The sequence below is a fragment of the Peptococcaceae bacterium 1198_IL3148 genome (assembly GCA_036763105.1).
Lineage (GTDB): Bacteria > Bacillota > Desulfotomaculia > Desulfotomaculales > Desulfohalotomaculaceae > JBAIYS01.
Genome location: JBAIYS010000011.1, coordinates 56,632 through 104,425, shown reverse-complemented (window position 1 = coordinate 104,425; position 47,794 = coordinate 56,632). Strand labels below are relative to the sequence as shown.

Below are 47,794 nucleotides of genomic sequence, written 5' to 3'. Positions count from 1 at the left end.
CAGCTATCTGATTGATTTTATTAATGGTGTTGGTTACCGATTGATTGCCCGCTTGGGCAATCTGTACTACTTTTTCGCTTTCCTCAGCCGCACTATTGGCATTGTCAGCGCTTTGGGTTGACATGGCGGATACTTCAACGGTGGTGCTGGCCACTTCTTCGGTGGTGGCACTTACTTCTTCACTGGACGCTGCCAATTGTTGACTGTGGGCCGCTAACCGGTGGGCATTTTCGGAGATGTCCTGAATTAATGCTTTTAAACTGTCAGCCATATGATTTAATGCCGTTGCCAATTCACCCAGTTCATCTTGGCTTTTAACCTCAATATTGTTGGTGAAATTGCCGGTGGCAAATTCTTTGGCTCCCGCCATCATGGTGACTATTGGTTTTTTTATATATTTATTAGAGTATAAAGTCAATAGTACCAGCGTCATTAGCATTAAGGAGCCGTTAATCATTAGTTGTTCTCTTTTTTCCGCCGCAACCATTGTTTCCAGATCATCTAAGTATATGCCTGTGCCCACAACCCAGTTCCAAGGCCCAAAGAGTTTTACATAACTGCCTTTGGGGGATGGTTCTTCTTCTCCCATTTTGGGAAACCAATAGTCATAGTAAAAACCATCCTTGGGGTTACCGATGGCTCCGGCCACCATTTCTTTTATCATATACTTACCATTGGTATCGGTTTCGTTCATGCGGCTTTTACCTTCGGTTTCCGGATCTGATGGCATTAACACGTTAATTACATCGGTGGTGTCTATCCAATAATAATTATCCCCATCGTAACGCATCACTCTAATGGCTTCCCGGGCCATTTGTTGGGCTTGTTCGGTGGTTAACCGGCCTTCGGTCTCCAAGCCATGGTAGTAATTGAGCATTGAAGTGACGGTTTCTACCTTTTCCCGCATGTTTACTTGTTTTTCTTGGTAGATGGTTTTTTCAAACTTTGGCAATGTATACAGTGTCAATACCAATGTATTAATTATTAGCACCGCTATAAAGCAGGCAATGATTTTTTGACCAATGTTAAATTTCAACAATATCTTCCCCTTTCCTACAATATACGACGTCGCGATAAAATATTATCACAATTTTCTAATAAATTAAGTATGACAACTGACAATTTATAATAATTTTTAGAAAAGTTTGGTTAATTTTAATACATAATATTTATCGCCTTTGCTATAAAAAAGTAAGGGGCGGTTGTTAATGGATACCAGGCGGCACTTTAGTGTATTAAAATTTAGGCAGAACGCATACCAATATTTTCCATATAATATTAAAAATGAAAGGAGGAATTATTTAGTGAATACATCTCAGGACTTTATTAACGAATCACTGCGGCAAAATCAGTTTTGGCTGCGCATTATGCAAGAGCATGCTTTGTTTATCAGGCTAGGTCTGCCCTGTGATGCCACTGAATTAATTGCACGGGCCAAAAAACTGGAAGATTTATTTAGTGAGTTGAGAGAACTTGCTGACGAAGCACCGCGCCAGGCCAAAGCAGTGGCTAAATTAAATCAAGTGGTTATCGAAGCCTTGGATAAAATTATTGAGTACAAAAGCGATGTGCTGGGGTTGCTAGTGCGGTGTAAACTGGGTGGTTTTAATTATCAATTGTTAATTGATCATATCCGCAGAGAAGCAATTAGATTTCGTACCATTCTGCTGCGGCTACAAAATGGCATTAAACTGCCCATAGCCGAAGAATTACTGCAAGAAGATGTCTTTTGGCTGCGCATCATGGGTGACCACGCTAGATTTATCGCTCATTTACTGGATCCTTCCGAAAGAAACCTGGTGGAACAAGCCAAGGATTTTGCCAAACGTTTTGAAACATTGCGCCTACAGGCCGGTGATTTAGAGTCTATGGTGGTGCCTCGTTCCTTTGAAAACTACTTACTACCTGAAAAATTACTAGAACGCAAATCCCTCCCCTGTGCCTTCGGAGATGGGTTACCTAATGCTTTCCTCATCCCCAGGCTGGAAAGATTTAACCAAGAGGCCATTGCTGCCACAGAAGATATCCGCAATTTTAAAGCCACTGCACGGGAATTAATTGACAATTGTACTGCCCTCAGTGTCATTGATCCATTATTGGCCGATCACGTGCTTCGCGAAGCCATGATGGCTCTTGAAGATCTAGGTATTATAGATAAAGATCTACCCATCATCGATTGCTAACATATAAGGCACGCATATCTAATGTGCGTGCCTTCATTGTACCCTTCTTATATTTCAAATGATACTGGCTCACTGGTAAAGGAAGAAATGGTGGCCGTTGCTTTGTCAAAGTATAGTACTTCAAAAATGCCGTCATCTAAGTTATACATATTTTTTAATGATGGAGTAGCTAGTTTATGAAGGTTATAGGCATTTCCCCAAGATTGTGAGCGGGCCTTTGAATTTGGCGCCCAATTGGCCACCAAATAATCTCGCTGTCACGGGGACAGTCCCCGTGACAATTTTTTAAGCCCGCAGCCATTTCCAAATTTCCTGCGGGGTGGCATTTTTACCGTACATCAAAATACCGGTCTTAAATATTTTACCGGCCAGTTTCATAAAGAACCAAATACTAACCAGTAAGATTGCCAAGGCAATGATGATTTCCACCCAGGGCCATTCTTCCAGTAAGGACAGGCGCAACAGTAACACACCGGGAGTGGAGAAGGGAATGAAGGTGCCAATTTTGGCAACGAGCCCGCTGGGATCATTAACCACTGGGCCAATAAACACTACGGGCAAGAATGGCAACATCATCACCAGACCTTGGAAGTTGCCCGCCGATGTCATATCCTCCATGGTGGCTCCAATGCCCACAAACAAAGCTGCAAATAGCAAATACCCCAAAATGGCGATAATAAGGTACAAAATAACTTTCGGCACCAGTAGGTATTCTACAATGTTCAGATCTAATTTCCAGAGAATGAAGGGAATGGCAAACCCCAGCATAACCAGCGACTGAATCATTCCCAGAATAAAATAGCCAATAATTTTGCCTTGCATTAACTCCCCCGGCGTCAGTGATGATAAAATAATTTCCGCCACTTTATCCTTCTTTTCCTGGGAGGCACTTTGGAAGATATACATGCCGGAAAAGATGATGGAAAGTAAAATAATTCCGGCAAAGGCCCCTGGTACAATGCGTTCCAGGGCATCTGCCCCCAAGCCCCTTTCATCGTCGGTAGCTGCTATTTCTTTAAAGACAACCCCTTTAGAAATCACAGCCAATTGCTCATCAGAGAGCCCCAGTTGTTTCATCTGCAAGGTTTTAATGGGCCCCTGCAACACTTGAATCTGATTCATAAAGGCCGAATTAATTTCTTCACTGGTATAAACGGGTATTACACCCTCATTTAACGCCCGCTTGTCCAGAAAAATATAGGCGGTGTTTTCCTTAGTTTTTAGTTCGGTCTTGACCTGTTGTTCACTGATGGCGGTGGTCTGCATTTGCCAGTTCAGCTCAGATTGTACTGCTATTTGCTTTAGTGTATCAAAAACGCCTAGGTTATCCCGAACAAAAACCCGAGTGGTATTTTCCTCATCAGAGCCACCAAAAGCGTTACCCAGCAGCGCGAAAGCCAGAAACAAAGCCGGCGTTAAGAATAACCCGATGAGGAAAGATTTATTTTTTAAATTCCGTCTGATCTCCCATTTGGCAACCTTCCAAGCATTACGCATTAGCCACACCTTCTTTCGGCAATGGATTTTTACCCGTGGCGATATCAATAAAGATTTCGTGTAGCGAGATACGGTCAATGGATAACTCCTTGACCTCCAGATCTGCCGGCAAATGTTTTAACCAGCTGACAACCTGAACATCTTTAGTCAGATATAAAATGGAGGTTTCTTCTTGTTGTTCCACCCGCTGCACGTTGGGCAATCCGGCCAACACACCGCGGTGGTTTTTCCCCTTGATGGTACATTTAAAGTTGGCGTATTGGCGTTTAACATCGTCCACATTGCCGTAAATCACTTTCCGCCCACCATTAATTAAAAACAGCCGGTCACACATTTCCTCCACTAAATTCATCTGATGGGAAGATAGTAAAATAGCAGTTCCTCGCGACGCCAGGTTTCTGATTTCTTCCTTAAATAGCTCCTGACTGACGGGATCAAGGCCGGAAAAGGGCTCATCCAATATCAATAGTTCGGGCTGATGAATGATAGAAGCAATAAATTGCACCTTTTGCCCCATCCCTTTGGAAAGCTCTTCAATGGATGCATTTTCTTTGCCAGCCAAGCCAAATTGTTTTAAATAAGCCAGGGCGCGTTCTTTAGCTTTATTAAGGGGATAATCTTTCAATCCCGCAAAATAAAGCAATATGTCCATGATTTTAACATTCTTATATAATCCCCGTTCTTCTGGCAGATAACCGATTTTGTTGCGCGGGATATCCGCATGATTTTGAAACTCAATGGTTCCTGCATCGGGATACATAATGCCCATGATGTTGCGAATAGTGGTTGATTTACCGGCACCATTGGGGCCGAGAATAGCCATAATTTCCCCTTTGCGCACTTCAAATGATATATCGTGGAGTATTTGCTTGTTTTTAAAGGACTTCCGTAGTTTGTCTACCTTCAGCACCGTTTGCATTTTTTACTTTTTGCGCCCCCAATCTCTGCAAATATTATTTATTTTTCCCCAAGAATATAGGTGGTATGTCTATTATTAGGGCCTGAGGATAGAAAGCTCTGCTAAATTGTTGACAATTTTCGCTCCTGGGGGCAAAGCTGATAACACCGCCTGTTCCCAGGGCTTGCCTTCTATCGCCTCCATAATGGCGATGGCACCTCTGTCCTCTCTGGTGCGAATCAGTCGGCCACAGCCCTGCTTTAACGTCAAGGTCATTTTAGGAATATCCACCGTAATAAAGGGGTCCAACCCTTGCTCTTGGGCTGCACGCCGCTGGTCTTCAAGTAGCGGCTCCTGGGCCGGAAAGGGCAACCGCCAGACCACCAACAGCTTCAATGCTTCGCCAGGCACATCAATGCCCTCCCAAAACCCCGAACCAACCAGTACCGACGATATTTCTTCCCGAAACCTGCGGATCAGATATCCCCGCTCCCCACTATCTTCCCAAAGAAATTGGTAGGGCAACTGGTAACGTTTTAGCCCGTTGCGAATTTTGGGCACATCAGACGGCGCGTTGGTCAGCACCAGCGCCCGCCCATGGGATAACTTCAATAAAGACACTAAACTTATTAGCGCCTCGTTAAGCCAATTTTCTTGGTCACTGTCAAGAGTATCTTCAGGCAAATAGACCACCGCCTGCTGCTGATAATCGAAGGGACTGTTCACCGAGGAACTGGAAAAATCCTGCAAACCCAAGGTGCGGGCAAGGTAGCTGAAATCACCGCCAGTGCTCAAAGTGGCCGAAGAAAACACCACCGGCAGTTTCTTTTTAAATAGGTGTTTATTTAACATGCCGTCTATGTTACGGGGCACCACCCAAAAACTCTGCTCTGCCCGTTCAGCCCAAACAATAACCCCTTGCTCATGATGGCGACAAAACCGATCCAGCGCCACCATCGCCCGCTCCGCTATATACTCAAATAGTTGCAATTGCGTTGCAGATAAAGATTCGATGTGCAGGTTCTGCTCGTTCTGCAATTCAAACTCAAACTGACCCAACGTGCGCCGTAGCACGTCTGCCGCTTTCAGCAGTTGTTCATTGATCTGCACAGTCAGCCGCTGGCTGCGCTCATCTCCCTGGGCAGACTGATACAAAAGGTTGAAAAAACGCACGTTGGCCTCATCCATGGCCAGAGCGGTGGAAAGCAGTGCTGCTCTGGCGCCCTGCACCCGCTCGATGGTGGACAGTATATTGGCAATGTCCTCCTTAACCACCTGACCACCGGCCCGTAGTGCCGCTGGCAGCAGCACTTTGTGCCCTTCATCAAAGACCACCAGCGAGTAATCCGGCAACAAGGGTAGTTTACCATCCAGCAAACGCTCCTCCCGGGTCCACAAATCATCAAAGAAGGTGCCGTGGTCACATACAATTAAGTCCCGAGCCGACCGATAATGCTCCCTTACTTTTACCAACTTACAGAACCCCCGGTTGCGACAATTGTCGCAGACCATGGCCTCATCCCAAGCCACCTGTGCCCAAACCCGATCCGGCACATTGGGTATCTCGGAGCGCTCACCCCGGCGGGTTTTGGCTGCCCAGTCCAGTAGATCGGTAAGATCTGCCCCAGGTTCATCTAACGAGTAGTCAAATCTTTCTAGTTTTAAATCACAAACATACTGTCGGGGCTCCTTGGCCATGCGTACGTCGATATTCAACCCCAACAGCGAGGACAGCTTTTGAATATCTCCTTCGGGTCCGGCCAGTTGTTCCTGCAGCGCTGTGGAAGCACATGCGATCAGTGCTGGTTTCTTCTTGTACCGGGCATAGGCAATGGCCGACAATAAATAAGCAAAGGTTTTGCCGGTACCCACCCCCGCTTCGGCCAAATGCACCCGGCCCTTGGCCACGTCATCGGCTATCTGAAAGGCGGTATAGATTTGTTCATCCCGAATTTCATAACCGTGCTGCGGTAAAATATCATAAAAGACATCCCCGATCCAATTGTTAAGCTTGGCCGAAAAGTCTTGTTGTTTACTACTCATTTGTATCCCCCGTTTTTTCAGCATTTTACATAGTTTTAAGCATATGGTTAGTTTAACCACAAATCCCACCATTAGACAAGATATCATGGCGGAATTAAAACTAAACTTTTAAGGTATTACTAACTCCAGAGGTGATGCTTAATGGCAAAAGAGCAAGAGAAAGAGCAACTTTATATTCCTAAATCCGATGTGCAAGCCGGCCCTGGTCTGGTGCCACTGGATGAAGCGTTAATCGAACAACAGAACCCGCTGCAAGCTTTTAATGTGGAAGATTAACAAAATGTAATCAATAGGGAACATAGACCCTGTTAAAATTAGTAAGGCTAAAAATGGCTAAACCCTGCGGTTGTGTACGCAGGGTTTAATCTTCTAAGATGCATAGACAATGGGTGGTGGGGTTTCTAAAAATTCTAGGTCGGTGTTATTGTCCACTTCCCACCGCAATGACCACTCATTGCGGAATAACGCCAAGTATTGCTGGTGGTCATTCTTCACCACCATTACATCCGATTGATTTAATTTGTTAATGGCTTCGGGTTTGCCCTGAACCCACCGAGACACCGAATAGGGCAAATAATTGATGGTTACATCCACCCCATATTCGGCGGTTAAGCGATGTAACAACACTTCAAATTGCAGTGTGCCCACCGCCCCCACAATGGGTGCCTCTATGCCGATATTCAACTCACTATATTTTTGAACCGCACCTTCCTGGGTCAATTGGTTAACACCTTTAACAAACTGTTTGCGCTTCATGGCATCCTTTAGTTGTATCCGGGCAAAATGCTCCGGTAAAAAAGTAGGTATTGGTTCAAACTCAAAATTACTCTTCTCGGTCAAAGTGTCACCTATGCTAAAAATACCGGTGTCGGTGATACCAATAATATCTCCCGGGTAGGCTTGGTCTAAGGTTTCGCTGTCCTGGCCAAACAGTTGTTTAGATTGGGCCAGCCTCACCTTTTTGCCGCTGGGCACATGCTTCACCACCATGCCCCGATTAAAAACACCGGAACATATTTTTATAAAGGCAATCCGATCCCGATGGGCCGGGTTCATGTTGGCTTGAATTTTAAAGACAAAGCCAGTAAACTCCTGGTTTTGTGGCTGTAACTTACCCCCAGAGGTCTGCCTATCATGGGGTGCCGGCGCCAAATTGATAAAGGAATCCAAAAAGTTGCTAACACCAAAATTAGTGAGGGCGCTGCCAAAGTAGATTGGTGTTTGTTGCCCACTGGCCACCAACTGGGGGTCAAACTGATCGCCAGCAATGCTCAAAAGGCCAATGTCCTCCTCCAATTGGGCCAAAAGTTGTTCATCAATATTGGCGGTAAAATTTGGGTCCCTTAGGTCACCACTTTTGGTGGGCACAATGGTTTTGCCCCTACTGGCGTCGTCAAAAAGGATAATTCGCTCCGACAGGCGATCATAAATACCTTTAAAGTCCTTACCCAATCCCACCGGCCAATTCATGGGGTATGAGCGGATACCCAACAACTTTTCCAACTCATCAATTAAATCCAGCGGCATTCTACCCTCCCGATCTAGCTTATTAATGAAGGTAAAGATAGGAATGCCTTTATCCCGACATACTTTAAAGAGTTTTTTAGTTTGTTCTTCCACCCCTTTGGCGGCATCGATTAGCATCACAGCACTGTCGGCGGCCATTAAGGTTCTGTAGGTATCTTCGCAGAAATCTTGGTGACCGGGGGTGTCCAGGATGTTAATTTTGTGACCGTTATATTCAAACTGCAGCGCACTGCTGGTGATGGAAATACCCCGTTGTTTCTCTATTTCCATCCAGTCGGATACCGCATACTGTTTAGACTTGCGGGATTTAACAGTACCGGCTAACCTTAGTGCCCCACCGTACAGCAACAGCTTTTCCGTCAAAGTGGTTTTACCAGCATCTGGGTGGGAAATAATGGCAAAGGTGCGACGCCTACCTATTTCCCAATTAATTTGGTCATTCATTTATTTAAGCCTCCGCTAAAACAAATTAAACAACCGGCTTCCCTTGAGAAACTGGTTGTTGATTAATCCATTCATAATAAAATAGAAAAAACAATAACTCCCTGGAAAAAGGAGTTATTAGGTCATGCACTATTAAGCTCCATTTGGATTATATATTAAAACGGCACCATTGATCAATAGCAATCTTGCTATTGATCAATGGTGTCTAGCTTTCCAGCATCGTCAAGCTCTTTTAAATCAGAAAAACCACCGATGAATCTACCATTAATAAAGACAAAGGGCACCGTCATTTGACCAGTCTGCTGATATAATTCCGCCTTCTTTTCATCATTATTATCAAGGTTATGCTCAGTATAAGGAATGTTTCTCATTTCTAATAAAACTTTAGCCCGCTGGCAATAGGGACAGTTACTCCAAGTATATAGCTCCGCTTTAACCATTTTATAAAACCCTCCATTTCCAATTTATCGATATCAATATATTTATTAACCTAAATCAAACAAATTATTTGCGTCTTACATATTCTTCTTAAACAAGAAAATTCCTGCTGCTGGGCTATTTCCAAAAGCTGTTCTTGACAATTTCATGGGATAAATACTATTATGAAATTAATATATTAGCTAAAATGTTCTCTGACATCATGTGTACTAAGGATTTCGGCTTTGTTCGTAATCCTTATTTATTTTGGTTTCTTAAAGGTAATTAATGTAATTTTAAATAAGTCCAATGAGAGGAGAACAACATGGAGTTTTTAAGAGAGCTGATGCGGGAAGAGGGCATAAAAAAACTCTTTGCCACAGCCATCCTGTTTGGATTGTTGTACAGCATGAAAAGTCTTTTTGATTTGCTGTTACTGACCTTTATCTTTACATTTTTGTTTTCTAATATGCAAAGGTTTATTTGGAAACACATCCACAAAGTGTTCCCCATCAAAGGGGAACTGGTAACAATTTTTTTGTATCTTTTTGTTACCGCTGGGTTGATGATTGCCCTGGTCAAATATATTCCCCTTTTACTTAAACAGTTAACGGCCATTGGCGCCCAGGTAACATCCTTTAGCTTTAAGGAATATTCCGAAACCTTAGATCCCCGGCTGTTCGCTTTAATACAAGAGATAAATATTGAAGAATACATTCATATGGCCGAAGAGGCCATCATGGGGCTGATTACCAACACCGGAGAATTTGGTATGTATGTTATTTTGGCCTTTCTGTTCAGCCTCTTCTTTAACTTGGAAAAGGGCAGAATTGCCAAGCTTTGTCAAAAGCTAGAGAATAGTAAAGTTGCCTATTTTTACACCTATTACGCCTTCATTGGAAAAAAATTTATTAATTCCTTTGGTAAGGTGCTGCAAGTACAAATTTTAATTGCCTTTATTAACGCCATTCTTTCGGTAGTTATTTTGGCCTTCATCGGATTTACACAATATGTGGGCTTGGGCTTTATGATCTTTGTATTGGGACTTATTCCGGTGGCGGGAGTGGTGATTTCCTTTATTCCCCTGTCCATCATTGCCTTTACCATGGGCGGTATTAGCAAAGTCGTTGCGGTAATTGTAATGATTTTACTGCTGCACGGATTAGAAAGTTATTTCCTCAATCCAAAACTAATGTCTGTCCGCACCAAACTGCCGATATTCTTTACCTTTCTGGCGCTGGTCATCGGCGAGCATTTCTTTGGCATGTGGGGCCTGCTGATGGGTCTGCCATTGTTTATGTTTCTATTGGACGTTGCCGGCGTAAAGTTAGATGAAAAAAACTAAATTTAATCCAATTGCTTTAGATAATTTACGGGCGGGGCTTAAAACCCTGCCCGTTCTTACTATGACTAGCAAAAATCACCTGTCTATTAAAAGGGAGTAAAGATAAATAAATAAAAATTGGCATTTTGGTATTGACAATGATAATCAGTATCATTATTATATGATAGTAGCTGGTAAATTTCCAAATCATTACGTCACGTTATTGATAATGATTATTATTATTAATATATTCCAAAAGATAGACCATATAAAGGGAACTATTTCTTCATTACAATCAGCATTAGAAGTTTCTAAAAAAAAAAGGGGGGCAAAAGATGCTCACGTTAAAGGATGTTAAACCCGGCCAAACAGCAGTGGTTGAAGGCGTAAAGGTAACCGGCCAGGCCAGGGGACGGTTTATGGCTATGGGCATTATTAAGGGCAGTAAAATAACAGTGCTAAAGGTTGCACCTTTAGGTGACCCCATTGAGGTGTTAGTAAAATCCTATAATTTGTCCTTTCGTAAGGCGGAAGCAGAGCAAATTATTGTAACTTTGTCCTGAAGGAGGTTTTAGATATGTCAGTTATAACTGTAGCCTTAACTGGTAATCCCAACACAGGCAAATCCACCATTTTTAACGCTCTGACCGGAGCTAGACAACACATTGGCAACTGGCCTGGGGTAACTGTAGATAAAAAAGTTGGTCATATGACCAAGGGAAGTCAACAAATTACCGTTATTGATTTACCTGGTACATATAGTTTAAGTGCCTACTCTATCGAAGAAAAAATAGTTAAGGATTATCTGGTAAAGGAAAAACCCGACATGGTTGTCAATGTGGTGGATGCGTCTAATTTGGAACGAAATCTGTATCTGACGGTTCAATTGTTGGAATTAGGCATCCCCGCTGTGGTCAACCTAAACATGATGGATGAGGCCAAAGCCAAAGGACATCATATTAACCTAGATGTTCTAAGAAAAAATTTAGGTGTACCGGTAATTTCATCGGTGGCCACCAGTAAAAAAGGCTTACATCAATTAATTAATTCAATAGATCACCATGTGGTAAATAAACAAATTAAAAGCCCGCTATTGGTAGAGCATTTAAGCAACATCGAGGCCATTAAAAACTCCAATAAGGATCACGACACCATTGAAGAAGAAATTATTGAATCTAGGTATAATTTTATTAATAAAGTTTTGTCAGACGCTTTAGTTATCCAGCAGGGAGTAACATCCTGGCAGGATAAGTTGGATAATATAATCACCCACCGTTTATTAGGTTTTCCGATCTTTATCGCGGTACTGTATGCCATATTTGAAATAACCTTTACCTGGGTGGGGCAGCCAATTTCAGATTTTCTGGATGGATTTATCGGCGGCACGCTAACCGATTGGACGGCTGGAGCTTTGCTGGCGGCTGGCGCCGCGGAGTGGTTACAATCACTGGTTATTGATGGCATCATTGCCGGTGTTGGCGCGGTACTGGTTTTTGTCCCACTAATTTTTACTCTTTTTCTGTTAATTAGTTTTCTTGACGGCACCGGCTATATGGCCAGAGTGGCTTTTATTATGGACCGTGCCATGCGGCGTATCGGGTTGTCAGGTAAATCTATTTTGCCAATGCTGGTTGGCTTTGGTTGCACCGTTCCGGCGATTATGGGTGCCAGGGCTTTGGATTCAGAGCGAGATCGTAAAATCACCATTTTAATTGCCCCCTTCATGTCTTGCGGGGCCAGACTGCCGGTATATGCACTGTTTGCAGTTTTGTTCTTCCCGGGTCAAGAAAGCAAGGTTATTCTGTCCCTTTATCTGCTGGGTATTGTAATAGCCATTGCCATGGGTCTGATTTTTAAATCAACTATTTTAAAGGGAGAATCCGAACCATTCTTAATGGAGCTGCCTCCCTATAGAATACCAACCCTAAGAACGGTGCTCATTCAAACTTGGGAAAAGGGCAAAGGGTTCTTGGTTAAAGCGGGTACAATCATCTTCAGTATGTCTGTGGTCATTTGGCTACTCAGTAGCTATAATTTCTCCGGCCCAGCCGAAATAAACGAAAGTATATTGGCCACCATTGGTAAAATTATTGGCCCTATCTTTACCTTACATGGTTTTGGCAGCTGGGAGGCTGGCGTTGCGGTAATTACCGGTATATTGGCCAAAGAAGCAGTTGTATCAACCTTGGGAGTTCTATACGGTGTGGCAGAAGTAGCTGAAGAGGCTGTTGTTGCAGCCACTCAGTTACAGGGAACCATCGGTGCCACTTTCACCAGCCTTTCAGCCTATGCTTTCATGGTGTTCGTACTTTTATATACACCTTGCATGGCGGTTATTGGTACCTTTAAAAAAGAACTGGGCTCTTGGAAGTGGACTATATTTGCCGCAGCCTATCCCTTTGTGCTGGCTTGGCTCATCTCTTTAATCATCTATCAAGGCGGGTTACTGCTTGGCTTTGGCAGTTAATTACCCAGAAGGGAGGCTATTATGAATGGTCTGGTGGGTTTGTTATTTACAGCGGTTCTAGTCATAGCTATCGGTTATTGGACTATCAAAGGATTCCGCAAAGAAGTGCAGCATATTAAAGATGGTTGTTGCGGTTCAGCAGATTGTGACTGCAGCAGTGCATGCGGATCTAGTTGTGGTTGTGGTTTAAGTGAAAAACTAGATAATCAACGAGAAAAGGTGTAACAATATACAGGATTTCATTACTATATAATTATAACAGGCAAATATGACCAGGAAAGGTGATTTATATGGTTAAACCTTTATCCAGTGTTAAGCAAGGCAGAGTTGTTTATATACAAGATATTGCAGGCTGTCCCAAAAGAAAGCTACATCTTGAAGAAATGGGATTTACATCTGGTTGTCCGGTAGAAGTCTGCAAATGTCATTGCAATGGCCCCCTTGTTGTGGCTGTTCGGGGGAGCAAGATTATGTTAGGTCAGGAAATGGCCCAACAAATTATGGTTAGATAGAAACCACAAATTAGCGCAAAAATAAAAAGCAATTCTAAGATGGCTGTCCTAAAGTATAAATGGGGCAGCCTGTTTCTATATATTGACACATGGGGGTGAACTCCCTGTACCCAGGCATTGCAGCACAACAATCCAATTTAAGAATAATTAAAAAACTTAATGAAAAAACCTATGTAAAGTACTATAATAGATAATACGTTCTTAGAATTTTATTACGGATGGAGATATAGATGCAGAAGCAAGAATTAAAACAAGGAATTCATGACGCCATTCCCATCATTTTGGGTTATTTACCGTTGGGGGTTGCCTTTGGGGTGCTGGCAAATGACGTAGGCATGTCAATTATTCAGGCCACAATGATGTCGGTGCTGTGTTTTACCGGAGCAGGGCAATATATCGCCCTGGGGGTAATGCAAGTGGGGGGAGCGGTGTTCACCATTATTGTGGCCAATGCCCTGGTGAACTTAAGATACTTATTATTTGCCACTTCCACCGTGCCTTACCTAAAGGGACAGGTACCCACCGCCATTGGCAGCCTGCTTTCCTACGGATTAACCGATGAAACCTATGCGGTGGCCATGAACCGCTACCGGAATCATCCGCCAACCACCTACTACATAGCGGGCCTTAATCTAAGCGCGCACCTGGGCTGGATCACCAGCACATTACTGGGTGCCATACTGGGTAGCTTTATTGGCAACACCGATCGTTTCGGTCTTGACTTTACTTTGCCGGCGATGTATATCTGTTTGCTGGTCTTTATGGTCAAACGTAAGTCCGACGTCATTGTGGCTATATCGGCAGCGGTGCTTTGTTTAATAATTGGTTATTTAGCTCCGGCCACCATGGGCAATATGTTTAATATCATTATCGCCACAGTCATTGCGGCCAGTTTGGGGGTGTTTATCGGTGAGCGACAGTAGTATTTGGCTGATGATTATCGGCGTTTCGTTGGTGTCTCTGCTGCCAAGGATACTGCCAGTAGCACTGTTTTCTCGCTACGAATTTCCAGAACCACTAAAGCGGTGGTTATCCTATGTGGCCCCGGCTGTTTTAGGCGGTTTAACTGCCATCAGTGTATTGGCGCCGGAAGGAACCATTGACATCAGCATACATAACAAGTATATTTGGGCCTTTATACCGACACTACTGGTGGCCATTAAGACCAAAAGTCTTTTTTATAGTTTACTGGTGGGCATCATCTCGATGGCGCTACTATATAATTTTATGTAAATTGCGGCGGTTAAATAAATGCTTTGCGATATTCAGTAGGTAGACCATTTACCTCTGTGCTATTTTGGCAAGATTTTTATTTTTCAAACACCTACCATAAAACCTAAGTAAATAACAAAGCCACTCCCCCAAGGAGTGGCTCACAAATACTACTGTTCTTTTTCAAAGGCCAACAAGTAAATTTCCCTATTCCGATTTTGATTAATCTTGTTTTCAAACTGCTTGAGGCTATTTAATTCCGCTTCATTCAAAGGTACATACCCCATTTGTTCTAAAATAATCTGACCCATTGACATCCCTCCATTAGGCAATATTTTGCCCTTAAAACACAAAAGTATTAAGAAACTTTTTGAGGGTTTAAAACTTGCATTGTTTTCCAAGTAGTCCCTGCACTTTAGCCTTTTAACGCACAGTGGTTCGCAGTTGCTGCCACATTTCGTCGGAGACCACACCCAAGCGCCAAAGGGCAATTCCCTTTAAATGATGCTGTTTGGCCAAGCGGATTTTGCCCGGCAAGCTGGTTGCGGTTTCATTGGGCAACGAAACACCCAGCATCAGTTTATTTGCCGGCACCACCGCCCGAGCTTGTTCAATGGCCTGGCTTACCATAGATAACGGTTCTGGCTTACTACCATAATCATAGGCCATTACAATAATGGTGTCCGCCAATTGCCCCAGCCTTTGATAGTCATAACCTTGGTAGGCACTATTGGGAGCGTGAAGAGATAAAGCTAACTGCTTATTGCTTTGCTGTAATTCCTTAGCTAACCGGGCCACAAAATTGGTAAAGTCATCTCTAACCTTGGTTAATTGGGCACCGCTTTCACTGAGGCCTAAGCCTTCAAAGTCCAAATTTACACCCTGATAATGCACAGCCTCGGCGGCAATGGCCGCCACCGCTTGCTGACTAGCCTGGGGATTACTTAATAGGTTAGTTAACAAATTATCTTGATCCGTTACATGAACCACCATTTCGGTATCCAGTTGGTATCGGTCCGCCGCTATTAAAACCTGCTGGTAATCATCGGGCCTTTGCCAGCCGGTGCGACTTTGGGTTAACAGGTTACCCTGGCTGTCTAAACTATACCAACCCAGCGCCAATCTGTCCACAACGTCGGTGTTGCCGACGGCAACATTGGGGAAAGGTGTGCCAAACAAATCTGTCCAACTGCTGGTCTGTTGATCGCCCAGGGCATAGTAGCCTAAAATCGCCAATGGTTGAGCCGAAGAAACGATATTAATGGCGTTAGCCCCCTGCTGCCAATCCACCTGGCATTGGAAGGTTTCACTGAAAAACCGCAAGGGAATTAAGGTTCTCCCATTGATAACCTGTGGAGGTACATCCAATTCCACCTCACTGCCATTTTTCAAGGCGATTTTGTTGCCTATTTGCAAAGTGGTGACATTGGCCCCTGCGGTCGCTCGAATGGTTTTGCTGACACCGTCCCAGGTAACCTGTACCTGTAAAGCTTCGGCCAGCGCCCGGAAGGGCACCAAAGCGCGGCCATTTTGGACGGTGGGTTTGACGTCAAATTGTACCGGCAACCCGTCAACGGCAACGGTAATGTCTTTAGTTGCCTGGGCAAAGGTCGGCACTGCTAAGGCCAAGGTCAAAAGTAGCGACAATAATAATATACCAATTCGTTTCATTTGCTACCTCCTAAAATTCATTAACACACTGACAATTATTTCAACACCAAGCAGCAGTTCCCTGCATTAATTTCACTGCAATATCTGCCAAAGGGGGCTGTTGCAAAAAGCAAATAAGGGGTCGGTTTCCCAATCGCCCCTTTGCAAACCATTTAAATCTTAAATTGTTCCACCGCCGTTTGTAATCCGTTGGCAATTTCCGCCAGTTCTTGGGCCGCTGCAGTCATTTGCTGAATGGTGGAGGTCACTTGTTCGTTGCTGCTGGCCACCTGTTCCATACCGCCACTGGTTTGTTTAACGTCCTCGGCTATTTTTTCAATTAATTCGATGGTGTTGAAGATGGCCCCATTGATATCTTCCAGCGCTTGTCCAGATTTCTTAGCCAGTTGAACCCCCGCCTCAACTTCCACCACACTCTGCTCCATGGCCGAATGGGCCTTTTCTACCCCGGATTGCACCTGCTTGATCAGCACAGTGATTTCATCGGTGGCGTTGGCAGATTGTTCGGCCAACTTACGCACTTCCTCCGCTACCACGGCAAATCCTTTACCGGATTCGCCGGCTCTGGCCGCTTCTATGGCGGCATTCAAAGCCAAAAGGTTGGTTTGTTCGGCAATACCATTAATTACGGTGGTGATATTGCCAATTTTATTTGACAGTTCCCCTAAGTTCTTAACAGCAGTACCTACTTCTTTGGTATTACCTGCGATGGAATATATTTTTTCCACTGTTTGTTTTACGGTATCGTTACCATTCTGGGCAACCTGGGCTACATTTTGGGCTTCTGCTACCGCAGCCTGGGCATCTTGATAGTCTTTATCCGCAGTTGCTGCCACATCGCTGGTGGTGCTGGCCACTTCCTCCATGCTGGCACTGATTTCTTCACTGGAGGCGGCCAATTCTTCACTGTGGGCCGCCACCGATTGGGAGTTATCAATGACATCTTTAATCAGGGTACCCAGTTGTGCGGACATATTGTTTAAACAGGATGACAGTTCGCCAATTTCGTCTGCTGACTTAATATTTATCCGTTGACTAAAATCACCTTGGGCATAGTTATTAACACCTTCAACCAGTGATTTTAGCGGATAAATTATAATTCTTTTGGTAAAATACATTAAAATAAACGAACCGATAAGCAGCATCACAACACCCGCAACGACGGCCAAATTGCGCGCTGTATTGATTTGTGCGGTTAGCATTTCCTTTGGTGCACCGGCATATAGCATCCCTATGATGTTGCCATTGTTATCTTGTATCGGCTTGTAAGCCGTTTGATAGATTTGCCCCACCACATTGGCTTCTCCATAGAAGGGTTGACCGCCCTTTAAAACAGTGGTCGCCACCTCTGCGGATGCTTGGGTACCCACCGCCCTACTGCCATCTGGGTTTTTAACGTTGGTGGCAATGCGGGTATCATTCATGAAAATGGTTATCGTATCATTTGTTAACTGGCCCAGTTCATCAACTATGGCAAAATTGTCGTTCATCACGATGTCGCCTTTATATAATTTATCACCCTCCAGCTTCCATGGCCCGGGACACCACTGGTTAATCAGCGCTTCACTGGTGGCTAAATCACCTTTGGCCTTTTCTGTGGCCGAGTTGGCGGCTAAATCTTTGGCGGCTGTATAACTAACCACCTCCATCACCAAAATAACGGTGCACATAATGGCCAAGGATAACAAACCCAGCTTAAAGCTTAAAGATACCTTCTTTGTATCAGCCATATACCCCTCTCCTTTAAAATTAGTAATAATTGGTATTTAACATATTCAAAAACATTTTACATTTTCCTGCAATCTACGATTAAATTTTCATTTTTTTATTCTGGCATTCAATATAAAAATTTTAGTTCAAGACGGTTTTCGACATTTTTTCAGATATGGGTATGCTATAATTAACGCTGTGTTCGTTTATGGAAGTAGGTGACGAAGTGTGAAAGAATATGCTCAATTACTGATAAAAATTGAAAAAGTGCGCAGTAAGATGCACCGTTTAGCAACAGAGAAAGGGATTAATCATCAGCATGTCCTGCAGGTTAGTCAACAGTTGGACAACCTGTTGAATCAATATAACCAAATAAAATATCAAAGAGCATACAAACCTGATACCAAGGTTTTATATCCCTTCAAACTTAAAGAATCCACCGTTAGGTTTGGTTCCACCGACAATTGCCACTATTGCTACGCTAAAACTGTCAGAATGTAAAAAAATAAGCTGTCACCACTGGCACAAATCGCCAGTGGTGACAGCAATATTGGGCACCCTAAAATCTTAACTCAAAGCTGGCCTGCCCATTTCAACCAATACTTTGTTTCGACCTAGGAAAATTCCTAGCATAATAATCAGTAGTCCCGTTCCAATCAGCAGCCATTCTATTTTAATCACATCGGCAATGGGACCAAAAATAAGCATCCCAATGGGCATCATCGACGTGGAAATCATACCAAATACCCCAAATACTCTACCCAAATAGTTTTCTTCCACCTTCTCCTGCAATAAAACTGTACTGGGCGTACTAAATACTGGCGGAGCCAAAGAGCGATATTGTCTGGCTGCTTAAAAAGAGAATGATATTCTTCTTCCATTTTTCCATTAATTTATTCACAACCTTCTTTCATGCGAGTTTTTCTCCAAAATAATTTATTTATAATAATCTATTTAATGACAGCAAAAAAGAGGGTAGAACCGTCTACGTCCCCCCTCTTTTGTCATCGCCAAATGTAAGGTGGGTTTAATTATAACACAGCAGTTTTTTACATACAATCTAAACTGCCCCCGTTAAATTGAAAAAAGATTCCACCACTGTATTTATAATTTTCAGAACATATGTTAAACTAGTTAAGGTGTTTTGCATGTGACTTTTTTTACAATAACATTTTAAGGCGGGGAAATTCAATTATGGACAACGCATTAGAGAAAAAATATGGCCTTTTAACTGCTATAGCAATGGTTATTGGTATAGTAATCGGTAGCGGCGTATTTTTTAAAGCAGAGAAGATATTGGTGGCCACCGGTGGCAATCTTCCACAGGGCATTTTGGCTTGGTCCATAGGTGGCATCATCATGATTGTCTGTGCCTATGTTTTTGCAACCATGGCCACCAGATATGAAAAGGTAAATGGAATTGTGGACTATGCCGAAGCTACCCTAGGCCCCAAGTACGCCTATTTTATCGGTTGGTTTTTAGCTGCCATTTATTACCCGACTTTAACGTCGGTACTGGCATGGGTCACTGCCAGATACACCTGTGTTTTACTGGGCTGGGATATAGTAGGTGCTGAGGCAATGGCTTTGGCTGGTTTTTATTTGGTTTTAAGCTATGCCATGAACGCCCTTTCGCCAAAACTGGCCGGTCAATTTCAGGTGTCCACCACTGTAATCAAGCTTATTCCCCTTGGTTTGATGGCCATTATGGGTATCATCTTTGGTCTAAAAAGTGGCATTTTAGTCAGCAACTTCACCAGTGGCGTCATTGCCGATACCACCGCCAACCCACTTTTTACCGCAGTTGTGGCCACATCCTTTGCCTATGAAGGATGGATTATTGCCACCAGTATTAATGCTGAACTGAAAGATGCTAAGAAAAACCTCCCCCGGGCCCTTACCTTTGGCACAATGTTTATTGCTCTGATTTATATTCTTTACTATACCGGACTGGCCGGAGCGGTAGAAAACCACGTCATGATGCAAGGCGGCGAAACAGGGGCTAAATTTGCATTTTCCACGGTATTCTCTAACCTTGGCGGTACTGTGCTGTTTGTATTTGTGGTAATTTCTTGCATGGGAACATTAAATGGATTGATGATGGGTTGCACCCGGGGATTCTATGCTTTGGCCGCTAGAGACATGGGCCCTAGTCCAAAGGTTTTTAAGGGCATCGATCCCAACACTAATATGCCAACTAACTCGTCAATATTGGGGGTTCTGATAGCTGGGGCTTGGCTGTTATACTTTTTCGGTGCAAATTTGACCCCTGCCCCCTGGTTCGGTCCCTTTAGTTTTGATAGCTCCGAACTGCCCATCATTACCATCTATGCCATGTATATACCGATATTCATTATGATGATGGCCAAGGAACAAACACTGGGCACATTTAAGCGTTTCATCATGCCCTCTCTGGCCATCTGTGCCTGTGTTTTTATGGTGATTGCCGCATTTTATGCCCATGGTCAGGCGGTGCTGTTCTACCTGATTGTTTTCGGTGTGATTATGGCCACTGGACTGTTGGTTAACTTTAATAAAAAATAGTAATGTCACCCCCCAAGAGGATACCCAGGTATCCTCTTTTTTACAGACTTGTCACTGATGTTTATTTAATGTAATAACAGGGTACAGTGGTTACAGTTTCTACTACCAATTAAAAGGCTCTTTTGTTATAGTCTTATTGTACAACCTATAAAAGGGAAAAAAGAAAGGAGCGAGAAATTTGACGTTACGTTACAAAGCATTGGTCTCCGTTCTGGCTACCCTACTTGCTTTCGCGACGGTTCCGCTAATATCAGCAGAGGCCGCTGATAACGGAACAATAAGACAGCAGGTGCTATATCAATTTAATCCAACCAAACTGCAGGTGAATCAAACGGACTGGCAGCCAAATCCAGTGTGGTACAACAGCTATCGCAGTAACTTTGTGTACTGGCAACCAACCTATGGTGAGGAAGTTAACCAGCCGCAGACACAACAACCACAACCGGAGCAACCTGAAAGTAACACAAACACTGTTATAGACACAGGTACACCTACAACTACAAATACCAGCACTCCAGACAATCAAATAGCACAGCAACCAGTCCCAAAGGAAACCACCGATACTTCCAACAGTGCGTTTCAAAGCAAAGTAGTTGAACTGGTCAACCAAGAAAGGTCCAAAGCTGGTCTGCAACCCGGGGTTGTTAAAGCAGACTTAACCAATGTTGCTCAACTAAAGGCCGAAGATATGGCTAACAATAACTACTTTAGCCACACTTCACCCACCTATGGTTCCCCCTTTGATATGATGAAGCAATTTGGTATCAACTATAGCTATGCTGGTGAAAATATTGCTGTGGGTTACAGCACTCCCGAAAGTGTAATGGAGGGCTGGATGAATAGTGAAGGTCACAAAAAAAATATATTAAATCCTAACTTTACAGAAATTGGTGTTGGGTTCACCACAAATGGGTATTATTGGGTGCAAGAATTTGCAAAACGTTAATTAGTTAATAAAAAGAAAAATAGTCATACAAAAGAAGGGGATACAAAAACCCCTTCTTTTTGTCGTTATTGCAAGCAATTATAGCTGGCTTCTTACTCAACGTGTGCCGTTTCCCTTTGTTATTTAATTCCGGCCGCTCTTCAACATCAAGCTTTTTACTACATAATTAATAGTATTCTACTTCAAAAACATTATAAATAGGATACATTTGATTTTTCAATTTCTTTTTTAAAATTTTAAAACTTAGGTTGATTTAATAAGTTGATAAACCATTTATATAGTGTAAGGCAAATGAGTTGGCCAACGAAAAAAGTCTTACAAAATAATTTATATGGGGGGTTTTACAATATGGCTTGGGAGAAAATTCAAACAAAAACCGAAAGATTTTCAGCTTCTGAAATCGTAAGGTTGTACAATCAGCAAAATAGACCAACCATAGGTGACATTCTAGAGGGAATAGCTTTATGGGGCATATCCACATTTGCATTAAAGCTTATTATGCCTATGGGCTACGCAATAGCAGTTGGACTTGGTTTGAGCATTGGTCATAAAGGATGCTTTTAAAACTCTAAGTAAAAAGCAAAGAAATATTATTTTTAAAAAGTTTTTTTTAGATTATACAGATAATCAAATTGCCCAATCACTTGGTATTTCTAAGCAAGCTGTACATAAAACAAAAAAAGCTGCATTGAAATTAACTTAAAATTCAACTAATTATTGTTAACAGACATGATAAAATCCGCATAAACGGTCACGAAAAACCTGCACGAATGGCCATAAATAAAGGGAAATAAAACTCGCCCCCTCGAATATCTCATTTATCGGCAAATAACATGAGAGAGGGAGCGAGTACAGGGAGACGGTTCTTTTGAGTTGCCCCCACTAATTTTACCTTTTAATTCGACAAAAAGACACACCTCATAGGTGCTAAGAATTATTTTATTTAATAGCACTTGCCAATCCCTTCTATTAATTATATATTAGAATAATAGAATATAATTATGGATTTATTGAGGGGAGTTTTCTTTTAATGAAAGAACGGAATATTTTTTTATTGATGGTGGGTGTTTTTTTTGCCGCCTTTTATATCCCGCTGGATAACCCACGGGTTAGTGGAGCCATTTTAGAAGCCTTTTATATGTTGCAGGATTACGCCCAAAAGCATGTGCTCACCTGTCTGGTACCGGCCTTTTTTATTGCCGGTGGCATCTCGGTCTTTGTCTCCCAGGCTTCGGTACTCAAATACTTTGGTGCCCAAGCCAATAAAATATTGTCCTATGGTGTTGCCTCGGTTTCCGGCACGGTGTTGGCGGTTTGTTCTTGTACAGTATTACCGCTATTTGCCGGCATTTACACCCGGGGTGCTGGTATTGGCCCAGCCACTGCCTTTCTCTACTCCGGCCCGGCCATTAACATTTTGGCCATCATTTTAAGTGCCCGGGTGTTGGGGATGGATATCGGTATCGCCCGGGCGGTGGCAGCAATTGTCTTTGCCATTGTCATCGGCCTTTTAATGAACCTAATCTTCCTCAAGGAAGAAAAAGAAAAGGAAGCTGCTGCCCTGGCCATGCCACCGGCACCGGAGGATAATCGTTCCCTTTGGCAATATGCCGTTTATTTCGCGTCGATGGTATTTATTTTAATCTTTGCCGCCTGGGGCAAACCGCCGGAGCCAGTGGGCTTTTTCAACGCCATTTATGAAATTCACTGGTATTTAGCCATCTTCTTCTTGGCGGTGTTGGCGGTATTGTTAAAGTTCTGGTTTAATGGCAGCGAAATTAACCAATGGCTGGATTCCACCTGGGACTTTACCAAAAAGATCTTCCCGCTGCTACTGGGTGGGGTGTTGGTGGCGGGCTTTCTTATGGGACGCCCGGGCCTTGATGCCGGCATTATCCCCGAACACTATGTAGCCCAACTGGTGGGGGGCAACTCCCTGGGTGCCAACCTGTTGGCTTCGGTTTTAGGCACCTTTATGTACTTTGCCACATTAACGGAAATCCCCATTTTGCAGGGTCTGTTGGGCAGTGGCATGGGTAAAGGCCCGGCCCTGGCACTGCTGTTGGCTGGCCCGGCCCTCAGTTTACCCAGCATGATTGTCATTCATAAAATCATGGGCCCTAAAAAAACAGCAGTGTTTGTTTCTCTGGTTATTGTTATGTCCACCATAGCAGGCAAAATCTTCGGTACCTTTTGGGGCTAGACCAAACAGCAACGGCGTTACTAACCAGTTTACTAGCTAACTACACTGTATAGTAAATAAAAACCCAAAGCGATTAAAGCTACGCCACTAATTCTTTGCACCAGCTGACTAAACCGATCGAACTTAGAAATATTTTTTAGCACCGAGGTAAAGGTTCCGGCAGCCAATAACGGAATGCTGCGGCCGATGGCATAGCAAAATAATAGTAAAAAACCATACCAGACACTGCCTTTGACGGCAGCATAGGCCAGCACTGTAGCGGTGATGGGAGCTGAACAAGGAGAAGCTATAAAAGCAAAGGGAATGCCCAACAGAAAAGCTCCCACCACTCCACTGCCTGGCTTCACCCTATTTAACTTAATCCCAACGCTGGGCAATTTAAATAAACCCAATAGGTTAGCCCCCATCAGTACTGCCACTAAGGCCGCCACATACCAAACCACTTTACTGTCGGTAAATTGCCCCCCTACGGCCGCTACCAGCGCCCCCGCTACGGCCAAGGTGAGCGACAGTCCAAATACAAAGGCCAGCGATAGAATAAAACCCTTCATACGGGAGCGGTCATCATAGCCGCCAACATAGGCCATCACCATTACCGCAGTGGGCAACGTGCAGGGACTAAAGCCACCAAACAGCCCAGCAGTCAGAGCCGCCAGCAATGAAAATGACATGTTATTTCACCACCTGTTCGATCGCCTGGTTAACTTCTTCGGGATTCACATTGCCCTGCCAAGTCTGTACCACCTGGCGCTGGCTGTCCATAAGCACTAACGCTGGGGCGGTCTGCACCTTCATTTCTTCAGCTACTCTCATTAGCTGTTCATAATCTTGTTCTTGATAAACGGCAATATCAAGCCAGACAAAGGTCACTTTGTCGCTGTTTTGCCTTTCAATTTGTTGTACCACCGACCGGTGGTTGGAAAAGAAATCCATGGTGGTGGGTCAGCAATCGTCATTATATGTATACACCACGGCCACTGGCTTGCCCTTAGCAAAGCTATCGTCTAACAACTGAGCTAGCTTAGACGATGTGGTATTAACAGCATTGGTAGAAAACTGTTGGCTGGTAGACACCTGACTGGATTCTGTTTGGCCGCTTTCCACCGATGACACTCTGACATTTTCCTGGTCTTCACCGAGCCACAGCGGTTTGGTAGCCAACGCCACAAAGGCCAGTAAAATTACCCCCAACACCGCCATTTTACTGCGTTTACCCATTTAGCTCCCCCTTTAACCAATATTTGTTTATATAAAAATTTATTATATATTAGCACCGATATTCCAAGCAAACAACCAAAGTGTAAAAGGAATAGCAAAATAATACATAATAAAAAAGTCACTTCCTCCAAGAAAGCGACTTTTTAAAGCTAACGTCAAACATCTACTTTACTTCTTCAATGAATTTTTTAATTTCTTCTTTACTGGGCACCCGGCCGGACATTTTTACTTGGCCATCAATCACCAGGCCCGGCGTGATCATGACACCATATTGCACAATTTCGCCAATGTCCTCTATCTTCTCTACGTTAGCATCCAGATTGTTTTCTGCCAACACTTCCCTTACTCGCTGATCTAAATCTTTACATTTTTTACAACCAGGTCCTAACACTTTGATTTCCATTTATGCGGCCCCTTTCGATTTTTTCTATAACATTAATATGTTTATATAAATATTTACTAATATAATAACATTGTGCGTTGACACTAGCAATTATTATTTAAATTATGCCTTGCCGGTGCGGATAATTTGGGCAAACTCCCTTGGCAAACCCACCTCTTCAATTTCTCTAGCTGTTTGCTCATAGTCATAGGATAATTGAATAAACTTCACCTTTAAATTCCCTTTGTCCACATCTAACAGGGCATAGCCCACCTGGGGATTGCCGTGCTTAGGTTTACCGGCACTGCCCACATTAATCACGTGTCCCCTGGCCACTTGCTTATAATAGGGCAAGTGGGTGTGGCCACAGACCAACACATCACAGTTGTTTTCAGCCAGCAATTGGTTTAAAACTTCTTCATCGGTGTCCTCAAATAGGTATTCGTTAAGCTGCCGAGGGCTGCCGTGTACCAATAAAAATTTCAAACCACCGGCAGTAAATTCTATGCGCTCGGGCAACTGCCGTAGCCAAGCTTTGTTTTCTTCTAAGGTGTGTTCCTTAGTCCAAAGGATAGACCTCTCTCCCAGTTTCATGGCCTGTTCATCTCTATAGTCACAACCGCAGATCAGCCGCATATTGCCAATGGCATCATCATAATTACCCATAATTGTGAAAATACGCTCCCGCCGCAACAAATCAATGGATTTATTAGGCCGCGGACCATAGCCCACCACGTCCCCCAAACAGTAAATATTGCCAATGCCCCTCAGGCGAATGTCCACCAATACTGCCTGCAATCCTAAGAAATTACTGTGTACATCTGCAAAAATGGCAATTTTCAATGCAGTCACTTCTCCTTTAAGCCCACTTTTCTCACACTGGTTAATACATCATAATTTTTAACTTAATTTCAGTTTGACTATATAATAACATACTAATATAATCATTAACAAATCAATTTTGCTGATCTTCCCTTGAAAAACTTTTTTGCCCCCACCCCTAAAAATATCTACTTGCTTACGAAAGATTGAGTGAACGGGCCAGGGGGTAAAGAAAAAGTTATCTGCATCGCATCCCGTTCTAACAAAATTATTGGAGGGATTGGATTTGAAAAAACGTCTTTTGTTAACCTTTGCAACAATAGCGCTGGGAGCTTCCTTGGTGGGAATAGCCAATGCTGATACCATCAGCTCGGCAATAAATCCTGAAAATCAACAACCGGCACAATACCAAACACATATGTCACAACAAAGTATTGATGCTATGAACAAAAATATGGGTATTGATATTACCAATCATAATGCGGCCACCCAAAGCGAGCAAGCCGCTGATGAAAATAACAAAGATTTTATTAACCAAATGAATCAGATGCATGATTCAATGCAAGAAGTTCATAAAAATATGCCTGTGCCAATGGGTAATTGCCTGAATAGTATGTACAGATAAGCAGTATACATAACCCCTGAATGGATCCGTATAGTCCATTCAGGGGTTGCGTATTATAATCAAAATTAATTTTATGAATTCATTCCCAGTGCTGCTACTTACCTAAATTAGCAACTGATTCTCGAATTAATTGGTGGAGTTGATAACGTTGTTGACATTTGCAGTTAAAAATTTAATAATTAGAGCCAAAAATGGCGACGGTTTAGCACGGGATAAGTTGTTAAAAAAACATTACAACTTTATAGCCAAGGTAAGTTCCGTTATTTGTGGCAGATTTCTAACCTGGGAAAATGATGAGGAACTGAGTATTGCTTTAATTGCCTTTAATGAAGCCATTGATGCCTATGATACTGAAAGCAGTGTCAAGTTTACCAGTTTTGCCCATACAGTGATAAAACGTCGATTAATTGATTACTTTAGAGGTCAAAAAAAGTATCAAAACGAGGTGTTGGCCTCTCCAACCAATGATATTGATGAACTTGACGCAGGTATTAATTGCCAATCAATGGCTGAGTATGCTGACAATACAACCCAAGAAAATTTAGTGTTGTTAATTGAAAGATTTAAAAACCAGTTAGCAACATACAACATAGATATTAATCAACTACCTCAGGCTGCCCCTAAACACCGTGATACCAGAGCATCCTTAATGAAGGCAGCACAAGCACTGGTGGCTGACCAGGAGATGGTTAAATATTTACAACAATACGGTCAGTTGCCAATAAAAAAATTATGCCAGCAAACGGGATTAAGCCGCAAAGTGATCGAACGGGGTAGGAAATATATTATTTCGCTATTCATTATTTTAACCGAACCTACTCTGTCACCTTTAAAGCATTTTACCAATTTCCCTTCAGATAATTAGGAGTGTGAGCCATGGAAAATAAAAAAGTCATCATTATGTCAATAGATGGGAAAGAAACAGTTGGCTATACCAATGATGGTGAATTTATTAACGCACCTAAGCAAAAACATCATCAAGTTGGTCAAATTGTAGACATCGGTGAGTTTAGACCTGAGGGCCGCCGATCCTTTGCCGGCTGGCAGGTGGCTACCGCAGCTGCCGCCATATTTTTAGTGGCCTTTATGGGTATCTTTTACCCTCAATTTAACCAAGAAGCCGAAGCCTATTTGAGTGTGGGACTGAACTCCGGTGGTATTGAAATGTGGGTCGATGACAAAAACGAAGTTACCGATGTTAAATACCATGATTCCGCAGAGAAGTGGGATGAAATAAACATCCAAGGAAAAGATGTATACCAAGCGGTCACTATTATTGCTACCGAAGCAAAAAAATCCGGTTTAATAGATGAGCAACAGCAAAACCTAATGATGTTAAATCACTCTCATCATTTGGATGATGAAAAACTCAAACAGTCCGTTTATCAAGGTTTAGGTAAAAACCACCATTGTTTAATAGTAATGGGCAATCATGACATGAGCTTTGTTAATAAAGCCCAAGCATTAGGGGTTACCGCTAGCCAATATTATGTTATTGAAAAAAGTAACGCTAAAGGACATCATTTAACCACAGACCAAATAAAAAACCATCATATTAGAGATGTGCTTAACGCTACCGGCACAACGCCAGAAGAAATCTTCGGCATGGGTATGGGTATGGGTAGCCATATGAATGAAACTGGTTCTGGTATGCAACAGCCAAAACATGACACCAATAATACCAACAACAGCCCTTTGGTACATCCGAACCATATGAAACACAAACAAGAAACAATGGGTGGCCACCATTAAATAAAATAAAACTGCCATTGTTCAAATTAGACTGATGGCAGTTTTGTTCTGCTATAATATAAAAATATCATTTATGTTAACTTCTAAATCAACGAAAATCCCTACTTTAGCTACATCAGCCTCGCCGTATATTTCAGGCGAATCATAATCCCCGTTATCCATAAGCCTAAAAACCATCACTTGCTTCTTTTCTGGATTAACGATCCAGTATTCCCGCACGCCATTTTTTTCGTATAAATGTAGCTTTTTTACGTAGTCCATCGAGGGGCAAGATGGAGAAACTATTTCAACGATTAAGTCTGGGGCCCCTACGCAGTACTTATCAGTAATTTTAGATTTATCGCATACCACAAGTAAATCAGGTTGAACAACCGTTGATGTACTATCCTGATTTTCCCCTTTTTCTGGAAGCAAAACATCATATGGAGAAAAGAAAGGCATACATTTTTTATTGCCAGTCTTTAAGTAATTTTTAAGGATAAAAAACAGGTTTCCACTAATCAATTGATGTTCCGTCGACGGTGCAGGAGACATTGCATAAGGAACACCCTCAATGAGCTCCCAATGATTGTCAGCAGGCCAATTTTTATAGTCTTTGTAAGTGTACCTTTCCTCCTTGTTCGGTGCTACCGGCACTTCCCCACCACCTTATCCATTTATTTCCTAATTATACCTCAAACACTGACTGGAAGTCTACCATGTGCTGAACAGGTTTTCATGTAAATTGACTACTATAGGTTTTTAACATTAAGTGCTCTGAAGGAATTTAATACTGCGAGGACGGTTACACCCACATCGGCAAATATTGCCACCCACATAGTAGCTAGTCCAAAGGCACTCAAAATTAGAACGGCTATCTTGATACCAATGGCAAATACTGTATTTTGACGGGCAATTGCCAGTGTCTTTTTAGAAACCCTGATGGCAGTGGCGATTTTAGAAGGTTCATCGGTCATAATTACAATATCTGCCGCTTCAATGGCCGCGTCGGAACCTAAACCCCCCATTGCAATGCCAATGTCTGCCCGGGCTAAAACAGGGGCATCATTAATACCATCACCCACAAAGGCCAGTTTACCCTTTGCAGTTTTCTGTGTGAATAATTGCTCTACCTTTTCCACTTTATCTGCTGGCAACAGTTCAGCATATACTTTATCCAGACCAAGTTCCTCAGCAACTTTTGAGGCAACGTTTTTAGTATCACCTGTTAACATAACAGTTTGCTCAATGCTAGCTTGCTTGAGCTCTTTAATTGCCTGGGCCGAATCTGCCTTTATTTCATCGGCAATAACGATGTAACCAGCATATACATTATCAATGGCCACATGCACAACGGTGCCGATGAGCTCCCCTTGATAGTAAGGGATATTCATCTTTTGCATCAGCTTAATATTTCCTGCCATCACCCTTTTGCCATCAATTGTTGCAATAACACCGTGACCCGGAACCTCTTCTACATCTGAAATCCGTCCATTGTCAATTTCCTGGCCATAGGCCTGTTTTAAAGAAGTGGAAATGGGGTGGTTGGAGTAGCTTTCTGCATAGGCGGTTAACTCCAATAGTTCCTCTCGAGGCACTCCCTCGGGATTAATTTGCTGAACATTAAATACACCCTTGGTCAGAGTTCCCGTTTTATCAAAGACAATAATCTCGGTTTGGGCCAATGCTTCTAAATAGTTACTTCCTTTAACTAAAACTCCCTTTTTCGATGCCCCACCTATGCCACCAAAGAAACTTAAAGGAATGGATATCACTAGGGCACAGGGACAAGAAACCACCAGGAATATCAATGCTCTATATATCCAAGTATTAAAGGTTGCACCTGCAATGATAAGTGGCGGAATAATGGCAAGGAAAACTGCTATAATTACCACCACCGGAGTATAATACCTGGCAAACTTGGTGATAAATTTTTCGGAGTGGGATTTCTTACTGCTGGCATTTTCAACTAAATCAAGAATTTTATTGACGGTGGATTCTTCATATTCCTTGGTGACCTCTGCTGTGATCACGCCATTAATGTTGATGCAGCCACTTAAAATTTCACTGCCCACTTCCATTTCACGGGGAACGGATTCGCCGGTAAGGGCCGATGTGTCAACCATTGAACTGCCCGCGATCACTTTACCGTCCAGCGGGACCTTTTCTCCGGCTTTAATGACAATAATATCTCCAACCCGCACTTCGTCAGGGTCAACTTTAATCAGTTCATCGCCTCTTTTTACATGGGCGTAATCCGGTCGTATATCCATCAGGCTGGCAATTGATTTTCTTGACTTGCCCACCGCATAGCTTTGAAACAGTTCGCCCACTTGATAAAATAACATCACAGCAACGCCCTCGGGGTACTCAGCAATTAGCATGGCACCAATGGTGGCCACAGTCATTAAAAAGTTTTCGTCAAAGGGCTTACCTTTAATAATGTTTCTAAAAGCCTTTTTAACTATATCCCCACCTACAATGGTGTAGCTGGTTAAGTATAATGCCACTTTAAGCCATTCAATATTCGGATTAATAATCATTGCTACAATAAACAATACTGCCGCAACGATTATTCGCCAAAGACGTTTTTTCATGTCCGCACTTCCCTATGCTTTTTTCATAGTTGTGTCCGGCTCAAAATCTTTAACAATTTTTTCGGCCGCTTGTATAACTGTAGGCATCTTTTGGTCTTCAGCCTCAATAATCAGTTTTTGAGTCATAAAATTGACGCTGGCCTCCTTAACACCATCCAGTTCATTAATAGCCTTCTCCATTTTTGCTGCACAATTCGCACATTCCAAACCTTCCAGAATAAATTTCTTTTTCATAAAAATACTCATCTCCTTATTTTAAATAGCTTGAACAATTGATTACATGTTCATATTTAGATTCAAAAAAATACCTGCTTAAGGTTGTCATAGGGCCTGTTACGCACCCATTAGTTATTGGTTAATCAATCAACATGCTACCGATCCTCGTTTATATGAACTAAACCCTGGTTAAATATTTGTTTTACGTGTTCATCGTCCAAAGAGTAGTATACCACTTTACCTTCTTTTCTGTTTTTTACCAACTTGGCTTGCTTTAATACCCTAAGCTGATGGGAAATTGCCGACTGTGTCATGTTTAATAACGCGGCGATATCACAAACACACATTTCTGCTTCATCCAAAGCCCACAGTATCTTAATGCGTGTTGAATCTCCAAATACTTTAAATAGTTCGGCCAAGTCATAGAGGGTTTCCTCTTCAGGCATTTTAGCCCGCACTTGATTTACAACTTCCTCATGTATGACATCGCAGTGGCATCTTTCAATGGGGTTGGGTTTTTTTGACATTTTCTCACCTACCTTATCATGTGTTCGGTAAACGAATGAACGGTTATTCATATATTATACTTCTATTATATCGCCGTTAAATTGGATGTCAACAGTTATATGAACAAATATTCATATATTAAGATAACACCAATGCTCCCCTTTTGGCTTTTAGCCAGGTCTACCCTAGGGGAGCATCAGTTGTTAGAGCAATCTTATAATACTTCTATTCCCACCACGTCATAGCCAACCTCATCGATGGTTGCTTTAAGCTTATCATCGGCCACTTCATGGGCCAGCTCAACCACTGCATTCTTGCCAGCCAGGTCCACCTTGACGGATTTTACTCCCTCTAACTCCTTTAGGGCTTCCTCAACATGCTTTACGCAGTGTCCACAACTCATGCCTTCAATTAAGATCTTCTTGGTCATTAGCGATTCCTCCCTTAAATTATTTATAACTCAGTTGGTTTAAACCTCTTTAGTCTTAAAGCGTTGGTCACCACCGATACCGAACTAAGGCTCATTGCAGCTCCTGCTATCATCGGGTTTAAAAGAGGGCCGCCAAAGATGTGCAAAACTCCCATAGCAATAGGTATTCCCACTGTATTATATCCAAATGCCCAGAAGAGATTTTCTTTAATATTTTTAATGGTGCTTTTACTTAGCTGGATAGCTGTGGGCACATCCATTAAGTCGCTGCGCATTAGCACTATATCTGCCGATTCCATCGCAACGTCTGTTCCAGAACCAATTGCTATGCCAATATCTGCCTGGGCCAGTGCCGGAGCATCGTTGATGCCGTCACCAACCATGGCCACCTTTTTCCCTTCGGCTTGGAGCTTTTTAACTTCGTTAGCTTTATCCTGGGGTAAAACCTCTGCTAAAATTCTGTCTATACCCACCTGCTTAGCTATTGCTCCAGCAGTTCTCTTGTTATCACCGGTGATCATGGCCACTTCAATACCCATATCATGCAGTATTTTTATAGCCTTTTTACTGTTTTCTTTGACAGTATCGGCAACCGCAATGATACCGGCTATTTTGTTATCTATAGCAATATACATGGGGGTTTTACCGGCCTCTGCCAGCTGGTCCGAAGTTTTTTCTAGGTTTTCTAAAGAAATATTGTTTTCCACCATCAGTTTTTGGTTTCCAAGTAAAATGTTTTGACCGGCTATTGTTACTTCAATGCCATGACCGGGTATCGCTTTAAAGAATTCCAGTTCCTTAAATTCTAAGCCCTTTTCTGTGGCACCTTTAACGATGGCCTCACCCAGTGGATGCTCGGAGCCCTTTTCTGCTGAGGCAGCTAACTGTAACAAGTTGTCCTCGGTGATACCATTTGCAACCACCACATCGGTCACCTTGGGCTTACCCTCTGTGATGGTACCGGTTTTATCAAATACTATCGTTTGTACCCGATGGGCCGTTTCTAATGCCCCCCCACTTTTAATTAAAACACCATATTCGGCACCTTTGCCGGTACCAACCATGATGGCAGTTGGCGTGGCCAGCCCTAAGGCACAGGGACAAGCAATTACCAACACCGATATAAATATTGTCAGTGAAAATACTGCCGATTCTCCACCAAAGAAGTACCATGCTAAACCAGAAATAGTGGCTAAAGTGATCACTATTGGTACAAAGTAACCAGAAATTACATCGGCAAGTTTAGCAATGGGTGCTTTAGAACCTTGAGCGTCTTCCACTAGTTTTATAATTTGAGCCAGAGCGGTGTCTTTACCAACTTTGGTGGCTTTATATTTTATCGTACCGTTTTTATTGATGCTGGCCCCGATAATGCTGTCACCCACATTTTTTTCCACCGGTATGCTTTCGCCAGTTAACATGGATTCGTCTACGGCAGTGGTACCCGCTATCACCTCACCATCCACTGGCATCTTTTCTCCGGGTTTAACCACTATCACATCGCCCACTTCTACCTCTTCGATGGTGATTTCCATCTCTTGGCCATCTCTAATCACTGTGGCTTTTTTAGGAGCCAGTCCCATCAGCTTTTTGATAGCCTCTGAGGTCTTGCCCTTAGAAACAGATTCAAAATATTTACCCAGCGTGATTAAAGTAATAATCACTGCGGCAGATTCAAAATATAAGTCCTCGGCATAACTTGCATCTCCGCCAATAATCTTTACGGTACCAAACAGACCATAGAGGACCGCCGCCGATGTGCCAATGGCAATCAATGAGTCCATATTAGGACTTCCTTTAAACAGTGTTTTAAAGCCAACGGTATAGTATCTATTGCCGGCCATTACAACCGGTACCGTTAAAAGTAATTGTGATAGCGCAAAGGCCTTGGGGTTCATCATCGGATCAATAAACATTGGTAAAGGCAACCCCAACATATGACCCATGGATATATAGAGAAGCGGAATAGTAAATATGGCAGCTATAATAAACTTCTTCCATAATAATTTCATTTCATTTTCTTTGTTCTCTTGATCTGTGTCCACTGTGGTCTCTTCTTCTATCGCCTGATAGCCTGCCTTTTCCACTGCCTTTTTGATGTCGATGGGCCTCACCTTTGCAGGCTCGTAGCTGATCAATAATTTTTCAGTGGCCAGATTAACATTGGCTTCGGTAACGCCATCAAGCTTTCTGGTAACCCTTTCCACCGCTTTGGCACAGGCGGCACAGGTCATGCCCTCAATTTTCAGGGTTTTGCTGGTGGTTTCAATAATTGCCCTATACCCGGCCTTTTCTATGGCCGCCTGAATATCTGCCACCGCAACCTGAGTTTCATCAAAATTTATGCTTAATCTCTCTGTGGCCAAGTTAACGCTTGATTCTGTTACACCCGGCAGCTTTTTAGTGACCCTTTCCACCGCCTTGGCGCAAGCAGCACAGGTCATGCCTTCTATTTTTAGAGATTTAGTTGCCATATATTATCTCTCCATTCTATTTGCCCATTACCTTTGATAAAAGATCTATAATTTCATCTATCTTTTCGCTGCCTTTGTCATGCTTAACCGCTTCTACCACACAGTGATCCATATGCTGTCTTAAAATTAGCAAATTAGCCTTTTTTAAAAGCGATTGTGCCGCCAAAATCTGGTTGGACACATCTACACAATATCGGCCTTCTTCTATCATCTTAATGGTACCTTCAATTTGACCCTTTGCGGTTTTTAGCGCCTGCACAGCTTTGTATTGTTCATTGTTCATTTTATACCTCCTCCCCCCCGGGGGGTGGGGGGTAGTTAAATAATAATACTAAAATCAAAATATGTAAACCCTTTTTTAAAAATTCAGTCATTAATTAACCTTTATTTTACCCACAACCTAGAGGAATTTAGCATTTTATATGGAAACCAATTATATTTATTTATAATAGAATAGCTTCGTGTCGGGGGGTAAGGCGATTGAAGTGTGAAATATGTAAAAAAGCGGTAAACAGAAACTATGGCAATGCTTATCATGTATTATGCAAAGAGTGCAGCAATAATGATACAGCTGAGCAGATAGAGTATAAAGTGACCAAAGCAACGGCAAAAAATAAAATAGACATTTATCCTAAACCTATCACTAAGCAATCTGTTATTGGCTTTCTCATTTTAATATCTATCTACGGTTTAATAATGATGTTTGCTTATCAACTATCAAAATACTATGGTGAGCATCTGTTTCTGCCTATTGTAGCAATAATTGTTCTGGCATTTATTTTATTAAGCACCACTAAGAACATATATAGTAAAAAATTGATTCACAACTGTATCATCGCGCAAGCAGTTAGAAAGAAACTAAACAAAGAATTAATAACCAGCATAATTATAATAGTTGTTTCTATAACGCTCATATTATTAATTGCAAACAAAACCAGTGATTACTATAACTACCTTTTAAAGGAAATGCATATCCATAGTTTATGGCAACTCTTCAACTTAGAATTTATGAGGGACATGGAAGCTTATGCCTATAAAAGCAACGATGTTATGTTATATTATACCATCCTTGAAGTTCAGGATGGTTTAGCAAGTTTATTAAGTATGTGTGCATTTTTTGTAATGGGTATGGCCCTGTTGTATAGTGCGTTGCAATCCGAAGCAATTTCCAAAATTGGCATACTTACTGCAGGAACAATCTTAAAATGGGAAAATATCACTTCATATGGTTGGAGTGAATATTATGAAGATCAAACCATCAATAAATCTACGGGGTACTATGACTTAGAATTAACTCATCGAAACGGAAAACTACTGTCTTATGTCTTAGGGGAAAAGGAAAGCCATAAAAGGTTTAAGATCAGTGCCACAGATATGGATAAAGTAGATAAGTTGCTGAGTGATGAAATAAAGAACTAACTGTTTTTATCTCAAGAATTATGGAATTGGTTTGAGGGTGATTCTCTCTTACGCAATGCAGTTGGGGTAACCATTGCGGTTATTTTAATTGACCTGTTAGAGTTATTATACAAGCGGAAAATGTCGTAGCCTGTTTATCGATAATTAATTAATGATATAATTAATTAAGGGTTGAGCAGAAAGGAAAGGCTATGGACAAAATAATTACACTCTTAGATAGCCAAGGACCTTTGACCGGAAAAGAATTGCTGGAAAAAATAAATATGGATGAATTTTCAACTTGGAAGTTTTGTAATAGCAGTGACAGGGTGGTTACCAAAACAATTGGGGATAGATACCTACGTCTTGATAGACAGGTGGATGGATATGCCAGACTTTCTCCCTCTATTATCAGAGAGTTTTATGGATACACCATAATTGGTACCGAAAATAATGTACATGACATAATAATAAAAGCCAAGTTGCTGCACCAAGAGATAATTGCAATCAGCAAGAAGAAATTTGAACTGGCGCAAAGGGTAATAACAAAAATTGTTGAATCCCAACAGGCCTCAGAAGCTATAAAAACCGGTGTGTGTTTTATTATTGCAGGGGATGTGGCATATGAAATGTCGCATTTAGAACCCAGGCCCGAAGCATCCACTGGCGAGTTAGTTAAGGGTTCTGACCTTGATATTGTTGTGATTACCCAAGATTTATCTGATGATATTATCAATGCCCTTGATCTATCTATATACGATCACAAAAACTTCCTTTTAAAGAACCCCAGTTATAACGAAGAGATAGATTATATTATTAAAGATATTTCCAAGGTAAAGGAGCAATTGCAATTCAATAGTTTTGAGTCCATGGTTGCTTCAAAAATCCTTTATGAAGGTAAATTTCTCTTTGGAAATTTCAATATTTTTAATCAAGTTAAAAAAATGCTAAATGATGAAGGTATACCTGAAAAAATAAGAGCTTTAGAGGAAAAAGCCCTTATTAATAGAAATAATGCCACAACGTATTTATTAAACCACCAAGGCAAACTAACCGCGGAGGAAAACATGAAACTGTTCTACACCAAAGAGGAAAAGGAAGAATTTTTTTAGGGTTATAGATATACCCATCACATCATGTGTTACAAAATAAAAAGAGGCTGTTGCAAAACGTTTTGCAACAGCCCCAATTATATTAACTAACAAAAACCATAATCTTGCTTCAACTTCTCTACATGCCTATAGTGTTCAAGACCCTGTAGTTTTGAAGCAGCATCCTTATCCAGCACCACAGTAATTCCCCCACTGTGCAATTGTATTGCCGAAGCAGTGATTTGGGCAGTGATGGGTCCTTCAATACATTTTGCTACTACATCAGCCTTTTTTACTCCATTTGCAATCATGATGATATTTTTAGCTTCTAAAATTGTTCCAATGCCCATGGTTATGGCAAAATGTGGCATATCGGCTCTGTCTATTCCAGCCTTTTTATAGAAACTCTCATAATTATCATTAAGGGTTTGCTGTGTTAAGGCCTGGATTCTGGTTCTAGATGCCAGGGATGATCCGGGCTCGTTAAAGGCCCAATGTCCGTCGCCGCCGATACCAAGAAGTTGTAAATCGATGCCACCGGCTTTTTTAATTTCTTCTTCATACCATTTGCAAAACTTCTCTGGTTCCTTTGTCATTCCATCGGGAAGATATATATTTTCTTTTTTAATGTTGATGTGTTTAAAAAGCTCTTCGTGCATAAATCTTGCGTAACTCTGGTCCAAATGGTAGGGCTTATCCAGATCAATTCCTATTCCGTAATACTCATCCAGGTTAAAGGTTTTAACTTGGGAAAAGTCCAGTCCTTCTTCCTTGTGCATTCTGACCAGTTCTTTGTAGGTACCTATGGGTGTGCTTCCGGTTGCAAGTCCCAGTACGCAATCCGGCTTTGATTTTACTAAGCGGGCAATAATATCAGCGGTATATTTGCTCATTTCATGGTAACTATCTCTTACTATAATATCCATTGGTCTTGACCCCTCTGCAAAGTTTTGTATATCCAATTAATATTATATATTCTCTTCTTTATATTTTCACTAATATTTTAAATTCCACCTGCAATATATAACATTTTTTATTTGACCATATAACAAAATAATAATATACTTAATAATTATATTTAAATATTTATATAGGCTTAATATATGCAGGAACGCTCAATTATTGCAAGTTAAAGGATGAATGAGGGAGGCTAAAATATGGCAGAAAAAAGTCTTTCTACTCTGGACAGGTTTTTAACGCTATGGATTTTCCTGGCCATGGCCATTGGTGTCGGTCTGGGCTATGTATTTCCGGACATCGCTGATTTGTTGGACCACATGTCGGTGGGCACCACTTCTATCCCCATTGCCATCGGTCTGATTGTAATGATGTATCCACCATTGGCCAAGGTGAAATACGAAGAAATAGGCAAAGCCTTTAAAAACATCAAGGTGATGGGCCTATCGTTGATTCAAAACTGGATTATCGGCCCCTCGTTAATGTTTGTGCTGGCCATTGTTTTTCTGCGGGATTACCCTGAGTACATGATCGGACTTATTTTAATTGGTTTAGCCCGCTGCATCGCCATGGTGATCATTTGGAACGATCTAGCAGATGGCGATAACGAATACGCTGCCGCTTTGGTAGCAGTTAACTCTATTTTTCAGATGGTGTTCTACTCCATTTATGCTTACTTATTTATCACTTTAGTGCCGGGCTGGCTGGGTATGGAAGCCATTGAAATTAATATTTCGGTGGATGACGTTGCCAAGAGTGTGCTAATTTACCTGGGCATCCCCTTTGCCGCCGGCATATTGACCCGGTTTATATTGTTACCTCGCAAAGGTAAGGAATGGTACGAGAAAGAGTTTATTCCTCGCATTAGCCCACTGGCGCTAATGGCGTTGTTATTTACCATTGTCATTATGTTCTCACTGAAGGGTAAATACATCATCGAGTTGCCGATGGATGTGGTACGCATCGCCATTCCGTTGTTAATTTACTTTACCATTATGTTCTTTTTATCTTTCTTTATGAGCAAAAAGACCTGTATCAACTACGGCCAAAGCACCACACTGGCCTTCACCGCTGCCAGCAACAACTTTGAACTGGCCATTGCAGTGGCGGTGGCCATCTTTGGCATTGAATCCGGTGCTGCCTTTGCTGCCGTTATCGGCCCACTGATTGAGGTCCCAGTAATGATTGGTCTGGTAAACGTAGCACTGGGCTTTAAAAAGAAATACTTTCAAAATTAACTCAGGGCCACAATTGGGCTGAACAGGAAAGGCAATCTGTGTTCAGCGCCTTCATCCCAGCAAAAAAAGCAGAATAAACATTAGCATACCAAAAAACCACTCCTTAGCGAAAACTATAGAGTGGTTTTTTCCATACTATAGAGGAATTCAGCGTTTTATATGGAAGCCAATTATATTAATTCTGAGATGATATCGGGAGGACATTCCACTAAAAACAGCTTTCACCACTATTCTTGTCATCACCGCCTTCTTCGGTATATTAATATTTATGCTTTATCAACTATATAGATATAATGAACAATTAGCCCTACCTATTTTAGCAGGAATTATTCTAATATTTTTAATGAAAAATATAGCGAAGAATGTATACTATAGAAAACTAATTAGCAATATATAATTGCTCATTTAGTTAAAAATAAACTAAACCAAGATGTTATATTTGGCATTATTATTATAGCTATATCAATTGTAGGTTTTATATTAGAAGTAAACAGAATCAATGATTCCTATGCTTACCTTTTACAAGAAAAATACATCCACAATGTGTTTCAAATGTTTAACTCAGATTTGTTGATTAACCTGGAAAGTTACGCCCGTAACAATAATCATGCCATGCTATACGATACCGTTCTTACCATGCAAAACCGCTTGCAAAGATTACTAAATATATGTGCAATTTTTGTAATTGGCGTTGCATATTTACATAGTGGCTTGCAGCTAGACGCCATTTCTAAAATTGGCCTACTTACAGGAGGAAGTGTCATCAGATGGAAAGAATTCACTTCATATAATTGGGGTGAATATTACCAAGATAAAGCTACTATCGGGAGTTATGTTGGCTACTACCAGTTAGAATTAGCCAGTGAAAACAGCAAACTACTAACTTATATCTTAAGAGAAAAAGAAAGCCGAAGGACTTTGAAGATTAGTGCCCAAGATAAAGATAAAGTTGATAAGTTCCTCAGTAGCGTAATAGCTAACTAACCAACACATTGAAAGGATAAATTATGAACAACGAGCTATGGCCAGTGCCACTGATTTCAATAGCAACTGGCACAATTTATTCAATAATTTCTTTTACCAGTGTCCAAATTATCGCAAAGGGCAGTTCGGAATGGACAATAAGTATGGATACAAGTCTGCAGCCATTGTCTCCATTTACTTTTTAATAATTCTGGTATTAGAACAGTTACTTTTGGCAAAGGTGGTATGATGCCAAAAAGATATTATCCAAATAAGCAAAATAGTTCCATTATTTAAATAAGGGGGTAAAAACTTCTACTTTGCATTTCAGTAATTGGTCTATTGTTAGTTGGTATATTAGTTTATGTTTATTATTGGGCCTTCTACGATATGGACAGACTTCCCAAAGGGGAATTAATTACAGAGGCTGATTCTCCAAATGGTACATATACCTTGAAAGCTTACTTGTGCAATGGTGGAGCAGCTACTTCATATGCTGTACTTGGAGAGTTGAATTATAATGCCGAAGAAAAAGAACCAAAAAATATCTATTGGAACTACAAAGAGAGCACAGCCAAAATAGTTTGGCTTGATAACGACACCGTTATAATAAACGGACATGAATTAGACGTTCTAAATGAAAGGTATGATTTCAGGCGAGAGTATTAAACTTGGTAGTTATTTTAACATTATTAATAACCCTATAACCAATAGCACAAATCCTATTGTTATAGGTGAAAATGACACCAATTCTTCCATAATAAAAATAGCTTTAATGAATTTTAACATGGTTTTGACTAAATTTGCCTTATAAATTTTAGAACTACAGAAGATCACATTATTCGACAACTGTCTTGATCCACCCAAGCTATAAGCATTATGCCAGTTTATGGATATCATATGACCAAATATATTCCATAATTGATTACTATTTATTTACTATAGAAATTTAATAATCCTTATCCTTTAATTATCTGATTGAACATTGTAAAAACAATTGCCAGTAATTTCAAATTTCTAACTACTGACTACATATAATTAGATATAAATCAATGTAGGGGGGCCTTTAATATGGTATGCATAAATTATAAGAAGGTTTCTTTGGTTATCTTTGATATTTGTTTTCTCATAGTTTTTTCGGTTCTAACCCTTATTCATCTTTGGTTATATATCTTGCTTGCAAACCCATCACCAGTTCATATTACTATTCTTGAATTTAAATTTTATATTGGTTTTTCCTTCTTTTTATTTCTATTGGCCTTTGTATACCTGATATTTCAAAAAGTAACAAATACTTGGCAACGCATTAAAATAGCAGTGATTAGCTTCTACGGTTTAGTAGGCTTATTTTGGTGGTTATATGCTATCTCTTTTTCGCTAAACACACAGAATCTATACAAAATTTGTGCATACTCTGGTCTATTATCCAGTAGCGGGATACTCTTTTATAGCCTCTGGAAGTTTCGTTTATTAAAGAATAAAAATTCACCACCAACTTAGGGGAGTTATTCAAGAAATGGATATACCACTAAATCGTTGCTTAGAGGTGATAAAAATGAAATCTGGTCGCTCAATTATTTTAGTACTAATTTCATTAATTTTACTTACTGCCTGTGGTCAAGACCAAGGTATTATTGAGAAATTAAACAAAGAACATCATATCACAAAAATCAACGAAGAGAAGTTCTTATCTACAGTGCGTAAAGGTAATGTGGAGGCAGTCAAACTTCTATTAGAGTTAGGTTTAATGCAGTTTTAAGTTCGGGGCTAATCCCGCTGTTATTTTTGGGTGCGGTAGTTTTGTTAATCATAAAGAAGTACAACATATCCTTACCCCCGAATTTCCACAAAAAGGATAAAAGGAATTTAAAAAGCCAAAAAACCCCTTAACCCTTCTCTACCCTTGCTTTAACCCCTGTATTATCAAGCATTACAGGAGCTTTCCCTGTTTTTCCTCGCTCTTTCCCAATTAGAATTGAAAAAAAACCACGCCTTGGCAGGCGTGGTTTCTGAAGAACTTTATTTGGTTCGGAAGGACTTTATTTTCTTGATACAACAAATCCTCATACAACCATTCCCCTACTCCACAGTAACGCTTTTGGCCAAATTCCGCGGTTTGTCTACGTCGCAGCCTCTGGCAACGCTCATGTAGTAGGCAAACAGTTGTAATGGAATTACCGTTAGTACTGGGGCCAGCAGCGGGTGGGTGGTGGGGATGTAGATGGCGTGATCCGCTATTTTTTCCACTTCTTTATTTCCTTCCATGGCCAAGGCAATTACCGAGGCATCTCTGGCCTTTACTTCTTTGATGTTGCTAACCATTTTATCAAATAGGCTTTCTTGGGTGGCCAGGGCGATTACTGGCATGCCTTCCACAATTAAGGCCAATGTGCCGTGTTTTAGTTCTCCGGCAGCATAGGCTTCGGCATGAATGTATGAGATTTCCTTTAGTTTAAGCGAACCTTCCAACGCCACCAAATGGTCGATGCCACGGCCGATAAAGAAGGCGTTTTCCTTGTCTTTATAATCCTTGGCAAACTGTTCGATGGCATCGGTGTTGTCCAGGATTTTTTCGGCTTTAACATAAAGTTCCTTCAATTCATTTATCATGGTGCTTAGTTCATCCGCTGCTATGGTGCCCTTTTCTTGGGCCAACCACAGACCCAACAGGTACATGCAGATGAGCTGGGTGGTATAGGCTTTGGTAGATGCCACCGCTATTTCTGGGCCAGCCCAGGTGTAAATAACATTATCGGCCTCCCGGGCGATGGAGCTACCCACAACGTTGGTCACCGCAATAGATTTGGCTCCCAAGCGTTTGGCCTCCCTTAGGGCCGCTAGGGTGTCGGCCGTTTCCCCCGATTGGCTAACCACAATGACCAATGATTTTTCATCCACCAGCGGTTTCCGATAACGAAACTCCGAAGCCACATCCACTTCCACCGGCACCCTAACCAGTGATTCCATCACTTGCTTGCCCACTAAACCGGCGTGGTAGGCAGTGCCGCAGGCAGTAATATATACCCGATTAATGGTATTGATAAACTCTTTATCTAAGGCGATTTCATTTAATATTACGCCATCGTTTTCCGTTGAAATACGGCCACTGAGGGTATCCCGCAGCGCCCTTGGTTGTTCGTAGATTTCTTTGATCATAAAGTGCTCATAGCCACCCTTTTCGGCTTGGCTTTCTTCCCAGGTGACTTCAAACACTTCTTTGTCAACGGTTTGGCCATGGGCATCCAGTACTTTGACACCATTGGCATTTAAATCTACAATTTCCCCATCATTGATGATTAGTGTGCGGCGGGTGTGTTTTAATAGAGCCGGGATATCTGAGGCTAGAAAATTCTCACCTTCACCCAAACCCACCACCAATGGGCTATCCTGCCGGGCAGCCACCAAGCGCCTGGGTTCATCCTTGGCCATCACCACCAAGGCATAGGAGCCTTCAATTCGCTTTATCACTTGTCGCACTGCGGTCAGTAAATCACCCCGGTAGTAATGCTCTATCAAGTGGGGCAGCACTTCGGTATCGGTTTCGGATTTAAACCGGTGACCCCGTTGTTGCAACCATTCCCTCAGTTCCAAGTAGTTTTCAATAATACCATTGTGCACCACGGCAAACTGACCGCTGCAGTCGGTGTGGGGGTGGGCATTTTCATCCGATGGCCGACCGTGGGTGGCCCAACGGGTGTGACCAATGCCCACGGTGGCGGTTAAGTCTTTGCCCCTTAACTGTTCCTCTAAAACCGAGAGGCGGCCCACTTTTTTCTCCAGTCTTAACTCTCCATTTTCAAATACCACCACACCGGCTGAATCATAACCACGGTATTCTAGTTTGCTTAAACCTTCTATTAAAACAGGCGTAGCTGCTTTGTTGCCTGCGTAACCAACTATTCCGCACATATGCTGATGTCCCCTCTCTTTCAAGTCATTGTTTCCAATATCGCTATTCTCTATTTAACACTATAAAAAATTTAAAACCGTGGCCATAACCACGGTTTTATTTGTTACTTTTTTCACTTGCCCTTATATTTAGATAGTGGTTCCCTGTTCACCAGATGCTTTTGTGCTGCAGTTGCCTGCAGTTTTGTGGCATCGTTGCGGTCGTGAACAACCGGGGGGCACCCGCCGAATACTCGATAAACCCCCTCCTCGTCAACCCGTTAACTAGTAAGGGTTCTGGCGCTTGACATTATTCAGTTGTCCTGAGATAAATCATTTAAGCTATTCCAGCAATCACCCCCTTAACTAAGTTGTTCTACCACCGATACCAGTTTTTCCACCACTTGCTGCAGTTTAGCTTGATCCTTAGCCTCAGCCATTACCCGCACCAGTGGTTCGGTACCAGACGGACGCACTAATATACGGCCTTCGCCCGCTAAATACTGCTCGGCCTCAGCAATGGCATCCTTCAGTTGTTTGCTGTTCATCACTTGATTTTTATCGCTAACCCGCACGTTTTGCAACAGTTGTGGATACTGCTCCATTTGACGGGCCAACTCTGACAGCGGTTTACCGGTTTCTTTAACTACCGCCAACAGTTGCAAGGCAGTGGCCACACCGTCACCGGTGGTATTGTGATCTAAAAAGATGATATGTCCAGATTGTTCGCCGCCCAGGGTGGCACCGGTTGCCAACAGTTTTTCCATTACGTAACGGTCACCCACTTTAGTTTCCACTACGTTAATGCCACTGTTTTTTAGGGCGGTATGCAGGCCAAGGTTACTCATTACCGTTACCACCACGGTATCTAGCGGTAACATGCCTTTCTCTTTTAAGTGTTTGGCACAAATCACCATAATGTGGTCGCCATCCACCAATTGGCCGTTATTGTCTACCGCCAGCACTCTGTCGGCATCACCATCGTGGGCCAAACCCAAGTCGGCTCCGTATTCGATCACTTTTTTCATCAGCATTTCTGGGTGGGTAGAACCACAATCAGCATTGATGTTCACGCCATCCGGTGTGTTGTAAATGGGTATTACTTCGGCACCCAGTTGGGCATAAACCTGGGGAGCCACTTGGTAAGCAGCACCATTGGCACAGTCCACAACTATTTTTAAGCCGGTTAAGTCGACATTGATGGTGCTGCAGGTATGTTTAACATATCTATCCATGGCATCGCTAATTCTATACACCCGTCCCAATTCTCCAGCTACGGGAACAGGGTAATTAACATCCCTTTGCATTACCATCGTTTCAATTTGTTCTTCAATGTGATCGGACAGTTTGTAGCCACTGGGACCAAAGAATTTAATACCATTGTCCTCCACTGGGTTATGGGAGGCCGAAATCACCACTCCAGCGGTGGCCCCCAGTTCTTTGGTTAAAAAGGCAATGGCCGGTGTGGGCATTACTCCCACCTTATAAACGTCCACCCCCACTGAACAAATGCCAGCCACTAAGGCTGCCTCCAGCATATCGCCAGAAATTCTGGTGTCGCGACCAATTACTATTTTAGGCACATCACCTTGATCAGTTAAAGCGTAAGCACCGGCTCGACCAAGTTTAAATGCCAGTTCCGGGGTCAGCTGGCGATTGGCCACTCCCCTAACTCCATCGGTACCAAAAAGTTTCGCCATAAATTTCCGCCTCTTTCTTGTTTGGTTATAGACACAACAAATCACCGTAATTATACTTGTAGCTTTTTGTATTGTCAATTTTTATTATATGTCCTCTGGTAGATCAGCGTTAATCCCTGATTTTAACACTTGCCTTTTAAATAAAGAAAAAGGCCCAAAACTGAGCCTTTAGTTTTAATCTGTTGGTTCCTCAACAGGTTCTTCTTCTGTGGGGGGTTGTTCCTCTGGTGGTGGTACAGGTTTTTGTTTAACCTCAATGGTAACCTCCACTTGGTCCGGTTGCAACAAAGCTGCCCCTTGGGGCAATTGTAAATCCACCGTCCGTCTGATGTTGCCGTTAACATTGCTCAGGTTGATGCCTTTGGTACTTACCTCACTAATCTGAGCCAATACTCCCCCCGGTGCATACACTGTGGCCGCCAGTGGTTTTACCGAGGTGCTGACCAGTTCGTAACCTTCGGGCAACGTTCCACTGGTGTTTATCTTTACTGGCACCGCTTTAAAGGGTACGCTAATGTTAATGGGCACCACCACCCGCACAACCTCTGGAGAAAGCCGAATTCCCGATTGTTGCAGTGCCAACGGCAGCGTGTAGTCAAGATTATGGCTGGCCCCCTCCACATCCATAGTCACCGGCACTTCATCAATGTTGTTTAATACTTTACTGGGGCCGCTGGCCAACACTGCTTTGGGCACCAACACCGGTTCGCCCGCTGTGAAACCCGGCTGGGGGTCGCCCCGTAAAAATAATTTGACGGGCAATTGTTTTTGAATAGATTTATCCACCGATACGGTAATCTGTTTGGGATTAACGGCGGTAATGTTGACATTCAGCGGGGTACTGACATCAACGGTTAGTTTATTCTCGCCTATCTTAACCTGGCTTAGATCCACTGTGGCTTTAAAATCATCGGCATTTAACCCATTCACCGAAGTGCCACTGGACTGCACCCGCACACTGACCCGCTCCGGCATATCTTCAACCACCATACCCTCCGGCAGGCCAGATGCTTGTAAATTTATTCTAAATTCCCGTTCTTGGGGCGGATACTGGATGTTGTTTACATACAGCCATAGCAATGTGGCAATCAATACCGAGATAACCATTAGTGAGTATCTCCGCCATGACACAGATTTTAAATTTGTTGCTTTCATTGGCTACCTCCGGCTTTATTCCAAAAATTAGTGAGGGATGGTGTCGCTTTTGGTTGCAAACCTTCTGTTAGCCGTTGTTTAAGGGATGTTTCATCCAAAGCCTTGAATAATTCTCCCTCTTGAGCCAGCGAAATTTGACCGGTTTCTTCCGAAACAATCACCGTCATAGCATCGGAATACTCGGTAACGCCGATGCCCGCCCGGTGTCGGGTACCCAGTTCATGATCCAACTCCGCATCGGTAAGGGGCAAAAAACAAGCCGCCGCTGCTATTCTGTCCCCTCTGATAATGCATGCCCCATCATGCAAGGGGGTTTTGGGAATAAAAAGGTTAATTAAAAATTCCGATGACACCATGCCATCAATTTTAATGCCGGTATCAATATATTCCTCTAAGCCGGTAACCCGCTCGATAACTATTAAAGCACCAATGTTATTTTTTGATAACACCTGCACCGCCCGCACCACTTCAGTGATCATGCGACTTTTATCTTCTTCTTCCAAAAGGGTTATTTGGCGAGCAAAAAATTTGCCCCGCCCCAGTTGTTCCAGAGCTCGGCGCAATTCAGGCTGAAATACAATGGGTAAAGCCACCACCAAAGCGGTCATGGTCTGACGCAACAGCCAATTGATGGTATCCAAATGAAACCAACTGGTAATGGTGGTAGCTATCAACAGTACCACAATACCCTTAATTAACTGCACTGCTCGGGTGCCCCTAATGACGAGCATTAGCTTGTACAAAACCAAGGCAACTATGGCAATGTCCAATATGCTGATTAGATTAAATGGTGCCAAATTTATC

The 47,794-nt window shown here is 42.2% G+C and carries 50 protein-coding genes and 2 pseudogenes (1 of these 52 cut by a window edge); 24 read left to right on the top strand and 28 right to left on the bottom strand.

All coding sequences use genetic code 11. From position 1 onward, the window contains the following. The coding region (locus V6C27_11345; GenBank protein MEG6617011.1) for a methyl-accepting chemotaxis protein at window positions 1–1,036 on the bottom strand (1,036 nt) is incomplete at its 3' end. A gap of 268 nt (window positions 1,037–1,304) precedes the next feature. Here V6C27_11345 and V6C27_11340 point away from each other — a divergent pair. Next, on the top strand, window positions 1,305–2,183 hold the full coding sequence (locus V6C27_11340; protein MEG6617010.1) for a DUF2935 domain-containing protein: 879 nt from the start codon (window positions 1,305–1,307) through the stop codon (window positions 2,181–2,183). Between the two features lie 47 nt (window positions 2,184–2,230). Here the strand turns inward: V6C27_11340 and V6C27_11335 are convergent. The 4 genes and pseudogenes from V6C27_11335 to V6C27_11320 all read right to left on the bottom strand — a co-directional run bounded on the left by V6C27_11335 (window position 2,231) and on the right by V6C27_11320 (window position 6,621). After that, a pseudogene (locus V6C27_11335) lies at window positions 2,231–2,353 on the bottom strand (NimC/NimA family protein). 115 nt (window positions 2,354–2,468) lie between these two features. Beyond that, entirely contained in the window at window positions 2,469–3,680 is a 1,212-nt protein-coding gene (locus V6C27_11330; protein ID MEG6617009.1) for an ABC transporter permease, read from the bottom strand. Then, a complete protein-coding gene (locus V6C27_11325) occupies window positions 3,673–4,590 on the bottom strand; it encodes an ATP-binding cassette domain-containing protein (GenBank protein ID MEG6617008.1) in 918 nt (305 codons plus the stop codon). The genes V6C27_11330 and V6C27_11325 overlap by 8 nt, the downstream gene beginning before the upstream one ends. A gap of 84 nt (window positions 4,591–4,674) precedes the next feature. Then, entirely contained in the window at window positions 4,675–6,621 is a 1,947-nt protein-coding gene (locus tag V6C27_11320) for an ATP-dependent DNA helicase (protein MEG6617007.1), read from the bottom strand. Window positions 6,622–6,762: 141 nt separating this feature from the next. On the opposite strand from V6C27_11320, the gene V6C27_11315 reads away from it, so the two are divergent. Next, window positions 6,763–6,897: a hypothetical protein gene (locus V6C27_11315; protein ID MEG6617006.1), complete on the top strand. Its 135-nt coding sequence runs from the start codon at window positions 6,763–6,765 to the stop codon at window positions 6,895–6,897. A gap of 93 nt (window positions 6,898–6,990) precedes the next feature. Here V6C27_11315 and V6C27_11310 read toward each other — a convergent pair whose 3' ends face one another. Beyond that, window positions 6,991–8,592, bottom strand: a complete 1,602-nt coding sequence (locus V6C27_11310; GenBank protein MEG6617005.1) for a peptide chain release factor 3 — start codon at window positions 8,590–8,592, stop codon at window positions 6,991–6,993. 188 nt (window positions 8,593–8,780) lie between these two features. Further along, on the bottom strand, window positions 8,781–9,032 hold the full coding sequence (locus V6C27_11305) for a glutaredoxin domain-containing protein (protein ID MEG6617004.1): 252 nt from the start codon (window positions 9,030–9,032) through the stop codon (window positions 8,781–8,783). A 302-nt stretch (window positions 9,033–9,334) separates the two neighbouring features. Between V6C27_11305 and V6C27_11300 the strand changes: the two genes are divergently transcribed. From V6C27_11300 to V6C27_11265, 8 genes are all read left to right on the top strand, one after another. Beyond that, window positions 9,335–10,354 carry an AI-2E family transporter gene (locus V6C27_11300; protein MEG6617003.1) on the top strand — a complete coding sequence of 340 codons (1,020 nt, stop codon included), beginning with the start codon at window positions 9,335–9,337 and terminating at the stop codon, window positions 10,352–10,354. 208 nt (window positions 10,355–10,562) lie between these two features. Beyond that, window positions 10,563–10,691 carry a hypothetical protein gene (locus tag V6C27_11295; protein MEG6617002.1) on the top strand — a complete coding sequence of 43 codons (129 nt, stop codon included), beginning with the start codon at window positions 10,563–10,565 and terminating at the stop codon, window positions 10,689–10,691. After that, on the top strand, window positions 10,669–10,896 hold the full coding sequence (locus V6C27_11290) for a ferrous iron transport protein A (protein ID MEG6617001.1): 228 nt from the start codon (window positions 10,669–10,671) through the stop codon (window positions 10,894–10,896). The genes V6C27_11295 and V6C27_11290 overlap by 23 nt, the downstream gene beginning before the upstream one ends. Window positions 10,897–10,910: 14 nt before the next feature. Continuing rightward, window positions 10,911–12,800 (top strand): ferrous iron transport protein B, encoded by a 1,890-nt coding sequence (gene feoB / locus V6C27_11285; protein ID MEG6617000.1) that lies wholly within the window; start codon window positions 10,911–10,913, stop codon window positions 12,798–12,800. Window positions 12,801–12,821: 21 nt separating this feature from the next. After that, window positions 12,822–13,025, top strand: coding sequence for a hypothetical protein (locus tag V6C27_11280; protein MEG6616999.1), 204 nt, complete (start codon window positions 12,822–12,824; stop codon window positions 13,023–13,025). A gap of 65 nt (window positions 13,026–13,090) precedes the next feature. Then, entirely contained in the window at window positions 13,091–13,312 is a 222-nt protein-coding gene (locus V6C27_11275) for a FeoA family protein (protein ID MEG6616998.1), read from the top strand. 230 nt (window positions 13,313–13,542) lie between these two features. Continuing rightward, window positions 13,543–14,235 (top strand): AzlC family ABC transporter permease, encoded by a 693-nt coding sequence (locus V6C27_11270; protein MEG6616997.1) that lies wholly within the window; start codon window positions 13,543–13,545, stop codon window positions 14,233–14,235. Beyond that, entirely contained in the window at window positions 14,222–14,545 is a 324-nt protein-coding gene (locus tag V6C27_11265; protein ID MEG6616996.1) for an AzlD domain-containing protein, read from the top strand. Before V6C27_11270 ends, V6C27_11265 begins: the two co-directional genes overlap by 14 nt. Window positions 14,546–14,694: 149 nt before the next feature. Here V6C27_11265 and V6C27_11260 read toward each other — a convergent pair whose 3' ends face one another. The 3 genes from V6C27_11260 to V6C27_11250 all read right to left on the bottom strand — a co-directional run bounded on the left by V6C27_11260 (window position 14,695) and on the right by V6C27_11250 (window position 17,925). Further along, window positions 14,695–14,835, bottom strand: a complete 141-nt coding sequence (locus V6C27_11260) for a hypothetical protein (GenBank protein ID MEG6616995.1) — start codon at window positions 14,833–14,835, stop codon at window positions 14,695–14,697. A gap of 112 nt (window positions 14,836–14,947) precedes the next feature. Then, a complete protein-coding gene (locus V6C27_11255; GenBank protein ID MEG6616994.1) occupies window positions 14,948–16,195 on the bottom strand; it encodes a stalk domain-containing protein in 1,248 nt (415 codons plus the stop codon). A gap of 152 nt (window positions 16,196–16,347) precedes the next feature. Beyond that, complete coding sequence (locus V6C27_11250) at window positions 16,348–17,925, bottom strand: methyl-accepting chemotaxis protein (protein ID MEG6616993.1); 1,578 nt, start codon at window positions 17,923–17,925, stop codon at window positions 16,348–16,350. A gap of 208 nt (window positions 17,926–18,133) precedes the next feature. Here V6C27_11250 and V6C27_11245 point away from each other — a divergent pair, with 208 nt between their 5' ends. Further along, window positions 18,134–18,406 carry an aspartyl-phosphate phosphatase Spo0E family protein gene (locus V6C27_11245; protein ID MEG6616992.1) on the top strand — a complete coding sequence of 91 codons (273 nt, stop codon included), beginning with the start codon at window positions 18,134–18,136 and terminating at the stop codon, window positions 18,404–18,406. 66 nt (window positions 18,407–18,472) lie between these two features. Here the strand turns inward: V6C27_11245 and V6C27_11240 are convergent. Beyond that, window positions 18,473–18,736 (bottom strand): annotated as a pseudogene (locus tag V6C27_11240) (MFS transporter). A gap of 363 nt (window positions 18,737–19,099) precedes the next feature. Here V6C27_11240 and V6C27_11235 point away from each other — a divergent pair. From V6C27_11235 to V6C27_11220, 4 genes are all read left to right on the top strand, one after another. Beyond that, a complete protein-coding gene (locus V6C27_11235; GenBank protein MEG6616991.1) occupies window positions 19,100–20,449 on the top strand; it encodes an amino acid permease in 1,350 nt (449 codons plus the stop codon). A 178-nt stretch (window positions 20,450–20,627) separates the two neighbouring features. Next, the gene (locus V6C27_11230; protein ID MEG6616990.1) at window positions 20,628–21,395 is read left to right on the top strand and encodes a CAP domain-containing protein; all 768 of its coding nucleotides are present in this window, start codon (window positions 20,628–20,630) and stop codon (window positions 21,393–21,395) included. A 348-nt stretch (window positions 21,396–21,743) separates the two neighbouring features. Next, entirely contained in the window at window positions 21,744–21,959 is a 216-nt protein-coding gene (locus tag V6C27_11225; GenBank protein ID MEG6616989.1) for a hypothetical protein, read from the top strand. Window positions 21,960–22,425: 466 nt separating this feature from the next. Next, entirely contained in the window at window positions 22,426–23,598 is a 1,173-nt protein-coding gene (locus tag V6C27_11220) for a permease (GenBank protein ID MEG6616988.1), read from the top strand. Between the two features lie 32 nt (window positions 23,599–23,630). Here V6C27_11220 and V6C27_11215 read toward each other — a convergent pair whose 3' ends face one another. The 5 genes from V6C27_11215 to V6C27_11195 form a co-directional block, all read right to left on the bottom strand. Continuing rightward, a complete protein-coding gene (locus V6C27_11215; GenBank protein MEG6616987.1) occupies window positions 23,631–24,269 on the bottom strand; it encodes a cytochrome c biogenesis protein CcdA in 639 nt (212 codons plus the stop codon). Window position 24,270: 1 nt separating this feature from the next. After that, the gene (locus tag V6C27_11210) at window positions 24,271–24,531 is read right to left on the bottom strand and encodes a hypothetical protein (GenBank protein MEG6616986.1); all 261 of its coding nucleotides are present in this window, start codon (window positions 24,529–24,531) and stop codon (window positions 24,271–24,273) included. A gap of 9 nt (window positions 24,532–24,540) precedes the next feature. Continuing rightward, entirely contained in the window at window positions 24,541–24,816 is a 276-nt protein-coding gene (locus V6C27_11205; protein ID MEG6616985.1) for a hypothetical protein, read from the bottom strand. A gap of 163 nt (window positions 24,817–24,979) precedes the next feature. Then, window positions 24,980–25,219, bottom strand: a complete 240-nt coding sequence (locus V6C27_11200) for a thioredoxin family protein (protein MEG6616984.1) — start codon at window positions 25,217–25,219, stop codon at window positions 24,980–24,982. Window positions 25,220–25,321: 102 nt separating this feature from the next. Next, window positions 25,322–26,041 (bottom strand): metallophosphoesterase family protein, encoded by a 720-nt coding sequence (locus V6C27_11195; protein MEG6616983.1) that lies wholly within the window; start codon window positions 26,039–26,041, stop codon window positions 25,322–25,324. Between the two features lie 265 nt (window positions 26,042–26,306). Between V6C27_11195 and V6C27_11190 the strand changes: the two genes are divergently transcribed. The 3 genes from V6C27_11190 to V6C27_11180 all read left to right on the top strand — a co-directional run bounded on the left by V6C27_11190 (window position 26,307) and on the right by V6C27_11180 (window position 28,397). Beyond that, window positions 26,307–26,645, top strand: coding sequence for a hypothetical protein (locus tag V6C27_11190; protein ID MEG6616982.1), 339 nt, complete (start codon window positions 26,307–26,309; stop codon window positions 26,643–26,645). Between the two features lie 148 nt (window positions 26,646–26,793). Continuing rightward, window positions 26,794–27,510: an RNA polymerase sigma-I factor gene (gene sigI / locus V6C27_11185; protein MEG6616981.1), complete on the top strand. Its 717-nt coding sequence runs from the start codon at window positions 26,794–26,796 to the stop codon at window positions 27,508–27,510. Window positions 27,511–27,521: 11 nt separating this feature from the next. Further along, complete coding sequence (locus tag V6C27_11180) at window positions 27,522–28,397, top strand: anti-sigma factor domain-containing protein (GenBank protein ID MEG6616980.1); 876 nt, start codon at window positions 27,522–27,524, stop codon at window positions 28,395–28,397. A 51-nt stretch (window positions 28,398–28,448) separates the two neighbouring features. Here V6C27_11180 and V6C27_11175 read toward each other — a convergent pair whose 3' ends face one another. The 7 genes from V6C27_11175 to V6C27_11145 form a co-directional block, all read right to left on the bottom strand. Beyond that, entirely contained in the window at window positions 28,449–29,033 is a 585-nt protein-coding gene (locus V6C27_11175) for a Uma2 family endonuclease (protein ID MEG6616979.1), read from the bottom strand. A 95-nt stretch (window positions 29,034–29,128) separates the two neighbouring features. Further along, entirely contained in the window at window positions 29,129–30,973 is a 1,845-nt protein-coding gene (locus tag V6C27_11170) for a heavy metal translocating P-type ATPase (GenBank protein MEG6616978.1), read from the bottom strand. Window positions 30,974–30,985: 12 nt separating this feature from the next. After that, window positions 30,986–31,207 carry a cation transporter gene (locus V6C27_11165; GenBank protein ID MEG6616977.1) on the bottom strand — a complete coding sequence of 74 codons (222 nt, stop codon included), beginning with the start codon at window positions 31,205–31,207 and terminating at the stop codon, window positions 30,986–30,988. Between the two features lie 137 nt (window positions 31,208–31,344). Then, on the bottom strand, window positions 31,345–31,716 hold the full coding sequence (locus V6C27_11160) for a metalloregulator ArsR/SmtB family transcription factor (protein MEG6616976.1): 372 nt from the start codon (window positions 31,714–31,716) through the stop codon (window positions 31,345–31,347). 194 nt (window positions 31,717–31,910) lie between these two features. After that, window positions 31,911–32,126, bottom strand: coding sequence for a cation transporter (locus V6C27_11155; GenBank protein MEG6616975.1), 216 nt, complete (start codon window positions 32,124–32,126; stop codon window positions 31,911–31,913). Between the two features lie 23 nt (window positions 32,127–32,149). Further along, window positions 32,150–34,600 carry a heavy metal translocating P-type ATPase gene (locus V6C27_11150; protein ID MEG6616974.1) on the bottom strand — a complete coding sequence of 817 codons (2,451 nt, stop codon included), beginning with the start codon at window positions 34,598–34,600 and terminating at the stop codon, window positions 32,150–32,152. 16 nt (window positions 34,601–34,616) lie between these two features. Further along, window positions 34,617–34,883: a metal-sensing transcriptional repressor gene (locus V6C27_11145; protein ID MEG6616973.1), complete on the bottom strand. Its 267-nt coding sequence runs from the start codon at window positions 34,881–34,883 to the stop codon at window positions 34,617–34,619. Window positions 34,884–35,080: 197 nt separating this feature from the next. Here V6C27_11145 and V6C27_11140 point away from each other — a divergent pair, with 197 nt between their 5' ends. Both V6C27_11140 and V6C27_11135 read left to right on the top strand, forming a co-directional pair. After that, window positions 35,081–36,019 (top strand): hypothetical protein, encoded by a 939-nt coding sequence (locus V6C27_11140; GenBank protein MEG6616972.1) that lies wholly within the window; start codon window positions 35,081–35,083, stop codon window positions 36,017–36,019. Between the two features lie 191 nt (window positions 36,020–36,210). Further along, window positions 36,211–37,110, top strand: a complete 900-nt coding sequence (locus V6C27_11135; protein ID MEG6616971.1) for a hypothetical protein — start codon at window positions 36,211–36,213, stop codon at window positions 37,108–37,110. A gap of 86 nt (window positions 37,111–37,196) precedes the next feature. Here the strand turns inward: V6C27_11135 and nagB are convergent, their stop codons facing one another. Further along, window positions 37,197–38,015, bottom strand: a complete 819-nt coding sequence (gene nagB / locus V6C27_11130) for a glucosamine-6-phosphate deaminase (protein ID MEG6616970.1) — start codon at window positions 38,013–38,015, stop codon at window positions 37,197–37,199. A 231-nt stretch (window positions 38,016–38,246) separates the two neighbouring features. Between nagB and arsB the strand changes: the two genes are divergently transcribed. The 4 genes from arsB to V6C27_11110 all read left to right on the top strand — a co-directional run bounded on the left by arsB (window position 38,247) and on the right by V6C27_11110 (window position 42,006). Next, the gene (gene arsB / locus V6C27_11125; GenBank protein ID MEG6616969.1) at window positions 38,247–39,284 is read left to right on the top strand and encodes an ACR3 family arsenite efflux transporter; all 1,038 of its coding nucleotides are present in this window, start codon (window positions 38,247–38,249) and stop codon (window positions 39,282–39,284) included. Between the two features lie 552 nt (window positions 39,285–39,836). Further along, window positions 39,837–40,268, top strand: a complete 432-nt coding sequence (locus V6C27_11120) for a hypothetical protein (protein ID MEG6616968.1) — start codon at window positions 39,837–39,839, stop codon at window positions 40,266–40,268. Between the two features lie 303 nt (window positions 40,269–40,571). After that, window positions 40,572–40,916: a DUF5412 domain-containing protein gene (locus V6C27_11115; protein MEG6616967.1), complete on the top strand. Its 345-nt coding sequence runs from the start codon at window positions 40,572–40,574 to the stop codon at window positions 40,914–40,916. An 886-nt stretch (window positions 40,917–41,802) separates the two neighbouring features. Beyond that, complete coding sequence (locus V6C27_11110; protein MEG6616966.1) at window positions 41,803–42,006, top strand: hypothetical protein; 204 nt, start codon at window positions 41,803–41,805, stop codon at window positions 42,004–42,006. Window positions 42,007–42,326: 320 nt separating this feature from the next. Here the strand turns inward: V6C27_11110 and glmS are convergent, their stop codons facing one another. The 4 genes from glmS to cdaA all read right to left on the bottom strand — a co-directional run. Further along, the gene (glmS, locus tag V6C27_11105) at window positions 42,327–44,156 is read right to left on the bottom strand and encodes a glutamine--fructose-6-phosphate transaminase (isomerizing) (GenBank protein MEG6616965.1); all 1,830 of its coding nucleotides are present in this window, start codon (window positions 44,154–44,156) and stop codon (window positions 42,327–42,329) included. A 341-nt stretch (window positions 44,157–44,497) separates the two neighbouring features. Beyond that, window positions 44,498–45,835 carry a phosphoglucosamine mutase gene (glmM, locus tag V6C27_11100; protein MEG6616964.1) on the bottom strand — a complete coding sequence of 446 codons (1,338 nt, stop codon included), beginning with the start codon at window positions 45,833–45,835 and terminating at the stop codon, window positions 44,498–44,500. 174 nt (window positions 45,836–46,009) lie between these two features. After that, window positions 46,010–46,990, bottom strand: a complete 981-nt coding sequence (locus tag V6C27_11095) for a CdaR family protein (GenBank protein MEG6616963.1) — start codon at window positions 46,988–46,990, stop codon at window positions 46,010–46,012. Then, window positions 46,987–47,794, bottom strand: partial view of a diadenylate cyclase CdaA gene (cdaA, locus tag V6C27_11090; protein MEG6616962.1) — the 3' portion only. 20 nt of this gene lie beyond the right edge of the window; only the last 808 of its 828 coding nucleotides appear in the window; the start codon falls outside the window, past its right edge — the gene reads right to left on this strand; its stop codon occupies window positions 46,987–46,989. Before cdaA ends, V6C27_11095 begins: the two co-directional genes overlap by 4 nt.

Excerpts from the sequence above, each read along its gene's own strand:
- V6C27_11290 (MEG6617001.1), top strand. The coding sequence starts at position 10,669 with ATGCTCACGTTAAAGGATGTTAAACCCGGCCAAACAGCAGTGGTTGAA.
- V6C27_11225 (MEG6616989.1), top strand. The coding sequence starts at position 21,744 with ATGGCTTGGGAGAAAATTCAAACAAAAACCGAAAGATTTTCAGCTTCT.
- V6C27_11200 (MEG6616984.1), bottom strand. The coding sequence starts at position 25,219 with ATGGAAATCAAAGTGTTAGGACCTGGTTGTAAAAAATGTAAAGATTTA.
- V6C27_11260 (MEG6616995.1), bottom strand. The coding sequence starts at position 14,835 with ATGGGTCAGATTATTTTAGAACAAATGGGGTATGTACCTTTGAATGAA.
- V6C27_11280 (MEG6616999.1), top strand. The coding sequence starts at position 12,822 with ATGAATGGTCTGGTGGGTTTGTTATTTACAGCGGTTCTAGTCATAGCT.
- V6C27_11095 (MEG6616963.1), bottom strand. The coding sequence starts at position 46,990 with ATGAAAGCAACAAATTTAAAATCTGTGTCATGGCGGAGATACTCACTA.
- V6C27_11315 (MEG6617006.1), top strand. The coding sequence starts at position 6,763 with ATGGCAAAAGAGCAAGAGAAAGAGCAACTTTATATTCCTAAATCCGAT.
- V6C27_11250 (MEG6616993.1), bottom strand. The coding sequence starts at position 17,925 with ATGGCTGATACAAAGAAGGTATCTTTAAGCTTTAAGCTGGGTTTGTTA.
- arsB (MEG6616969.1), top strand. The coding sequence starts at position 38,247 with ATGGCAGAAAAAAGTCTTTCTACTCTGGACAGGTTTTTAACGCTATGG.
- V6C27_11305 (MEG6617004.1), bottom strand. The coding sequence starts at position 9,032 with ATGGTTAAAGCGGAGCTATATACTTGGAGTAACTGTCCCTATTGCCAG.
- V6C27_11160 (MEG6616976.1), bottom strand. The coding sequence starts at position 31,716 with ATGTCAAAAAAACCCAACCCCATTGAAAGATGCCACTGCGATGTCATA.
- nagB (MEG6616970.1), bottom strand. The coding sequence starts at position 38,015 with ATGGATATTATAGTAAGAGATAGTTACCATGAAATGAGCAAATATACC.
- V6C27_11255 (MEG6616994.1), bottom strand. The coding sequence starts at position 16,195 with ATGAAACGAATTGGTATATTATTATTGTCGCTACTTTTGACCTTGGCC.
- glmS (MEG6616965.1), bottom strand. The coding sequence starts at position 44,156 with ATGTGCGGAATAGTTGGTTACGCAGGCAACAAAGCAGCTACGCCTGTT.
- glmM (MEG6616964.1), bottom strand. The coding sequence starts at position 45,835 with ATGGCGAAACTTTTTGGTACCGATGGAGTTAGGGGAGTGGCCAATCGC.
- V6C27_11120 (MEG6616968.1), top strand. The coding sequence starts at position 39,837 with ATGTTTAACTCAGATTTGTTGATTAACCTGGAAAGTTACGCCCGTAAC.
- V6C27_11165 (MEG6616977.1), bottom strand. The coding sequence starts at position 31,207 with ATGAAAAAGAAATTTATTCTGGAAGGTTTGGAATGTGCGAATTGTGCA.
- V6C27_11150 (MEG6616974.1), bottom strand. The coding sequence starts at position 34,600 with ATGGCAACTAAATCTCTAAAAATAGAAGGCATGACCTGTGCTGCTTGC.
- V6C27_11220 (MEG6616988.1), top strand. The coding sequence starts at position 22,426 with ATGAAAGAACGGAATATTTTTTTATTGATGGTGGGTGTTTTTTTTGCC.
- V6C27_11205 (MEG6616985.1), bottom strand. The coding sequence starts at position 24,816 with ATGGGTAAACGCAGTAAAATGGCGGTGTTGGGGGTAATTTTACTGGCC.
- V6C27_11295 (MEG6617002.1), top strand. The coding sequence starts at position 10,563 with ATGATTATTATTATTAATATATTCCAAAAGATAGACCATATAAAGGGA.
- feoB (MEG6617000.1), top strand. The coding sequence starts at position 10,911 with ATGTCAGTTATAACTGTAGCCTTAACTGGTAATCCCAACACAGGCAAA.
- V6C27_11145 (MEG6616973.1), bottom strand. The coding sequence starts at position 34,883 with ATGAACAATGAACAATACAAAGCTGTGCAGGCGCTAAAAACCGCAAAG.
- V6C27_11110 (MEG6616966.1), top strand. The coding sequence starts at position 41,803 with ATGAAATCTGGTCGCTCAATTATTTTAGTACTAATTTCATTAATTTTA.
- V6C27_11330 (MEG6617009.1), bottom strand. The coding sequence starts at position 3,680 with ATGCGTAATGCTTGGAAGGTTGCCAAATGGGAGATCAGACGGAATTTA.
- V6C27_11310 (MEG6617005.1), bottom strand. The coding sequence starts at position 8,592 with ATGAATGACCAAATTAATTGGGAAATAGGTAGGCGTCGCACCTTTGCC.
- V6C27_11180 (MEG6616980.1), top strand. The coding sequence starts at position 27,522 with ATGGAAAATAAAAAAGTCATCATTATGTCAATAGATGGGAAAGAAACA.
- V6C27_11210 (MEG6616986.1), bottom strand. The coding sequence starts at position 24,531 with ATGGATTTCTTTTCCAACCACCGGTCGGTGGTACAACAAATTGAAAGG.
- V6C27_11320 (MEG6617007.1), bottom strand. The coding sequence starts at position 6,621 with ATGAGTAGTAAACAACAAGACTTTTCGGCCAAGCTTAACAATTGGATC.
- V6C27_11270 (MEG6616997.1), top strand. The coding sequence starts at position 13,543 with ATGCAGAAGCAAGAATTAAAACAAGGAATTCATGACGCCATTCCCATC.
- V6C27_11275 (MEG6616998.1), top strand. The coding sequence starts at position 13,091 with ATGGTTAAACCTTTATCCAGTGTTAAGCAAGGCAGAGTTGTTTATATA.
- V6C27_11135 (MEG6616971.1), top strand. The coding sequence starts at position 36,211 with ATGGACAAAATAATTACACTCTTAGATAGCCAAGGACCTTTGACCGGA.
- V6C27_11300 (MEG6617003.1), top strand. The coding sequence starts at position 9,335 with ATGGAGTTTTTAAGAGAGCTGATGCGGGAAGAGGGCATAAAAAAACTC.
- V6C27_11215 (MEG6616987.1), bottom strand. The coding sequence starts at position 24,269 with ATGTCATTTTCATTGCTGGCGGCTCTGACTGCTGGGCTGTTTGGTGGC.
- V6C27_11155 (MEG6616975.1), bottom strand. The coding sequence starts at position 32,126 with ATGACCAAGAAGATCTTAATTGAAGGCATGAGTTGTGGACACTGCGTA.
- V6C27_11235 (MEG6616991.1), top strand. The coding sequence starts at position 19,100 with ATGGACAACGCATTAGAGAAAAAATATGGCCTTTTAACTGCTATAGCA.
- V6C27_11170 (MEG6616978.1), bottom strand. The coding sequence starts at position 30,973 with ATGAAAAAACGTCTTTGGCGAATAATCGTTGCGGCAGTATTGTTTATT.